The sequence below is a fragment of the Acidobacteriota bacterium genome (assembly GCA_028875575.1).
Taxonomy (GTDB): Bacteria; Acidobacteriota; Terriglobia; order Versatilivoradales; family Versatilivoraceae; genus Versatilivorator.
The window spans coordinates 1-41,239 of the sequence record JAPPDF010000075.1 but is presented as its reverse complement, the minus strand read 5'-3'; the positions used below and the strand labels follow the sequence as shown (position 1 = coordinate 41,239).

At 60.4% G+C, this 41,239-nt stretch carries 30 protein-coding genes, 2 tRNA genes and 1 pseudogene; 12 read left to right on the top strand and 21 right to left on the bottom strand.

Features of this window, described 5'->3' with window-relative positions:
* The first annotated feature begins 339 nt into the window (after positions 1–339).
* Together OXI69_11380 and OXI69_11375 are read left to right on the top strand one after the other, a co-directional pair.
* The gene (locus OXI69_11380; GenBank protein MDE2666743.1) at positions 340–1,914 is read left to right on the top strand and encodes a sulfatase; all 1,575 of its coding nucleotides are present in this window, start codon (positions 340–342) and stop codon (positions 1,912–1,914) included.
* 283 nt (positions 1,915–2,197) lie between these two features.
* On the top strand, positions 2,198–3,718 hold the full coding sequence (locus tag OXI69_11375; GenBank protein ID MDE2666742.1) for a sodium/solute symporter: 1,521 nt from the start codon (positions 2,198–2,200) through the stop codon (positions 3,716–3,718).
* On the opposite strand, the gene OXI69_11370 is transcribed toward OXI69_11375, so the two are convergent.
* From OXI69_11370 to OXI69_11320, 11 genes are all read right to left on the bottom strand, one after another.
* Positions 3,709–5,583 (bottom strand): squalene--hopene cyclase, encoded by a 1,875-nt coding sequence (locus OXI69_11370; GenBank protein MDE2666741.1) that lies wholly within the window; start codon positions 5,581–5,583, stop codon positions 3,709–3,711. The genes OXI69_11375 and OXI69_11370 overlap by 10 nt on opposite strands.
* Positions 5,584–6,380: 797 nt before the next feature.
* On the bottom strand, positions 6,381–6,662 hold the full coding sequence (locus tag OXI69_11365) for a hypothetical protein (GenBank protein ID MDE2666740.1): 282 nt from the start codon (positions 6,660–6,662) through the stop codon (positions 6,381–6,383).
* A gap of 141 nt (positions 6,663–6,803) precedes the next feature.
* Positions 6,804–7,670 (bottom strand): hypothetical protein, encoded by an 867-nt coding sequence (locus OXI69_11360; protein ID MDE2666739.1) that lies wholly within the window; start codon positions 7,668–7,670, stop codon positions 6,804–6,806.
* Entirely contained in the window at positions 7,621–9,411 is a 1,791-nt protein-coding gene (locus OXI69_11355) for a polyprenyl synthetase family protein (protein MDE2666738.1), read from the bottom strand. The genes OXI69_11360 and OXI69_11355 overlap by 50 nt, the downstream gene beginning before the upstream one ends.
* A gap of 30 nt (positions 9,412–9,441) precedes the next feature.
* The gene (locus OXI69_11350) at positions 9,442–10,647 is read right to left on the bottom strand and encodes a radical SAM protein (GenBank protein ID MDE2666737.1); all 1,206 of its coding nucleotides are present in this window, start codon (positions 10,645–10,647) and stop codon (positions 9,442–9,444) included.
* 4 nt (positions 10,648–10,651) lie between these two features.
* A complete protein-coding gene (locus tag OXI69_11345) occupies positions 10,652–11,545 on the bottom strand; it encodes a ferredoxin family protein (protein ID MDE2666736.1) in 894 nt (297 codons plus the stop codon).
* Positions 11,542–11,949 carry a hypothetical protein gene (locus OXI69_11340; GenBank protein MDE2666735.1) on the bottom strand — a complete coding sequence of 136 codons (408 nt, stop codon included), beginning with the start codon at positions 11,947–11,949 and terminating at the stop codon, positions 11,542–11,544. The genes OXI69_11345 and OXI69_11340 overlap by 4 nt, the downstream gene beginning before the upstream one ends.
* A gap of 2 nt (positions 11,950–11,951) precedes the next feature.
* Positions 11,952–13,091 (bottom strand): cobalamin biosynthesis protein P47K, encoded by a 1,140-nt coding sequence (locus OXI69_11335; protein MDE2666734.1) that lies wholly within the window; start codon positions 13,089–13,091, stop codon positions 11,952–11,954.
* A complete protein-coding gene (locus OXI69_11330; protein ID MDE2666733.1) occupies positions 13,084–13,560 on the bottom strand; it encodes a glycine cleavage system protein H in 477 nt (158 codons plus the stop codon). The genes OXI69_11335 and OXI69_11330 overlap by 8 nt, the downstream gene beginning before the upstream one ends.
* 24 nt (positions 13,561–13,584) lie before the next feature.
* Positions 13,585–14,772, bottom strand: coding sequence for an aminotransferase class V-fold PLP-dependent enzyme (locus tag OXI69_11325; protein ID MDE2666732.1), 1,188 nt, complete (start codon positions 14,770–14,772; stop codon positions 13,585–13,587).
* A 156-nt stretch (positions 14,773–14,928) separates the two neighbouring features.
* Positions 14,929–15,372, bottom strand: a complete 444-nt coding sequence (locus OXI69_11320) for an OsmC family protein (GenBank protein MDE2666731.1) — start codon at positions 15,370–15,372, stop codon at positions 14,929–14,931.
* A gap of 213 nt (positions 15,373–15,585) precedes the next feature.
* Here OXI69_11320 and OXI69_11315 point away from each other — a divergent pair, with 213 nt between their 5' ends.
* Positions 15,586–16,563 carry a transcriptional repressor gene (locus OXI69_11315; protein ID MDE2666730.1) on the top strand — a complete coding sequence of 326 codons (978 nt, stop codon included), beginning with the start codon at positions 15,586–15,588 and terminating at the stop codon, positions 16,561–16,563.
* Between the two features lie 81 nt (positions 16,564–16,644).
* Here the strand turns inward: OXI69_11315 and OXI69_11310 are convergent, their stop codons facing one another.
* The 8 genes from OXI69_11310 to OXI69_11275 all read right to left on the bottom strand — a co-directional run bounded on the left by OXI69_11310 (position 16,645) and on the right by OXI69_11275 (position 29,529).
* Positions 16,645–19,125, bottom strand: a complete 2,481-nt coding sequence (locus OXI69_11310) for a TonB-dependent receptor (protein MDE2666729.1) — start codon at positions 19,123–19,125, stop codon at positions 16,645–16,647.
* 193 nt (positions 19,126–19,318) lie between these two features.
* Positions 19,319–20,560, bottom strand: a complete 1,242-nt coding sequence (locus tag OXI69_11305; protein ID MDE2666728.1) for a PQQ-binding-like beta-propeller repeat protein — start codon at positions 20,558–20,560, stop codon at positions 19,319–19,321.
* A 283-nt stretch (positions 20,561–20,843) separates the two neighbouring features.
* Complete coding sequence (locus OXI69_11300; protein ID MDE2666727.1) at positions 20,844–22,079, bottom strand: PepSY-associated TM helix domain-containing protein; 1,236 nt, start codon at positions 22,077–22,079, stop codon at positions 20,844–20,846.
* Between the two features lie 189 nt (positions 22,080–22,268).
* Positions 22,269–24,521, bottom strand: coding sequence for a TonB-dependent receptor (locus OXI69_11295; GenBank protein MDE2666726.1), 2,253 nt, complete (start codon positions 24,519–24,521; stop codon positions 22,269–22,271).
* A gap of 243 nt (positions 24,522–24,764) precedes the next feature.
* Positions 24,765–25,541: a DUF3386 family protein gene (locus OXI69_11290; protein MDE2666725.1), complete on the bottom strand. Its 777-nt coding sequence runs from the start codon at positions 25,539–25,541 to the stop codon at positions 24,765–24,767.
* Positions 25,542–25,902: 361 nt separating this feature from the next.
* Positions 25,903–26,130: a hypothetical protein gene (locus tag OXI69_11285; GenBank protein MDE2666724.1), complete on the bottom strand. Its 228-nt coding sequence runs from the start codon at positions 26,128–26,130 to the stop codon at positions 25,903–25,905.
* 416 nt (positions 26,131–26,546) lie between these two features.
* On the bottom strand, positions 26,547–28,979 hold the full coding sequence (locus OXI69_11280) for a hypothetical protein (protein MDE2666723.1): 2,433 nt from the start codon (positions 28,977–28,979) through the stop codon (positions 26,547–26,549).
* 473 nt (positions 28,980–29,452) lie between these two features.
* Positions 29,453–29,529, bottom strand: a tRNA-Glu gene (locus tag OXI69_11275).
* A gap of 149 nt (positions 29,530–29,678) precedes the next feature.
* On the opposite strand from OXI69_11275, the gene OXI69_11270 reads away from it, so the two are divergent.
* The 7 genes and pseudogenes from OXI69_11270 to OXI69_11240 all read left to right on the top strand — a co-directional run bounded on the left by OXI69_11270 (position 29,679) and on the right by OXI69_11240 (position 36,667).
* Positions 29,679–30,863 (top strand): pyridoxal phosphate-dependent aminotransferase, encoded by a 1,185-nt coding sequence (locus OXI69_11270; GenBank protein ID MDE2666722.1) that lies wholly within the window; start codon positions 29,679–29,681, stop codon positions 30,861–30,863.
* A gap of 64 nt (positions 30,864–30,927) precedes the next feature.
* Positions 30,928–32,106, top strand: coding sequence for a Gfo/Idh/MocA family oxidoreductase (locus OXI69_11265; protein MDE2666721.1), 1,179 nt, complete (start codon positions 30,928–30,930; stop codon positions 32,104–32,106).
* Positions 32,107–32,209: 103 nt separating this feature from the next.
* Entirely contained in the window at positions 32,210–32,977 is a 768-nt protein-coding gene (locus tag OXI69_11260; GenBank protein MDE2666720.1) for a CPBP family intramembrane metalloprotease, read from the top strand.
* 45 nt (positions 32,978–33,022) lie between these two features.
* Positions 33,023–33,799, top strand: coding sequence for a GNAT family N-acetyltransferase (locus OXI69_11255; protein ID MDE2666719.1), 777 nt, complete (start codon positions 33,023–33,025; stop codon positions 33,797–33,799).
* The gene (locus OXI69_11250) at positions 33,796–35,211 is read left to right on the top strand and encodes an amidohydrolase family protein (GenBank protein MDE2666718.1); all 1,416 of its coding nucleotides are present in this window, start codon (positions 33,796–33,798) and stop codon (positions 35,209–35,211) included. The genes OXI69_11255 and OXI69_11250 overlap by 4 nt, the downstream gene beginning before the upstream one ends.
* Before the next feature lie 412 nt (positions 35,212–35,623).
* Complete coding sequence (locus OXI69_11245; protein ID MDE2666717.1) at positions 35,624–35,863, top strand: hypothetical protein; 240 nt, start codon at positions 35,624–35,626, stop codon at positions 35,861–35,863.
* Between the two features lie 276 nt (positions 35,864–36,139).
* A pseudogene (locus tag OXI69_11240) lies at positions 36,140–36,667 on the top strand (septal ring lytic transglycosylase RlpA family protein).
* A 13-nt stretch (positions 36,668–36,680) separates the two neighbouring features.
* Here OXI69_11240 and lipA read toward each other — a convergent pair.
* On the bottom strand, positions 36,681–37,589 hold the full coding sequence (gene lipA / locus OXI69_11235) for a lipoyl synthase (protein MDE2666716.1): 909 nt from the start codon (positions 37,587–37,589) through the stop codon (positions 36,681–36,683).
* 532 nt (positions 37,590–38,121) lie between these two features.
* Here lipA and OXI69_11230 point away from each other — a divergent pair.
* Together OXI69_11230 and OXI69_11225 are read left to right on the top strand one after the other, a co-directional pair.
* A tRNA-Leu gene (locus tag OXI69_11230) sits at positions 38,122–38,210 on the top strand.
* 60 nt (positions 38,211–38,270) lie between these two features.
* Entirely contained in the window at positions 38,271–38,756 is a 486-nt protein-coding gene (locus OXI69_11225; protein ID MDE2666715.1) for a nitrous oxide reductase accessory protein NosL, read from the top strand.
* Positions 38,757–38,812: 56 nt separating this feature from the next.
* Here the strand turns inward: OXI69_11225 and OXI69_11220 are convergent.
* Positions 38,813–41,239, bottom strand: a 2,427-nt coding sequence (locus OXI69_11220; protein MDE2666714.1) for a CusA/CzcA family heavy metal efflux RND transporter, incomplete at its 5' end; no start/stop codon positions are given.

Sequence of the window (41,239 nt, the reverse complement as noted above, 5' to 3'; positions counted from 1 at the left end):
ATCACTCCCCCCTTGAGGGGGAGTCGCAGAAGCCGAGCCGCAGGCGAAGGCTGATGCGGTGGGGGGTAGGGCTCGGCTCCGGACCGTGCGACAGGGCGGCTCGAACCGGTTGCAACAGGGGTACTTCAAATCAGTCCGGCAACCCCGCCTCGCGGGCCTTACAGATGCCGCATGATCTCTTGGCTCTGAACTGGCTCCACAAGCTGTACCTGCTTCATTTGCAGGCGTTGGTTTCAGGCAAGTGCCGCCCCCGCTCACATTGCGCTATGATGGCGGCGCTGCTGTCGGCACTCTCTGACTACGGGCCAGCCCCTTCGCGCCAAGGAAAGGAGTTTTCCCATGACCGCCAAACATTTCACCAGGAGGGAATTTCTGACGCGGGCTCCGGCCTCGGCGGCGGCCGTCGGCCTGGCGGGCTGCGGCGGCGGCAGGCCGGAGGAGAGCGCCAGGGGTGCTACCGGGGGAGTTTGGGAAAAACCGCCGGACCAGAAGGACAAGGGTAACCGGCTCAACCTCATCCTGCTGGACGTGGACACCTTTCGGGCCGACAACCTGGCCTGCTACGGGGGAAACCAGGTGGACTGCCCCAACCTCAACGCCTTTGCCCGGGACAGCGTCATCTTCGAGGAGGCTTACCCGGAGGCCCTGCCGACGGTTCCCATTCGGCGAAACCTGATGACCGGACGGAGAATCCTGCCCTTCGACTACTACCAGCAGCACGACCCGGTGCAGATGCCCGGCTGGCACCAGTTGTTCTTTGAAGACGTCACCCTGGCCGAAACCCTTCATGAAGCCGGCTACGCCACCGCCCTGATCGCCGACATTCTTCACTTCACCCGACCCGGGCGCAACTTTCATCGGGGTTACCGCTATTACGACTGGATCAGAGGCCATTCCTTCGACTACTACGCCACCTTGCCCCACCAACTGCCGGAGATTACCGATGTGGTCCCGGAAACCTATCTGGAACAGTTCACCCCCTTTTCCAGGGCCGACCTGCGGTGGGAAATCAACCAGGGAAATCTGAACATGCGCCGCTGGCTGCGGGAGGGTGAATCCCTCATTGAAATCACTGCCAGGAAGGTCATGGCCTGGCTCAAGGAAAATCACGGCCACAAGCCCTTCTTCCTGCACATGGAGGCCTTCGATCCCCACGAACCCTGGGACCCGCCCAGGCGATTCCTGGACAAGTACATGCCCAATGCCAAGGGACCCACCTGGGCCACGCCGCCCTACGATGATGTAGAAGTTCCGGAGGAGGGAGTCAAACGCCTGAGAGCCAACTACTTTGCTGAAAGCGAATGCGTGGACTACTGGATGGGAGAGGTCTTCAAGACCATTCAGGAACTGGGATTGTTCGACAACTCGATCGTGGTGTTCATGTCGGACCACGGAGCCCTTCTCGGTGAACAGGGCCAGTTCTGCAAGGGACCGGAACGCATCCGCCGCCAAGTGACCCATCTCCCCTTGCTGGTTCGTCTGCCCGGCAAGGAGGGCGGCGGTCAAAGGGTGGGAGGCTTCGTCCAGATCCCCGACTACGTTCCGACCTTGCTGGGACGACTGGAGCTGGAGCCGGTCCCGCGGGTAACCGGAAAGGACTTCTGGCCGCTGGTCACCGGGGAAACCCGGAGTGTTCACGATTACGCCACCATGGCCTACGGATGGATCGGATCGGTGCGAACCCCCGAATGGAACTTCAGTGCCGTGTGGAATCCGGAAGAATACTCCGGCAAATATCCTCCCCAGCTCTACAGCCGTGAGAGAGATCCCGACGAACTGACCGACGTGGCTGAAAAATACCCCGACGTGGTGGCCGACCTGAAACGGAAGCTGGACGACTACATCGAAGCCGGCCGGGGCCTTACCCGGGGCAGTTTTCACGCTCCGCGCGGGGTAGGGAAGCCGACCTACTAATACCGCAATCCTCATCGGTTAGAGTCTCCTGATTAACCCGCATTTCTCACCAGGGGGCGTGATCATGGCGCAGGCATTTTTCCCTCAGCGCGTGCTCGGGAGCGAAGAGCTTAGCGGTCACTACGGTCGAGCGAGCATGGATGCGCTGAGGGGAAAAGGACAAGCCAGGGCACGCCCAGCGCCGTGTGTAACCGCAAGACGACCAATCAGACCAATGAGTTGCAGAAAATAATGGACTTGCATTATCAGTCCAGTGGCCTGGTGGGAAATGCGGGTTTCGCTCATGCCGACATTTGAATTCGTCGATTACCTCATCGTTGTTGCTTACCTGTCGGGAATCGTCGCCCTGGCGACCCACTTTTCAGGGCGGCAGAAATCGCTCTCGGAATACTTTCATGGGAGCGCTTCCATCCCGTGGTGGGCCGTCGGGATCTCCAACCTGGCGACAGCCTTCAGCCCCATCAGCTATCTGGCCGTGGCGGGGTGGATTTTTTTGAAGGATAGCCGTAACAGCCTGGTGGCCGACTGCCTTGGATTGGTGCTGCTCCCGTTGACGGCCGCCATCTGGCTGCCATTGTGGAGTCGCCTGCGCGTGCTGTCAGTTTACGAATATCTGGAAATTCGCTACCACCCCTGGATCCGTTCGGCCGGTGCGATTCTCTTCCTGATGGTCACCACCATTTGGGCAGGCACGGCCATGACGACCACCGGAATGGGGTTCGAACAGGCGACCGGCTTCGACGCGCGCTGGTGCATCGTTGTCATTACGATGCTGGGAACAGCTTATACGGCGGTGGGTGGCATGCGGGCGGTAATCTGGACCGACGTAGCCCAGTTTTCCATTTTTGTAGCGGGTTATGCCGCCATTCTCTTTTTCTTGCTGGGAATGTTCGATTGGCAGCCGCTGGAGATTTACCGCATTGCCTCAAACACCATTTCGCCCGAGACCGGACATCCCCACACGCAGTTGATCTCGTTCGAGCTGGACGCGACCATCGAAGCGACCTTCTGGGTTCTGCTGTTCAACAAGATGTTTCTGGTGCTGTCCTTCGGCGCCAATCAGTGGGAGATCCAGCGCCTTCACTCCACCCGTTCGCGGCCCGAGATGCTCAAAGCCATGGTCGGCGGCAAGCTGGCCATGATTCTCGTTGCTTTTGTTTCAATACCCACGGCCTGGGGATTCGTCGCCTTTTACGCCCAACACCCGGATCTGAAGGCGACGATTCCGCATCCGGACCAGGTGCTGCCCGCCTTTGTGGCGACCCAGCTGCCTCATCTGGTCAGAAGCCTGATCATGGCGGGTGTCCTTGCCGCCTTGATGTCCAGCCTGGACTCGGCCATCAACTCCATGGGGAGCGTGACAGTCAACGACTTTGTGCGTCGATATCTATTACCTCGGGCGCCGGAGCGGCAGCTGGTCTTCGTGGCCAAGGCGCTGACCTTTGTTTTCGGCGCCGTGGTGCTGGTCTTTTCCCTCTGGCAACTTCAGGCGCAAGGCCAGACAGCCTTTGAAAAATTGGGAAGACTCACCGCCGTAATCGCAGCTCCCATGCCATCCTTTTTCGCCCTGGGCGTATTGTCGCGGCGGGTCAACACCAAGGGCGCGATCATTGGAGCAGTGGCGGGAATGACGTTTTCAATTCTGTTCAACGGCATCCCGGGCCTGCTGGAGAGACCATTGGGTGGAATCAACTGGATGTGGGTCGCGGGACTGGCTACCGCGGTCAACCTGACCGTCGGTTACACGGCAAGCTACCTGTTTTCGCCTCCGCCGGCCGAGGCGCTGGACAGGGTTCACCGATAAGCCGTGGAGGCCGCGCGGCCCAGGGCAGCCACGCTGAAGATGACCGGGTACTGGCGTTCGTAGTACCACAGCTTGGAGAAGTAGAGCCCGATGGGGGACGGCCTGAAGTTCCGCCCTCCTCGAGTCTCGGAGACCAACCAGTTCGCCCCCTTGCAGACGGCAGTCTCAAGGGAGGCACCCGTCAGACCCCGGGCTGGCGAACCCTCCTCCAGGACATCCGCCAGGGCCTGCACCGCCAGCGCCGTCTCCTCGATGGTGGAACCCACACCCTCGGCCCCGCCCCAGCCACCGTCGGCGTTCTGGGCGGCCAGCAACCAATGGATGCCGCGACACCTCATGTCTTCAACCGGAACACCTCCATCGCGGGCCAGGCGGTTGAGGGCCAGAACGACCCGAGCCGTACCATAGGTCGGGTTTTCTTCGCCGGGGGCCGACTGGTTGCCGAACCAGAGCGGCACCCAGGCCCCGTCTTTTCGCTGGGAAGCACTCAGATATTTCACGCCGCCCCTGCGAGCCGACTGCAGGCGGGATCGAAGTCGGGGCCCAACAGCCTGTTGCCAGCTTGACCAGGCCAGCAGGGCATGGGCCGTCAGATCGGGGCTGCTGCGGTCGAAGGGCAACCGCCCCCAGCCGCGGCAAAAGGTGGGAATACCTCCGTCGGTGTTCTGGAGGTCGAGCAGCCACTTCACCCCGGCGCAAGCAGCCCGGCTCGACTCGGCATCGATGGGGCCCAGGTGGCTCAAGGCCAGCAGAGCACCGGCAGTATCGTCGGCGTCCGGAACCCCTCCCGGGAGATCGGTCCAGGCCCAGCCGCCGGGATCGGCATGGGTGAAGGGATGTAGGCTGCGATATTGCTGATTCAGCAGCCAGCCACGAAGGTTTTGGTGCTGGTCCGTGGCCAGGTGGGATTCAAGGTTTCCGCCGGCGGCCAGGGCGGAAAGAGACTGCGTGGTCACCCAGGTGGCCAGGTTGGTATCGATGGGCCAGGCTCCGTCGCTGCGAGCGGTTCCCGCCAGAAAGTCGAGACCCCGCAAGACCACGGGATGCTCTACCTGGCCGCTGGCCGCCAGGCTCATGATCACGAAACTGGTGAGCGGAACCGCTTCCAGGTAGCCCCCACTTGTCGGTTGAATCTTCTGCAGCAACTGCAGGCTCCGCCGTCGCGCCAGCGAGCGGATTACACGCAGTAAGGGGTTTCGCGTGGGCTGGAAGCGGTGGCGGACCTGGCCGATGGCAATCAGGGCCGGCAGGGCATAGCTGACCACCGGGAGGCGCAGCCACTTGAACCACTGCGGGGGACAGACGGCCAGTTCGAAGGGGAGCTGGGGGACCCGATTCCACGCGCCGGTATCGGCTCCAAAGGCACCGGCCAGGGTACAGGCGGTCAGGATGGGCGCCGAAAAGGTCCGGTCTTTTCCGTAGCGGTCCGTAATGGCCGCGGCCAGCGCATCGGCATCTAGGCCTCCAGTCTTCTCGCAGATCCAGGACCGGGTAGCCGCCAGTGCTTCCTCGGAATTCCTCTCCAACGCTGTCAGGGCCGCCCAGACCAGCGCCGTGGTGCTCAGGTTGCTGGGGCTCTCCACCGTATCGCCGAAGCCACCGTCCGGGGTCCGGTTTTCAACCAGCCAGTCCGCTCCCCGGGCTGCCATCCCGCGGCACGCGGCCAGCAGAGCCTGGTCCAGCCGTCCTTCTCCTTCCCTCAATACTACGGACAATGCCAGCACCGCCGTGGCGGTCGAGAGAGCGCTGCTGGACAACTCGCCCTCCCAGTGGCCCGCCGGGACCCGTGAATCCAGCAGCTTCCCGGTGGTGCGGGCAAGGGTCTGCCTCAGTTGTTCGCGATCGAGGTCTGGGAGAGAGGTCATCGACTATCGTCGTTCTGTTGGCGAGTGCTCAAAACCGCTGCTTGGCGCATGCTCCAAACCTGAAATTCTAACTTCATTTTTCGCGGTGGAGGCAATGCAACTCATGAAGAAAGGCCCCCCGGGAGCGCGGGCGTCCCGCCCGCACAGGGCTTGGCACAATCGTGGCTTGCTCGCGGATTTCAATCGACTGTCACGGTGCAGTTGCCTTTTTTACCTGGGAACGGGGGTTTGGTGCGCTTGACAACGGTGTGGTGGTGAATGGGAGGCTATCTGCAAGAATAAGGATGCGGGCGGGACACCCGCGCTCCCGGGGGCACGACCATCTGCTCCGAAACCACCCCTGCCGGCACCCTCGAACTCGTGCCGCAGGTAAACGATCACCCTCAAGCAGAACCGGGAGACTTGAGTTTGCCTGAAAATGGGTGGGGTTTACGTTAGTTCCAGGCCGGAGGTTGTGAAGCGGCGAAAATCGGCCTCGTTTGCGGTCGCAAGGGACGCGCCATCGGCAAGCGCGGACGCAGCAATCATGCAGTCGACCAATGATCCACGCCGTCTTCCTGACTCATTGAATAGGCGGGCCGCCATTACCGCCTGCTCCGGTGTGAAATCACGGTGCTGTCCAACAAATTCAGCCACCAAATCCAATTCGGAGGGGGCGAGTGGGCCGCACAGCATCTCTGCCCAAGCTACGGCACTCACAGCCAAGGGTTGGCCTCCTTCTATCCAGCCCCGTAATTTGTGGTCTTCAGCCGACCCGGGATTCAGCGCGCGAATCAGAAAGCTGGTGTCCAGGTGAATCATGGCGACGAGAAGGGCAGCCGCTTTTCTGCCGCGCGGCGCTCAAGCTCCACATCTGCCGCCCACTGCGTGAGATTGACCTTGCGCCCGCGCAGAGAAGCCTGTACTCGGTCAAGCGAGCTCGTGGCGGCCTTACCCGGTCCTCCCTCCCTTACTGCGATCCGCAAGGCGCGACGCAACACTTCAGACTTCGACACCTTCCAATGGCGTGCCAATGCCTCCAGCATCCGCACCGATTCGACATCCAGCGAGTAGGTTGATTTAACAGTCGTTACGGCCATAAAGATTAGTTTATGGCCATACCACCGTCCTGTCAATCTCCGCTTTGGTGCGCTTTGCACAGGAGTGGCGGTCGGTCGAAACGTGTTTGCAGAAGTAAGGTTGCGGGCGGGACGCCCGCGCTCCCGGGTGGGGTATGAGCCTCACAGGCTCAGGTGGCCCAGGGCGAGCAGGGCGTACCAGGTGTATTCGCAGTCGGCCGCGTCGTCGGTCCAGTTTCCGTAGAAGGCTCCCCGGTTGGTCCAGAGCGTATCCAGGAAATCCAGCGTGGGCTCCTTGAGGTGCTCGAAGGAGACCTGCATCCCGGCAAGAGCGTGCAACGCAGTGGCGGTAGACAGCAGGTCGGGAATCGGAGTGCCCTCGCCCGCCCGAAATCCGCCGTCGGGGCAGGACTGCCCCAACAGCCAATCGGAGCCTCCGGGCAGGGCAGGGGTTCCGAGCTGCCGCAGAAGGGTCAGGGCTGCCGCGGTATTGGGAGTGGAGGCGGCCCCCAGGCCCTGGCGACCGGAAAAGCCTCCGCTGTCCAACTGAAGCGATTGGACTGAGCGTCCCAACCCCGTCGGGTCGGGGAGCGGTACTCCCAGGTCCTGGTAAGCCCCCAGTACCAGGAAGCCGTGGTAGACGGTTCCCGTGGGGCTGTCCGGAGTGGCAGCGTATCCCCCGTCCCGGGTCCGAAAGACGCCGAGCCGCTCAGACAGTCGCCGACCGATTTGGGATGGGAGGCTACCGGAAGGAAGAGCTGCCCAGCAGCGTGCCAGGCAGGCCAGATGGACCAGATCCAGTCCTTCACCGTCCCCGAAGCCTTCCAGAAACGGGCGTATCCGCGAGTAGGGCGGCTGTTGGCGGAGGGCGATCAGACCTTCAAGCCCGAAAACGGTGTAGTAGAGATCGCTGTGGCCGGCACGATCCCGGAATCCCCCGTCCGGATTGATCTGGTTCCGCAGGAAGTCGTCGACCCGCTCAGTGGCTTCGCGCAGCAGGTTGGGGGCCAGCCGCGCGACTTGCAGCATTTCGAGCCTCAAACTCACTGCAATAGCCCTCGATGAACTGCTCGCCGAAGATCTTGCCCACCACCCGGCGGAGCAACCCCTTCAGCGTCGGGTTGGAGAGAAAGCGCAGGGAACGCACCGCCTCTTCTTTGTAGGCTTCCAGCAGTTCCTGAGCCTTTTCGGTAACGCCGCGCTCGGCCAGGATTCGCTGGACCTCTTCGGATACCTGCGAATAGCGGCAGTCCATCCGAAAGAGGGAGGCAATGAGATCCTTCTCCCGGCCCTGCAGGGCACGCTTGTGGGCAATGGCCAGCATCAGCGACGGCCGCAGGGCTTCCAGGTCGTTCGAATCGCTGGTCCCATCGTAGTCCTCCAGATCGTCGCGAATCTGATAGGCAATTCCCAACGATTGACTGTACTGGCGCAGGACGGCGTGGGTGTCGTCGTCGGCGCCTCCCAGGCAGGCTCCCAGACGCAACGCCACCTCGAAGGCCGGGGCTGTCTTCTTGCGGAAGATGTCCAGCACCTGCAGAGAAGAGAGCGGCTTTGGACTCCGAGCCCAACAGAGCTCCAGACCCTGCCCGCGGCTCAAGGTCAGGTGGCCGTCCGAGGCCAGCCGCAGCATCTCCACCTGAACCACCGGGTCGATGGAGAGCTCCGAGATCAATCGGTATCCCTCTCCCAGCAGGAAGTCGCCCACGTTGAGAGCCACCGGCACCCCGACCTCGGCGTGCAGCGCCGGGCTGCCGTAGCGCTCCAGGTCTCCGTCTTCGATGTCGTCGTGGATCAGGGAAGCCTTGTGGAAGCACTCAATGGCCACCGCCAGCTTCTTCAACTCGGGTGAGGCCTGGGGAGCCGCCTCCTGGCGGTGACTCTGCAGCGCCATATAGGTGCAGGTGGCCAGATAGGGTCTCCAGCGTTTTCCGGCCTTGGCCAGCCAGCCCCGGGCGATGGCGGCCGTCTCCTCTTCCGGTTGGCCCAGCAGCTCGGCCAGCGCCTCCTTGTGGAACCAGCTCTGGACCTCTCTCTTGAGTCCGTCCAGGTCGAGGCGATAGGTCTTGTCGTCGGCCGTCAGGTGAATCAGGTCCCAGACCCAGTCCAGGTCCACGGTGGTGTTCACGCAATCGTCCTGGAGCAGCGGAATGGCCATTCCCGGCACGGCGGCCGCTTCCATGTGAGGGAAGCACTTCTCCAGCACGTTGATGCAACTGACCCCCACCACCGCTTCGATCTTGCCGGTCTCGATCATCTGACGCACGATAGCCGAGCCCTCCGCAACCAGCACGGCGTAGCCCAATCGCTCCGCCTCCACCGACAGGTCCTGAATCGAGCAGAGCCCGCATTCCTTGCAGAGCAGTCCGAACTCGTCAAAGGGCGCTGGACAGCGCTCTTCCACGCGCAGGCACTTGGGAAGCAGCAGGAGGCGGCGGTTGTAGGGGATCTGGGCCAAGGTATCCCGCCAGGACTCGTTGCTGACCAGGATGGCCGCGTAGTCCCGGTACTTACTGTCCAGCTTGGCCGTCCTGAGCACGGCGACGGCATGTTCCCGCAGCTCGTCCATGGTCAGCGGGGGCACTGCGCCCACTGTGCGGACATGATCGGCCACGACCTTTTTCAGAAAGACCCGAACCAGCTTGTCGTTGGGAATATTGGACTGGGCGGGACGATAGGCTTGCTTGGGAACCTTGGCCGGAAGTGTCAGCAGGACCCCGTTCCCGGAATCCGGCACCCTCTTGATATCATCCGTTACCTTCCGGATCATGCTGTCGACTCCCTCCTGGCCCATTCCTCTTCAGGTATAGGCTCCAAATCCGAAAAACCAGTGTTTCTTGGCGAAGCGATAAGCCCAGTTTTCTTCCGGGAGCTCGTTCCCGGGGTTGTACTGGCTGGGCCTGGATTCCATCTGTTCCAGTTCCGGCATGGCTCCCTGCCGCAGGGTGGTGTCTTGAGCCCCGTTGCGTTCCACCACCTGCTTGAGCAGGTCGGGCCGTTCCAGCACGATGCAGCCCTGGGTAGCCCCGGCAGCCGTCCGCCGAAAGTCCTCCAGCAAGGGAGACTCGGTCATGGTCTTGAACAGGTCCCCCCGGTTGTCCTGGATGGACTCATTGGCGAACTGAATCACGGGGCAGGGCTCCACGTCGCCAAAGGGGCTGATGTGGTGGCTGATCCCGGTGGCCGCCGGGCACAGGGCTTGCCCCTGGTCGTCGTAGTAGGCATCCACGATCCCGATCGGTTTGCGGTTGCGCATGTCCAGAACGAACCGCCTCAGTTGGAGTCCCTGATCGGCTGTGAGAGCGAGTTGGGGATTGGCGACGGGCCCCACCGGGCGATAGGTATGAAACCAGGTGTAGTGAACGCCCATTTCGATGAGAGTGTCAATCCAGGACTCCCGGACCAGGTCGTCGAAGTTGCTCTGGCAGACGCTGGTGGCGACTCCGGTGATCAGGCGGTGCCGCAGGCAGGCCTCGATGCCGGCCAGGGTCCGGTTCAGGACGCCCTTGCGCCCACGGCGAACGTCGCTGACGGCTTCGGTTCCTTCCACGCTGACCAGGGGCGTGGCGTTACCGGCGCTGCGGAGTTCCGAGGCCATCTTGTCGGTGATGGCATGACCGTTGGTGAAGATCTGAAAATAGCAGTCGGGGTGAGCCTTCAGAATGGAAACGAGGTCGGGATGGAGAAACGGTTCCCCCCCGAGGATCCCGAAAAAGCTGTTCCCGTGCTCCTTGGCATTCTCGATCAAGCGGTTCATGTCATCGAAGCTGATCAGCGATTGGGGCTTGTCGACGTCCACCCAGCACCCCTGACAGCGCAGGTTGCAGCTGTTGGTGATGGAGACATAGAGAAAGGGGGGAAAGGTCTGCCCCTGCTTGAGCCGGGCCTTGAACCGCTGAACCGAACGGATGCCCTTGTAGCCGAAGTTGTAGCCGATCTTCCACAGCAGGCGGGCGTCGGTGGTTCGCACCATCCGATAGCCAAAGGAGAGCATGGTGGTCAACATCAGGCTAGATTCCCCAGTCGTCTTCGGTGGGAGCCGGGCGGTTGTCCTTAACGGTCTGGGAGCGTTCCTGGCGGGCAGCCAGCTTCGCCTTGGCCCGTTCGGCCCGTTCCTGTATGTCGCCGGCCGAGGGCAGGCTCATCAGAACCTCGTCCGGGATGTCAAAGTCCTTCTTCAGCTTGCGCAGGCACTTCTTGCGCTCCAGCAGGGCCCGAGACTCGTCCCGCTCGGTGGAGAAGCGCTGTCGGGCCTCCGTCTGACGCGTGCGCAGGGAACTGTAGAGATCCCCGCCCAGCAGGGCCGAGATGTCCACCTTCATGGCCTCGCGCTGGATGTCCTCCTGGCGGACCACATCGCCGTTGATGGGGCCGCTCTTGTACTTGGGAAAGAGAATGGCCACCTCGGGGCATACTCGGGAGCAGGCAGGGCAGTCCGTCTTGCAGTTGCTTTCGTTCTGGACCTGGATCTTGTCCTCGTGCACCCCGTAGACGTCAAAGAGACAGAAGCTCAGGCACTGCATGCAGTTGGTGCAGCGGTTGTAATCGATGACAGGAAACCAGGGTTTCCAGCCACCGGGATCGGGCAGCTCGGTTTGCCCTCGCACCTCCTCAACGGCATCCAGAATCTGGGAGGTTTCGAGACCGTCGATGTCCCGAAAGTAGAGCTTGTCTCCGTTCCCGTTTCCCATGGCGGGAAGCGGTTCTTCCTTGCCGAAGCATCCCAGTAGAAGCCATGCGCCTTCCTGCAGGTCTCCGAGCTGGCTGTTTGAGCGGATGACCGAAACCGCATAGCCTTTATCGAGGAGGCTGCGGGTCAGGTCGTAGTGCCGGTCGTCGCCAGGCAGGGGCCGGCCGCCGTTCCGGTAGAGACCAATCCGGAGAGGAGTCTTGGGAGCGATCACGACGATTCCTCCCCTCGCGAACACCCCTCAAGGAGGCGTTCGACGACCGTTCCGGCGCTGTCGACACGCATGTTCAGAATTTCAACGGTATCTTTAGTCAAAGGTGCCTGAGCCGCTGAAAAAAGCCATTTTACGGCTCTTGGATAGCAGGCTGCAATCCTGATTTTATCCTCCGCCGCCAGCCGCTTGAGCGCCGGGTCACGCCGGGCGGACATCTCGCACAGATCGGGAACGGCCTCAAAGGTTGCACCCGACCGGGCAAGCCGTTGAAGGACCTCATCCTTGACATCCGGAGCAATCACCTTGGCATAGGCGCAGCGGCAATAGAGGATTTTTCCCGGCTGTGCCGTCACCGGTCCCGGGACTGCGGGACCCGGCATGTTGGCATCGTGATTGTTTGCCATACCTAAACGGGAGTGGCCTGCGTGGCCGCCATACCGGATTGCGACGCCCGCAGTCGATGGGTGGGCGTGGGTCGGGCCGGCCGGAAGGCTTCCAGGTGCTCGATCTTGACGGCCACGCCATCATCCCGGCCGATGGCCTCTAAAACCTCCAGAACCAGGCTCCTCAGAGCTTGCGGATCGGCCTCCGCTCGCAGGTTGACAATGAGTTCCCCGGTACTCAGGGGGTCTTGCAACACATGGGACTGCTCCGGAACGCCATCGGTACCGGTCAGGTTGGCCACGCCGATATCGTTGCCCTGCTCGTCAGGGGTCAAGGTCATCTTCAAGTGTGCGATTTCCCGGGACCGGAGGCGTCGCTGGATGGCCGTCATCGCCTTGTGCAGAAGGGCATTGCCGTCAAAACCGGCGTTGGCCTCCACCCGCAAACTGCAGTTGAGCCAACCCAGCAGCGCCTCTCCTTCGGCGTAGGTATCGTAATCCACTTCAAGGTCCCGCTGCATGGACTCCAGGGGTTGGGAAATCCGTTCGAACCATTCCTCCAGCCCTGTACCCTGGCGGGCGGAAACAGCCAGCACCCGGTCGGGGGAAAACATCTCCTGCAGCGCCTGACTGAGTCGTTCCAGGCGCTGGGAACTGAGGAGGTCGATCTTGTTGACGACGATGATGTCGGCTTCCTCCAACTGCTTGCGGTAGACATAAACCACCTTGGAGGAGAAAGACTTGCCGGGCTCGAGCTCCAGAATGCGCAGGGCCCGAACCGGGTCCACCATAACGCTGAGGGGAGCGATCCAGTAGTTGCCGCCATACATGCGGCGCAGGGGATAGTCCACCGTGGCTTTCAAATCGGTGCAGCTCCCCACCGGCTCGGCCAGGAAGACATCGGGGCGTTGCTCCCTCGACAGGCGCTCGGAGGCGCCTACCAGGGAATCGAACTTGCAGCAGAAGCAGCCGCCCGTAATCTCTTCCACGGGAAAGCCGCTGGAGCCGAGCACAGCGGTATCGACCAGTCCGTGGCTCTGGTCGTTGGTGATCAATCCCACTTGAGACCCGCGGCGTTGCAAGAGCTCGGCCAGGCGCAACACGGCCGTAGTCTTGCCGGCCCCGAGAAAACCACCGATCATGATGTAGCGGGCTTTATCCATGATCGTCCTTGTGCCCCGACTGCTCTTTCATCTTGTCGATGGTGAGATCCAGAATCTCCACGTATCCCTGCACGTCCACGCTGTTGGATTCGAGGGTGCCGCTGACGCTGTAGAGCCAGCCCTTTCCGTAGGGATCGGTGTCGACCAGGCTGATGTCCTGCTCGATCAGGGGGTTCACACTTTCGAAGACCCCGTCGACCACACAATAAAGGTCGGTCAGGGCCTTGAAGGCTTCGATCCAGCCGATGGTCTGGCCAACGCTGACCTGCTGGCCCGGCCTGGCGTCGAATTCGAATTCTACAAGATCGCCGAGCATTCGTGTGGCGAATTTGGTCATTCCCACCCGCCACAGGCCGGATTGCTGCTCGACAGTCCAGAAGTGAGAGGCGGTATAGCGTCGATCCACCGGCAGCCGCGTTGAAAACCTGGATCGCTTGTAGCGAATTTGCCGCTGCCGGTCTTGTCCCATTCGGATGGTAACCAGTGTTCCGCCTCAGACAACGCCGGCCTGACCAATCCCTACCACGGTTGACCTGTCCGGGTGCTCCGCGACTGGAATCGCTTCAATTGCTCGAATGAATCCGTTCCAGTCGGGCTGCCGGCTGAGATGGCACCAGGAAAGGCGAAGGGCTCCCTCCATGCGATCCTCGTCCAGCCCTTGAGCGCTCAACACGTGGCTGCAACTCTCGGAGGTCGAGGTGCAGGCAGACCCGTTGGAGATGGCAGCCACCTGGCTCACCGCCTCGATAGCTTCCTCCGAGCCGATTCCCGGAAGGGTCAAATTGACGATATGTGGAACCGTGCGGTCGAGGTCCCCGTTGAAAACGGGATTCAGCGGCTGCAACCTTCTCAGGACAATCTCCCGGAACCTTCGACAGGTCGCATTGCGTTCCCGATGCTCCCCCAAAGCCAGTTCGGAGGCCTTGCCGAGGCCTGCAATCAGCGGAACCGGCAGCGTCCCCGGGCGCAATCCCAGTTCCTGACCTCCCCCATGCATTAAAGGGATGAGGGGAGGCCGCTTTCCGTTCCGCCGGCGGGTCGCCAGGGCACCGATGCCCTTGGGGCCATAGACCTTGTGTCCGCTGATGCTGATCAGGTCGATGCGACGGTCGCGCAGCGACGCGATTTCCTTCCCGAAACCCTGGGCGGCATCCACGTGCAGATAGGCGGGATGGTTCTCAAGCAAACGGGCGATTTCCCGGATGGGCTGAATGACACCGGTCTCGTTGTTGACCTGCATTACCGAGACCAGAAGGGTATTCTCTCTAAGCGCTTCCAGGATAGCCCGAGGATGCACCCAGCCGCCGGGCTCCGGGGCTACCAGCGTGACTTCGAAACCCCGGCCGGAAAGGGTCCGCAGGGGCTCCAATACGGACTTGTGCTCAATCCGGGTGCTGACGAGATGAGTCCTGCCGGTCTTGGCTCCATGTTCGGCCAATCCCAGCAGAGCCAGGTTGTTGCTTTCGGTAGCGCCGCTGGTAAAGACGATCTCGCCCCGGGTGGCGCCCACCACCGCCGCCACCTGGACACGCGCCTTTTCCACGGCGCTGCGGGCTCTGGTACCGAACTCGTGATGCCGACTGCCGGCATTGCCGAATTCAACCTCCAGATAGGTCATGACCTCCCGCTGCACCCGAGGATCCAGCGGGGCAGTGGCGGCGCAATCCAGATAGACGGCCATCGTTCGATGAGGCCCCTTTCCCACAGCACCGGAAAACGGTCTCCCGGGCGTTGACGGATCGGTAATTGCCCAGAAACTTCGGATTTTATTGGATTTATGGATTGCCCGCAAGGCAAAACTGCCCGACTGAGACGGACCGTCCCAGGCGGGTTTGGATCAAGCGTCGCCGGGGCGTGGCGGGGCAACGGCCGGCTCCGCCTGAGCGACACGAACCGTCAATTTCACGCCGTCGCGCAGGGTATTGGCCGCGATACAACCACGTTCCGCAATGGTGACCAGCTTGTGAAAAAGAGCGGCATCGCCGCACTCGGCGGATACGGCCAGGTCAATGGCGGCAAACCGGGAGGGGTTCTCGGCCAAGGTGGCGGTGACGGTGGTGGACACCCCCGAAACAGCCGCCTGGCGAGCGCGGATGGCCGCCAGAAGGTTGCTGGTAAAACACCCCCCAAGGCCTACCAGAATCAGCTCGCCTCCCATGGGGCCTCGGTTGTCTCCCCCTCTTTCCAGGGGACGATCCACTGAAATTCGATGGCCTCGTACCTGGGCCGTGGAGGTCGCCGGCCCTGCCTGGTCAATACGGACCTGCACCTGTTTGGCCATGGATTGCTCCCTGTCGGACCCTGGAGTACGGGCCACCACCAGCATCATAACTCAAATTTTTGGGAGACTGTTGCCGCTGTCCGGGAGATACCCTGGCTCCTGACAGCCGCTCGGGCCGGTTGTAGCCCGTTCCGAGGAGATGCTATACTTCGCGGCGTTGCGAACCTGCTTAAATCGATCGTCATACAGGACACCCTCTCCAAAGACTCCAACATGGCTGCGAACCGAGACCTGGCCGAACAGAAGAAAATCTTTGCCGCTTATCTGAAGAAGAAAAAGCTCAAGATCACCCGCCAGCGCCAGGTCATCCTCGACAACTTTCTCAAGACCGAAGGCCACCTGAGCACGGAGGAGCTATACAACCAGGTCCGGCAAAAGGACAAGACCATCGGGTATGCCACCGTCTCGCGAACCATGAAGGCCCTGACCGACTCGGGTCTGGCAAGGGAGATCGACCTGGGAGACAGCCGCAGCCGATTCGAACCGCTCTACAAGCGCCCTCACCATCATCACATCATATGCGTGGAGTGTCCGAAGACGATCGAGTTCCTCAGCCCCGAGCTGGAGCAGCTTCAGGAACAGGTCGTCTTACGCTATCGCTTCCGGCCGGTGCGCCACCACTTCCAGGTGTTCGGAGTATGTGAGGACTGCCTGAAACATCGCCCGGCCCGGCACGAGGATTTCGACTCCGACCTGGTCTTTGCCCGCGATGCCCTCCAAATCGCCCTGCAGACCGAGAGAAACGGCGTGAATTTTTACCAGGCCTTGGCCAAGGCAGCCAAGGACCCGCGGGGGAAAAAGGCTTTTCTCGATATGGCGGCCGAAGAGGGTAAGCACCTGAGGGAGCTTGAGGGAGAGTGGGAGGCCCTGATAAAGCGGAACAAGCGGATACTGAAGGCTCCCGAATTCCTGCACTTCGACTACAACGAACTCAATCGACTTTTCCCCAGTCCCGAAGAGCTCCAGAAGCGAGGTGTGGAACGGTTGAGCCTGGAAGAGGCTCTACACCTGGCTCTCTCCATGGAGCAGGGAGCCCACAGTTTTTTCAAACGCTACGCCGAAAGATTCAACGACACCCGCGGCAAGGCCATCTTTCAGAAGTTTGCCGAGGAAGAGTTGGAGCACTGCGATCTGATTCAGCAGGAGTGCGATCGGCTGTTGGGCCCGTCCAATCCTCCCTCCCCAGCCTGAAGAACCTGAGATCGGCTCTGAAAAGACGGTGTGACCTACCCTCAAGCGGTTGGCGGTTCTTCCCGTAGCAGTGCTCAAGTCCTACCGATCACTCCCCAGCCTGAAGTGAATCCCGGCCATGAAGAGACGGGGAAGTCCCGGTCGAACGCCGGCGGGGCGGCGGGCCACGATGTAACGATTGTTGGTCACGTTCTGCAGGTTGGCAAATAGACTGGCCCGTTGTGAGAGCTCATATTCCGTCGACAGGTTGAGCACGGCGTAGGCGTCGGTGCGATCCAGCAAAGGGGCCGCTCCCTGGCCGGCCACGGTTCTCATGCTGCTCCCCCAGTGGGTGTCTAAGCCTGCATCCCACTTGTCGGTCCTGACGCCAAAGCTTGCATAAAACTGGTGACGAGGCAGATAGGGAAGCTGGTCTCCGACGACCACGTCCCCCCAAGGGCCGAAAGCACTGTCGAAGGCGTTTCGAAACTCGCCGTCGGTGACGGTATAGGCGATCTGCACGGGTAAAGAGATTCCGGACTGCGAGCTTGCAGCCGGGTCGAACGATACCGAGGCCTCCAAACCCACAACACGGGCTTCTCCGCCGTTATAGAGGTCTCCCGTTCCCTGTCCTCCGGCTGCCAGCGTGTCTGCCCCCAGGAGATTGCCGTAGTCGCTGTAAAAGGCCACCAGTTGGGTGTTGAAGCCCAGCTGACCTAGACCGAACCCGAACTCGTAGTTGACGCTGTCCTCGGCCTCGGTAAATTCGTTCGATCCGGGCCCCGGCGGCGAGAAACCCTTGTGGACGCCGCCAAAGAGCCGCACGTTTTGACTGGCATCGAAATTGACCCCCACACCAGGGATCACCACCTGCACGGCATTGGTCCTGACCCGGGTTGGATCGGTTCTGCCGGGATCGGTCTTGGAGAAGTCCGTCCGGGTCAGGTCGATATTCTCGTAGCGGATGCCGGGTATGACCGTCCAGCGGTCCCACTGGATCTCATCCTGGAAAAAGAAGGATCGCGCTTCAGCATCGCTAAGTCGATTGGACTGGCTACCGGGAGGGCCAAAGCTGGTTCGGTTCATGCGGCCGCCACTCATCTGGAAACCATCCTCATGCTGGAGTCGGGCTTCCTGATCCTCATGGTAGCGAAAGCCGAATTCAAAACGATGTTGAGCGTTTCCCAGGTGGCGGTGCAGGCCCAACACGGACTGTATGCCCTGAGAGTAATACTGGCGGTTGTTGGCTCTGACCTTCAGCATGTCAGGATCGCTGTCTGCTCCCCGGGCGATCGCCAACTCGTCGGCATAGGTTTCGGGACTCCCGAAAATTCTGGAGATGCTGTTGCCGCCAATACTCTGGAGCTTGAACCAGTTTCGGGCAAAGTTGTTGCGATAGACAACGGTGGTCACGTCCAGACCACCGGGAACGGCAACGAAATACCGGGCCTGATACTGACGATGGTTGGAGTCGAATCGGTCGATCTGAGAGGCTGCATAGCGACGGTTGGGATTGATGGCAAAGTCATCGTCGGTCAGGCCCAGATAGGTTTCTTCCGAGTCCTGTTCGGTGGAGCCCAGCTTTACCTCGAATTGCTGGAAAATCCTGGCGTCCAGAGGCGTTTGAAAGCGAAGCTTGGCCATATAATCGCCGATATAGAATCCCGTGTTCCCTCCGCCGTCCAGTTCCTTGAAGCCATCGGTTTTCACCTGGTAGCTTTCGAGCAGCCATCCGAAGTTGCCGTGAGTCCCTCCCAGGTTGAGGTGTCCCTGACCCGCCGAGTCGGACCCGAAACCGAGCTTGCCATCCAGGCTCAGCGCTTGCGGGATTTCGCTGGACACCAGGTTCAGGACACCGCCATTGGTTCTGGGGCCGTATTTGATCTGGCTGGAACCCTTTCGAACCTCCAGCGATCGCATGCGTCCCGAGGTGGGGAAGTAGTAGGCCGAGGGGGCAGCGTAAGGAGCCGGTGCAATCAGGACACCGTCCTCCATCAGGGTGATCTTGGAGCTTCGATCCACTCCCGTCCCTCGCATCCCGATGTTGGGCCGTAGCCCGTAGCCCTCCTCTTCCTGAATATTGACACCGGGGATCTGCCTCAGCATGCGATGAATATCGTCCAGCCCCTGCTTCTGCCTCTTCAACTCTGTCGGACCAATGATATGGGCTGCACCGGGGATTTCATCCACACGCTCGGGATCGCCCACCACCATGATGCGCTCGTAGATGGTCAAATTCGGATCGGGCTGCAACCTCAACTGGACCTCATCAGCCGCATCCTCCGGCAGACTCAGACTCCGGTCAGCCGTGCGATAGCCCCGGCTTGAAGCAGTGATTCGATAACTCCCCTGGCTTAAGTCGCCGAAGCGAAAACGGCCGTCCTCTCCGGTTTGGAGACTTTTTTCGGGGCTCTGATCGCCCGATGTCAATGTCACCGTAGCCCCGGACATGGGAGTTCCGGAGGGATCGAGCACCTGGCCTCGGATTCCAAAGGTGGCTGCGTAGCCCGTGGAGATTGAGGCCAGAATGATCGAGAGCGTACAGACCAATGCCCGCAGCATGAAGTTTCCTGGTTTCGGCATGAGTGGAAATTCCTTAGCGGTGGTGACGAAGGGACGGGGCGCCGGACTGTGCTCCCTGGAGAGTCGCTACCTGCAGCCGATTATTATGAAACTGAAATTCAATTGCAATATTTTTTCGGTGCGGTGGCTGTCCAGGCCAGGGGTTGGAAGGCAGAGGCCTATGTAGGAAACTTCGGGAGGGAACGGCAGCGGGTCAGGCTTGCCGGATGCAGGCGAGTCGACGGCCGAAGCGGAGGACCAGTTTCCCGTCGTCCACGGCAATGCCGTAGAGGCGGGATTCTTCCGACAGTTGATTCTCGGCAATCTTCGAAAGAGTATCGGCTGCGCCATAGACTTCAACGTTTCCATTGACTCCGAAGAAGTAAATGGAGTCGCCTGCTGCAATGGTGGAGGCCCAGCAGGGTCCCTTGAGTCGCTGGCGCCACACTTCCTCACCAGTCTTGAGATCCAGGCAGAAGGCGACCCCGGCCTTGTTGACCATGTACACGCGCGAGCGGTGCACCAGGGGAGAGCTGAAATAGGAAGTAGCCTCGGAGGCCCGCCAAGCGATCGCGGGGGTTTCAGAAACAGCCGAGCCGAACCGGATCGCCGACGTCCAGCCCTTCTTGCTGGAACCGATGATCGCTCCTCCCGGGACCGGAGTGGGTGATGCGACGGACGCCCGTTCGAACCCCTCCAGAGTCCAAAGCAGGGAACCGTCTCTGGTGTCGTAGGCTTCTACGCGGTCTCCGCCGCTGACCAGCGCCAGCTCGCGACCGTGGTGCTCCATCACCGCGGGCGTGGTCCAGGAAACCTTCTTGGGCCGGTCCGTCTTCCACACGGTCTTGCCCGTCCGCGGATCAACACAGATTAGATAGGAAGGGCCGTCGTGGGCCACCAGGGCCATCACGCCCGGCTGGCAAAGTCGAAGCGAACTGCCAACGCCATGTCGTCCCCCGAATTCACCGAACTCGTCCGTCAGCCGGCGTTCCCACCGGAGTTTTCCCTGGTGGTCGAGGGCCACCAGGTTGCCGGTTTCGAAGAATGCATAAACACCGGCAGCATCGACAATGGGGGTCGGCGCTGCCTTGCTGATATAGTCCGATTCCTTGATAGACTGCGCCGGCGCCGACCGATGGGTCCAGAGTATTCTTCCGTCGGAGATATCGAAGGCCGAGAGCAGCAGCGTTTCCTTATTAGGCCCTTCGACACCCGTCACAAAAATGTGTCGATTGAAAATGACGGGACTGGACTGACCATATCCGGGAGTTGCGATATTCCAGGAGAGATTGGCCTGATCCGACCATTCCATCGGCAGGCGCTCGTTGCCGGCAATCAAGCTGGAACCGTTTCCGCGAAACTCTTTCCAGTCGGCAAATGCAACCGCGGTCGGGGCAAGGAGTGCCCCCAGAAAAGCCCTGCGGCCAAGATGTTGGGCAAAATGATTCTCTGACATCAAAGGAAACCTCCTATCACGGCATAGTGAAACGGGCGGGGAAGTCGTGCAATCGATGATTGCCACTCATTCGGTGAACCGACTCTCGGTAGACGCGACAATTCTCCTGGCTATTCTCGGCCATGTGTCTCCGTTGGATGTCCTTGCAGTGGCGAGAACCTCGCTTAGAATGACAACCAGGGCTATTGCTCGTCAAGTTGGACCACATTTCTCAGGTCGCAACCGGCTCTTATACCCGGGTCCCGCCCCCACAGTTCGTACATTGTGCACGTTGTACACCGTTTCATGCCTGAACTTTGTCGGTTACAGTTTGTGAGAGTCCGGGACCTGCCTTGGCCGGGGTATCCAAAGATGACTGTCGCCAGGCGCGATAGCGCTTGCCCGCAACCCGATTCCACCACATCAGGAAGCCGGTGGTGATGAGAGTTCCCGGGGCAAGGCCGAGCAGGAACCAGAGTCCCTTGGACCACATCCCACCCCAGAGCCCGAAATGGATGGGGCTGAGCATAAGCGCCAGCCGCATTCCCGGAGACTGCTCACGTGAATCAAATGAGGCCAGAACCTGTCCGCTGTACTGGTCAATGTAAGCCCCGGTTCGCCCCCGAAGCGCCGGGTTGCCCGAGCGCACGCCGGCCAGGGTGAAGGCACCATTGGCCCGGGCGGGGACGGAGATGCGAGACAGTTCCGTTCCTGGTAGAAACAGCTTCGCACTTTTGCGGATGAGCAAATCAAGAGAAATTCGCGGCGCACCCTCCACAACCTGCGATTTTGGACCTCTAAAGAACTTCCTGACCTCGGCGGCATCGGCGCCGGCCACCCTCGTCAAGGCTTCCATGACAACAAAGGGAAATCCGAAATAAAAGCCGGTAAACGCCATCACTGCCAACAAGACCGCAACCGAGAAACCGGTGGCGCGGTGGAGATCGTAATTGACTCGCTTCCGGCCGGCTCCCCACTTGACTCGAATCCCCTCTCTCCACCTCTTCGCACCCGGCCACCAGATCACGATGCCGGTCGCACACATCGTGAGAAGAGCCAGCCCGAAGAAGGCATTAACCTTCATCCCGGTCCGCCCCATGAAGAGATAGAAGTGCAACTTCTCAAAGAAACCGAAAAAGCCGCTCCGGTGGGGGTACGAACCCAAAATCTCGCCGGTGTACTGGTTGTAGTGCACATAGAACCGACTCACGATCCTGCGATCCGTGTCCCGTCGTCCGATGCGGACCAGGTGGGATCGTTTTTTTTCGTTCAGGCCCCCGAACCCAAGCACAGTGTGCTCCGGAAAGCGGTCTCCGATCTTGGCGACCACGGCGTCCAGTGAGGCACGTCCCGGCTGTGGTTCAACGGTAAAGACTTTCGATTCGACCAGAGATTCAATTTCATCCTTGAAGACCAGAACGCTGCCGGAAACTCCAATGATAATGGCCCAGAGCCCAATGGTGAGGCCGGACCAGAGGTGAATCCGAAAAATCCAACCACGCCAGCGCTGTTCTCGAGGCTTATGCCAGAAACCTCTCATTGATGAGTCTTTCCCAGTTGTGGTTCGAAGGTGAACCTGAACCTAGTGCTGCAATCGGCGAGAAGAGTGTCGTTTTCCTGAACGAGGTCCGTCCCATTGAAGTCGGAAGGACAGACCTGCTCACAGTTTTTCGGTGACTACACCAAGAAGGTCGGTTTGACTCAAGAAACCCAGGATTGAATGAATGCCTTACTCAACCCCGAATTCCCAGCGGATGCCCACCCGTGCGAGGCGTCCCGGATCGGCCCGAAAGAAGGTGGGCTGGATGGACATCAATCCTGGATCCTGGCTGTCAAGCAGGTTGTCGAGCGACGTAAACAGTTCGATTCCCCGCTTGAGAGGCTTGGCCAGGTACCAGTCCCATATCTGGTAGGACTCGCCGATCGAGCTGCCGCCACGTCCGGCGATGGGCCACTTGCCGAAATAGGTCCCGCGCAAGTTGGTTCGCAATCCTCCCAACTTGTCGGTGCTGTAAAAGATTCGAAAGTTGCCGTGATGGCGGTGGCGCTGGCTCAGGAAGGCATTGGTTTCCTTGTCCCGCGCGTCCAGGTAAGTGTAGCCGGAGGACAAGAGCAGGTTTCGGGTCAACCTCAGTTCCACCCTGCTCTCGATACCTGAGGTGTAGACGTCCTGAACATTCTGGTAGTGGTAAAAGGCGCGGAACAGGCTGGGGTTGAAGACCGGATCGATCCTGAAGGATCCCAGCAGTTCCGCCATTGCGTGCGGACTGGTGGGAAAGCCAAGGTATTCGGCCTGGATCAGGTCCTTGATGTCGTTGCGGAAGAAGTTCACGGCGAACCGAAACTTGCTTGGATTGTAGTCAAAGCCGACCTGATAGGTGGTGGACTCCTCCGGCTCGAGATGGGTGTTACCGATAACCTGGTAGAAATGGGTGGGGTTCTGGAAACGGAAATAGAGTTGACCCAGGTCCGGGGCACGAAAGCCGCGCCCAACCGCTCCCCTAAGACGCAGGTTGTCGGTGACTCGAAACAGCGCACTGGCCCGCGGGACGAAATGTTTTCCGTAGCGGCTGTGGTTGTTGAAACGGCCACCCAACGTGACCGAAAGACGGTTGTGAAGGGAGATGCGATCGTTGATCCAGAGGTCGACCATCGTGATCCCTTGCCCCGCGTTGTCTCCGAGAACCCGGTTGTAACCGCGGTATTGATCCTGAGTCCACTCGACCCCTCCCTGCAGAAGCTGCCGGCTGCCAATCACCTGAGACACCGAGCTGTCAAAGCGGTAGAGGCGCTGGTTGAGGTTGGCGGTGTCATTGATTTCCCCCGGTTGGCCAAGGATATCCAAAGCCGAGCTCTCATCGTACTTGCCGTAGTAGCCACGCATACTCCATTGAGTCATCGGAGAGAGTCCGATATCCATTGTGGTGCTGTAGTTCTGAGCGCTATCATTGGTTATGGTACCCGTGGGTCCAAAAGTTCCCTGGTATCTCCCCTTCTCCCGGTTGTCGAAAGCATTGGCCATCGTCCGCAGCGAAACGTTCTCCGAGAATTTGTAGGCCAGCTTGCCGAGATAGTCGTAGCGGTGGAATCCATATCCCGTGGTTCTGATATCGTCGTCAATAAGGCTGTAGGGGTTTCGCTTGTGACGTTCCACCTCGAAGAACCCACTCCACTTGTCCTTGATGAATCCGATGTCTGTGCGGGCATCGAACCGGTTGAGGGTCCCACCGCTGGCAGTGACGCTACCCTCCAGCGCCTGGGTCGGTTCACGGGTAATCATGTTGATGACACCGCCGATGGCATCGGAACCGTAAAGAGCCGAGGAAGCTCCCTTCACGATCTCGATGCGTTCGAGGCGGCCGACCGACTGGCGATCCATGTTCAGGATGCCCCTTTTGATTCCCTTGGCGCCCACGATCGGAAGACCGTCGATCAGGATCAGCGACTGGCGGGAATCGATCCCCTGAATCTGGGTTTCGGACCGGTTGCCGGATGAGCCGCTGCGCGTGATGATACCCGGCTCTTCAGACAGGACGTCCCGAACCGTCTCGTAGCCCGTATCGTGCAGCATGGTGCTGGGGATGACATCTACCTTCGTGTTCGAGTTCTCGCTCAGTTCCTGCTCCCTGGAGCCGGAAACCACTACCACCTGGTCGGCCAGGATCTCGGGAGCCAGCTCCAGGTTGACTTCGACGTCCTGTTGGACCGTGACACTCTCCGTCGCGCTCTCGAACCCGGTTTCGGCCGCCGTGAGTTCGTAGGATCCTTGGGCGACAAGAAATCGGTACTGACCCTGCCAGTCGGTGACTTGATGGATTTCAAGCCCGGAACGGGTGTCGCGGAGAAACACATCCGTACCCACCAGCACGCCGCCCGTGGAATCGATGACCGTGCCCTCGATCAAAAACCTGTCGCTTTGGGCTTGAAGCGGCGCCCAAGTGAAAATGACTGCCATAAGAAATGTGAGTGTATTTCTACCCATGACTGCTATTGCCACCTCAGTAAGGTTGTTTCCCTTCTAAAACGACTTCTGCATTGGACAGCCGGAAGAGGATGGCCTGGGCGAGCGATGGGCGCGCCAGGTAGGATGGCGCATGGCTGGTTTGTCGGCTATAATGACCGAGCGGTAACCGGTCGCCCGGGGATGCCATCCTCTCGCGGCTGTTTCGTGGGGCAGGATTGCAGGCGGCATGCGTCCAAAGCACACGCTGCCCGCTTTTCTGCCTCATTCCTTTGAACTGGTCAGCTTCAAGTCCTCCAACAGTTCGATCTCCTCAATCAAAATGTCGAGGTTCTGCGTACGGCCCTTTCGGGTGCTGGTAATCTGTCTTCGCTTTGGCAGATAATTGCCATCCATCTCGACGTACTCGTCCGTATATGCGCTGGCGGACTTCAGGGTTCCGCTTTCCATGTCGAACAGGGTCACCAGAAAATGCCGCGGCAGGTGCCGGCCCGTCGGGGTGAACTGATTCTCCATCACGGTGATCAGCAGACGGGTGTCACCCATTTGGCGGTTAATCTCGCGAATCTGATTGTCACGGATTCTGTAACTCGACTCGTATCTGTCACCCAGATGGACCAGGCGTCCGAGGCGGTGGCTGTCGGGAGGCCCCAGCCGGAGGGACTTTTGCGGTTGGGTGCCGTCGCGTCTCCGCGGCGGCATACGGTGAAAAATCATGGACCGCAGAGTTTCCTCCACGCTCCGGTGGGCTTCTTCGGCCTCCACCTTAACCTCGACAGTGCGGGGCGGCTTGAACAGGAGAGTCCCCGTGTGCAGACTTCCATCCAAACGAACTTTCAGTTCTGCGCGAAAACCACCGAATTCAGGACTGAAGGCCTCACGGTGTTCGCGGGTCCCCTGCAACAGCGTATGACCTTTTCCTTCCCGTTCCTCGGTCGCCGTGGGCTTGGAATCTGCGATCAGAAGAACCGGCAGGGAAGCGAGGAAGATCGCTACGGCGAGAATGATCGACCATCTGTTTCTTTCTTGGTTTGGCTGCATGGAACCTCCTTCAGACTAATGACTGCTTGTCGCCCTCTCCTGGCGGTTGAGTCTCGAACTCTTGTACCCGATCGATACTGCAGTGATTGCCTGCGTCAGACACGCAAGACCGAGTATCCATGGGGGATCCACTCCAATCGCAATTCCTTCATTGAGGACACCCGTCAAAACAGGAACAACCATGAGAGAAGCGCAGCCAGCACGGCCAGCGACGACACCATCAGGCTTCCTGACAACCATTTTGCTTGGGAATCAACCGCTTTCATGGCCTGTTTGGCGTACACGGGATTGGTCCGACAGTGATCGGTTCACTGGAGTGCAGCTTAGCGCAACCCGATTTTCCGGCATGTTTCGATTCGGCTCAGGTTGGAGTAGCGCCGCAACCGCCGTTCTTATCAATCACATTCTGTTCCCGATATAGTTCATAATTGGCAGCGCTCTCATTCACCAGGCTCACCAGCTCCAGGTAGGATTGTTCGGCAAGGGCCACATTGAAAGGACCTACCTGCAGGTGGTAGCAACCACATTCGCACTGGTAAATCGCCCCGAACTTTTCTTTCTTGGCCAGAAATACTCTAGGTTTGTCCATGACCCCTCCGGGTCTCATCAACCTCGTCTCACTCATCTGAAAAGTACTGCAAATGATATTCACTTTCAGTAAAGCGCGAGCATACGACCAATGGGTGGGGATGTCAATACTATTTTGAAAATGATATGCATTTTCATTTGATTCGAGGTTCACTCCGCCACTCTCTTGTTCATGTTGTGCCTGCATCTGAGGCGGGGGGCGGTAAACGGAAGGAAGAAGTACGAGGTTACCGACTAATCAAGTGGATCGAAAATCGGTTGTTTGGATGCCCGAGCAAAGCTGCTTTTTCCATGGTCCCAACAGGTGAACCCCCGTCTCGGATTGCACAGCGCCGCCGACCGTAGCTGACAAAGCCTGTCCCCAAACACGTCGGCGTGTGAGTGCATACCACCCGCTGCGACACGAGTTCGATTGTTTCAGTCGAAAGGGGAAAGCCGAGAAGACGCCGCTGGCATGCGGGTCGGTGGGCTGAGAGTCGTGCCGGAACGGTGTACTGACGTGAGGTCGGACATATTGGTTCCATCCCCTTTCAGGGCACGCCCCAGGAACCCCACCGCCCGCGCAATGGCGCCCGTCAGACTGAACAGCACATGTCCTCCACCCTCGTAGATGAAGGCCTCGAACTCGGGAGGCTCGCGGCCCAAGGCCTCCATGGCACGGATCATCGAGTACGCCTGGGTGACGGCGACGGTCTCGTCGGAATCGCCATGGTGTAGCTGGACGGCCGGCAGGCCTTCGGCGAACAGGGCGGAGGAGCGGCGCACCAGCTCCAGGCGCAATTGAGCCATATCGATCTCGCCTCTCATGTAGGGCTGAACAAAGGTGGAGTCCATGAAGGCCACGCCCGTGAGCTTACGCGGACGCCCCAGGGCCGCCTCGCGCACGATTTGCCGCACCCAGTCGTCGAAGAAGTCGGTGGGACCGAAGAAGGCGACGATGTTCTCGATGCGCTCGTCGCGGATGCCGGCCAGCATGGCGACACCCGCTCCACGACTTGCGCCGATGATGCTCACACCTTCCGTCTTCGCCTGCGGAGTCAGCTCCAGAGCCACGCTCAGGAGCGCCAGGGCGTCGTCCACATCGTAGTCCCAGTGACTGCCGGGGCCGGTCGAAATCCACTCGCGATCGCCAAACTCAAGCCGTTCGCTGCGAAAAGAGGGAATTACGTAGACGAAGCGGTCCCGCAACTCGCCCAGGAAGTACCCGATGACATCGACATCGCCCACGTCGACACCGCTGTCGCCGCCGTGCAGGTACATTAGGACGGGCAGGGTGCCGGGTGCCGCGGAGTCGGGCGCAAGGATCGCTCCGTAGTGGCGCGCCTCCCCCACCTGGTGCGAAACCACGCGCAGGGTCGCCGGGGTGTCGTCCAGGGGATACGCCTCCGTGAATTCGACCGACACGTCAACCGGAGAAATGTCGCGCACGGCCCAGTCTGCGCGAACCGCCTCGATCTCCGCAGCGGTCGGCTCGGCAAAAATGTTGTCGAGCTCGGCCTCCAGGTCGATCGCGTCGACGTTGACAGCCGTGACAGCCAGGTCTGCGGCGATCATGAGCGTCTGGATGCCAGCCTCGGACCCCATGCTCCACTCCACCGCGACCTCGCCGTTCCGGTCCGTGGCCGCGGTCGAGGGATCTACCCGGCCGCTTCCCAGCGCTGGCAAGAAGTTCACGGTCACTCCGGAAACAGACTGCCCTGAGGTGTCGAGAACGCGAACGACTAGGGGCAAATCGAGGGTGCGCCCGGTGAACGCGCGTTGCCCCCCGCCGGCTACAACGCGGATCGCGGCCGCCGACTCTCCGAATACCGGATCGACCGGGACGTTGACCGGGTCACATCCCGTCAGGGTGGGCTGTCGGCCCGTTCCCGTCACCGTGATGGGGCAGGTCACCGCACTGGTGGACACCCCCGCCACCACCGGTGGGAAGGGATGGCCACCGTCGGAGGAGCCTTCGTCCGGGACCCGAATCGTCGGTAGTGCCGAGAGTGAAGGGATCCGCTTCCCGAACTGCAGCCCGAGCGGAGCGAAGGGAGAATCGTCCTCGCTTCTCAGGAACAGGAGCCCACGAAACTTCCCCAGAAACCCCGCATCGACTCCTTCCACGGCGAACCATTCCGGGAGCGTGCGCGCCTCCTGGTGGAAATCCCCCCAGAGGAGGAACCCACCGTTCAAGGGGTCGCTCCCCTCCTCGTCGCGTATGCGAAGCTCGAGGCGGGAAGCGGCCTCCGGCATGAGCACTGCGAATCCAGCGCCCACGCTCGTCGATTCCTCCACCAACAGAGCGAATTCGGTTCCCAGGTGAACGGGCTCGACGCCGACTTCGATTCCCGATTGGGCATGCCGATAGGTCAACAGCCCACTGACTTTGGGCGACTCGCTCTCGACCTGGATCCACCCTTGCCGAATGGCTCCTGAACCGGAGCTTTTCAGGACGTGACTGCCCAGCGACGGAATCTCCAAGGTTATATCGGAATCGAACAGATCCGGGACCGGCTGTGCGTTCGGATCGTAGACTGCCACCCGCACTTCGGCGGCGGCTCCCGGGTCGACGTTGCTGAGGACCAACTGCACCGACCATCCGCCTCCATCCACGTAATCCGGGAAGTACAGAATGGTCGTTCCCTGTTCCTGCGCTTGTCCGGCGATCGAGTCGTCCGCCGGGCGGCGGAGGTTCTCTGGCGGGGGGCCGCCAGTCAGCGCCGGCGACAGGGCGAAGAAGAGGCACAGGGCAAGAAACGAACTCAAGAATGAGCTAAGCAGAGGACTGATCATGAAGACTCCCGATCGAGCCTGCACCGAATGGGTACGGCGTGTCCTGAGGCCTGCGGCGGCGGATTCTCGAACCATTCCGCCCCTGTTTCCCAGAGTCTGGGACTTTGGACCTCAAGCGGACGGCGGGAACGCGGCCCTGCTTCCGGACCTCGAACAGGGTCCCGTATGTCCGGTGGGGCTTGCGGCTCCGATATTGAAATGCCCCCCCGCCGGAACCCAACCGCAAGGCTCAATCAGGAGACCGATTGTCGGGATGGCAATGATTCGGAACCGTACGCCCCTGTGAGTGAATTTCGGATTGAGCCCGCGGCCGACGATTATAATTTTCTGGATTTGTTGCCGGGTTGGACACCACGGATGGTAATATCGGTGAGAGCCGTTTGGGGGCAACTCTTTGCTGTAACTACCTTTGTATCCCTGCTTATGCCCCCGGTTGCCCCTGGCTGTCAAGAGACGCTTTTGAAATCGTCCAGACAGGTGACCATTGCACAATACTGATTGACAGCGACTACTTGATGGTGCTCTCAGGAATTCTCTGGGGAAAAATCTGGTAGCGCTAACGGGGATCGAACCCGTACTCTCTGCCTTGAGAGGGCAGCGTGTTAACCAATTACACCATAGCGCCACGCAGAGTTTTCTTTTACCACAGCCTCCACGCCATTTCAATGAATTCAGCCTGTCCTCCCCCGATCGGGGAGACAGCCGCGGGACGGAATAGTGACGACCCCAATCGGAAAAGCCGGTCCCTCCTCCACCGGACCGGCTGAGGCCATCATGGATAGAGCTGCCCTGGCCACTTCGGTCACGGCCGTGCCGGCTTCACGCATTCGCGAGATCGCCGACATTGCTTTTTCAATGGAGGGAGTACTGAAGCTCTATTTCGGTGAGTCGGACCAACCCACCCCCGACTACATCAAGGAGGCCGCAACCCGAGCGCTGGCGGAGGGATTCACCTTCTACACCGAAAATGCCGGACTGCCCAGCCTGCGAAAGGCACTGGCGGAAAAGTACCGGGAACTGCACCAGGTGGACCTGGACCCGGGCTCGGAGATTGTCATTACCAGCTCGGGAGTGCAGGCGCTCAATGTCGGCATTCGCTGTGCCCTGGACCCGGGGGACGAAGCCCTGCTGCTGACTCCGGCCTGGCCCAACGGTTCGGCCATTGTCCAGATGTTCAACGCCATACCCAGGCAAGTGCCGATGGTTTTAAAGGACTCCCGTTACGAGATCGACTTTGATCGGCTGCGGTCCTGCCTGAATCCGCGTACCCGGCTACTCCTCTATACCTCGCCTTCCAACCCGCTGGGGTGGGTGGCCTCCCGGCAGGACCAGGAGGCCCTGCTGGAGTTCTGCCGCCGTCACCGTCTCTGGCTCCTGGCCGACGAAGTCTACGAACGCCTCTATTACGGCGGCAACGTAGCCCCGTCCATTTTGCGCCTGTGTGACCGGGACGACGCCGTCGTCGTGGTGCAGTCTTTCTCCAAGACCTACTGCATGACCGGGTGGCGCCTGGGTTGGCTGGTGACCCGCCGGGATGCGGCCCGAAAGGCCACCGAACTGAACGAGTTCGTGGTCTCCCATGCTCCGGCCATGGCCCAGAAGGCGGGAGAAGTGGCTCTCCGGGACGGGGAATCGGAGTTGGATTCGATGCGAGAGCGGTTGCGGGACAACCTGGATTTTTGCCGGCTGGCTCTCGATGCCATGCCGGGCGTCACGCTTCCCGAACCGCTGGGAGCCTTTTATCTGTTTCCCCGAATCGAGGGGTTGTCGGACTCTTTCGACTTCTGCCGCAGGTTTCTGCTTGGAAAGCAAGTCGGATTTGCTCCCGGTGTGGCCTTCGGGGCCGGCGGGGAAGGATCGGTACGACTATGCTACGCGGCCGACCGGGACATCCTTCGGGAGGCCTTGGTGAGGTTTAAGACCTTTTTGGCGGAGGGCGGAGTTGCGGGGGCATCCTGAACCCGTCCAAGGGGCCCCGGGCCTCTTGTCAGGGCCGCAACCCCCTACCAGCGGTCAGGAACTCATGCAATCGAAAATTCGAGTCGGTATCGTAGGGGCGCAGTTCGCGGCCCGCTTTCACCTGGCCTGCTATCGGCAGGTGTTCGGCGTCCCGCTGGAGGTCGTGGGAGTCGTGTCCCGGTCCCGAAAAAGCGCCGAGGCTTTTGCCGGCGCCCACGGGCTCAACGCCTTCGACTCCCTGCAGAGCCTGTTGAGTGCGGCGGACGTGGTCGATGTCTGCGCGCCTGCCTATGTGCACGAAGCCGTGGCCGTGGAGGCCTTCAAATTCAACAAGCACGTCATCGTGGAAAAGCCGCTCACCGGCTACTTCGGGGCCGGACAGGACCCTTTCGATGCCCGCAGTTTTCCCAAGGAAACAATGATGCAGGAGGCCCTGGCAAGCTCGAGGCGGATGCGGGAGGCGGCCTCCCGATCGGGACGTCAGCTCATGTACGCGGAAAATTGGGTCTACGCACCCTCCGTTCAAAAAGAGCGGGAAATTTTGCACTCCACCAAGGGCCAGATCCTGTGGATGATGGGGGAGGAGTCCCACAGCGGATCGCACTCCGAAGCTTACGGGCACTGGTCCCGGGCCGGTGGAGGCTCCATCGTGGGCAAGGGGTGCCACCCGCTGACGGCGGCGCTCTATCTGAAGCGGGAGGAAGGTTTGGCCAGGCTGGGCCGACCCTTGCGCCCGCGCTCGGTCAGCGCCCGGGTCCACGAGATCACCCGCCTGGACACCTATCGGGATGCCGGACAGCTACGGACCGATTACCAGGATGTCGAGGACTACGGCCAGATGCATGTGGTCTTCGAGGACGGCATGGTGGCCGACATCTTCTCCAGCGAGATCGTCATGGGCGGGGTGCACAACTGGCTGGAAGTCATGGCCAACAACCATCGGACCCGTTGCAACATCAATCCGACCGATTCCGTAACCACCTACAATCCGCGGGAGGACCAGCTCCGGGATGTCTATATCGTGGAGAAAATAGGGACCAAGCAGGGTTGGAGCCGCCCGGCGCCGGACGAGGACTGGATGAGCGGCTATCCCCAAGAGTTGCAGGACTTCATGGAGTGCATCTTTACCGGGCGGGAACCGCAATCCGGTGGGGAGTTGGCTGAAGACACCCTGGCCGTGATGTACGCCTCCTACCTTTCGGCCGAGAGGCGCGGTCAGGAGGTCGAAGTACCCCTGGGTTGACCCGCCGTGACGGACCGCCCTTGTGCCTGGAACGGTGTGGCGCTGCATTGGTCATGGTAATGGACGGCGTCGGGTTCGCAGCCCGGCCCAGGAAGGGTAACCGTTGAACCCCGATCCATCTTCAATACCCCCGACGACGGCCTCTGCCCCCACCAAGCATACGCCCTTTTTCTTTCAGGGAATCGACTGGCGCACGGCGGCCCGCTACGCAGCTATCCTGGGTCTGCTGTCCAGCTTCAGCCAATGCCTTTCGGACCTGAACCTCCAGAAGAGCCAGGCGTGGCCCTGGTGGGAATTCCTGAGACTGTTCTGGCTCTATGCTCCCTGTGCCTTTATGGGGGCGGTCTTCGCCCTGAAGACCGGCCTGGAACCCTTCCTGGCCAACCGTCCCTCGGCCTGGCTCGGCAAGGGCCGGCAATTGATGATTTTCGGCGTAATTCCCGGAGTGGCCATCGCCCTTTCCTTTCACCGCATGTTCGCTCCCTTTCGCTTCAGTCCACGGATCCCGGCCTATTTGCGGGAGATGGACAGTTTCTATGACAGCTTTGTGCTTTCGCTGCGGGCTGCGGTGACGGAAGAAGTGGTCTTTCGCTTCTTCCTGTTGGCTGCCTTCTACTATATATTGACCCGAATGCTCCAGCCCCTGAGAGATCGGGGATGGACCCGCCTGGATTGGCTGGCGGTCCTGGGCTCGATTCTTCTGTCCGCCTGGCTGTTCGGCCTGATCCACGGCAGCTTCGGCTTCACCACGGCCTTTCTGGCGGGTGTCGTGTTCGGAGGCATCTTCTGGCGAGCGGGATTCGAATCCGCCCTGATCTCCCATTTTGTGGCCGACTTCATTTTTTTCAATCTCACCTACGTAGGCGAGTAACGCAGGGTCTCCTCAGGGGATCTTGCTGTCCACCATTAGCGCCTCATGCGGGATCCCAATATTCGAATCGAAGAGCTGACTTCGCCGGAGGACCTGCGTCAATGTGTCGAGATGCAGCGCGCCACCTGGGGCTGGAAGGACGAAGACCTGCTGCCCTTGAGAACGCTTTTGCTCCTCAACAAGATCGGAGGACTGGTTCTGGGAGCATTGGATCGTAACCAGCTGGTGATTGGATTCATCAACGCTTTCCCCGGTTTCCGGGAAGGGGAGGTTTATCTGCACTCACAGATGCTGGCGGTGCGGCAGGACTTCCGCCGGAAAGGCATCGGCAAGGCGCTCAAGCTGGCCCAGCGGGAGGAGGCCATTCGCCGGGGCTTCCAGCGCATCGAATGGACCTTCGATCCGTTCGAAATTCACAACGCTCATTTCAATCTGGAAGGTCTGGGAGTCATTTGCCGGCGGTACGTTGCCGACGCCTATGGCCCCAGCACCAGCTCTCTGCACGGCCGACTGCCCACCGATCGCCTGGTGGCCGAATGGCACCTCGCCAGCCAACGGGTTTGCTCCCGGGTCGAGAGCCGGGTGCACCGGGCAGAGAACCGGCTTCCGGCGACATCGTCGGTCGTGCATCTTCCAGCCGACATCGCTGATATCCGGGTTCGGGATCCTGACCGGGCAGCGGCCATTCAGCGGGATTTCAAACGACAGGCTACCGATCTGTTTGGCAAGGGCTATTGCGTCGCCGGCTTTGAATCAGCCTCTCCTCCCGGTGAGGTCAGCTATCATCTGGTCCCATTCCATACTCAGGTGCTGGCCTCATGATTCTCTCCTCCAGCTGGGTAATACCGGTCAGCTCTCCTCCCATTTGCGAGGGATCGGTTGTCCTGGATGGTGAGCGGATTCAGGATCTCGGTCCGACTGCCGAGATGCTCAGGAGCTACCCCGGCCAGGAAGTACGTGACTTCAGGGGCGCGGCGTTGCTGCCGGGCCTGGTCAACGTGCACTCCCACCTGGAGCTGACGATCCTGCGGGGTTACCTGGAGGATCTTGCCTTTTGGGACTGGATCCAGCGTCTCACTCGGACCAAGTACGAGTTGCTGACCCGAGAAGATCTCAGAATCTCGGCCCAGGCGGGTGTCTGCGAAGCCATTCGGTCCGGCGTCACCACCCTGGGAGACGCCATGGATCTGGGCACCAGCCTGGACGCTCTCTCCGCCAGCGGCTTGCGTGGAGTCCTTTACCAGGAGGTTTTTTCTCCCCGGCCGGAGGAAGCCAAGCAGCGCCTGGCGGAGCTCGAAGCAAAGCTGGCGAATCTGGAGGAACGGATCGGATCCGCGACTGCCGGGCGCAATGGCCCTGGCGGAGACCGTTCCGCCAGGATCAATCTGGGAGTTTCCCCCCATGCTCCCTACAGCGTGAGCGGAACTCTGTTTCGGAGAGTCCAACAGTGGGCAGCCTCCAGAGGCTTGCCGGTGTGCATTCATGTGGCCGAGTCCGAGGACGAAAGCCTCCTGATAGAGGAGGGGAGGGGACCGATGGCGGAAACCCTGCGCTCAAGGGGGATCCAGTGGTCGTCTCCGGAGTGCAGCCCGGTTCAGTACCTGCACCGTCTGGAGGTACTTTCCCCCGGAACCCTGCTGGTGCACTGTGTCCGACTGCGAGCCGCGGACTTCCCTATCCTGAAGCAGAGTGGAGTCGCGGTAGCCCACTGTCCCAAGTCCAATTGGAAATTGGGCCACGGATGGATGGACCTGGAGCAGGTCTTCCACGCCGGAATCCCGTTGGGATTGGGAAGCGACAGCGTGGCCAGCAACAACAGCATGGATCTGTTTGAAGAGATGCGCTTCAGTCTGTTCAATCCCTCCTGGTTTGGCCGGAGGGACGGGCCATTGGACGCCGGCGGCACCGGGGAGGTCTTTGCGGCCGAGACGGCACTGCACTTGGCAACTCTGGGGGGAGCCCGGGCCCTGGGTTTGTCCGGATCGACCGGGTCGCTGGAGACCGGCAAGCAAGCCGACCTGATCGCGGTGGATCTGAACGGAATTCATACCATGCCGGTGTATTCTCCCGTGACCGCAATCGTCCATTCTGCCAGATCTTCAGATGTGATCCTGACCATGGTGGGGGGAGAGGTGTTGTTTGAGAAGGGGACTGTGACAACCCTGGACGAGGCTGATTTGAAGAAGCATGTTGGAAGGATTCTGCAAAAAATGACGCCGGCCGGTCCGGCCTGAGAGCAACCCCTAGGGAAGGCGGCCGCCGGGTGCCCGGCGTTGGCTGTCCCGAGGAGACGCTCAAGACCGGATTGGTAGTTCGAAAAAAGTCCAGCGGCTGCGGTCGAGCTGTGGAAAAATTTAACAACCCCTTTGTAACCATTGGTTTATACCAATCACTCTTGAGTAATACTCCAAAAATTTGGGCTAAACTTCAACAAGAAAAAGACCTAAAAAAATTGGGTTAAATTCGTATTGCCTAAATGTCAATTTCGGAATATAGTGGCGCAGTTTTTCGCCTGCATTGCCGACCAGAGGCGGATATTCCAGGCCTCCAAACAATGCGCCTCCAGGTGCTGCAGACAGGCATTCCCATCCCTGCCCAGCGTGCCGGTTAGCAGTGGGGGTTCAGCCCCTCCGGAAAGGAACCAGCATGGAGAATTCGAAGTCGATGAGCGATCCCTGCTCGCAGCAGGATGCCGGAACAGCCGGCGCCCATCATACGCAGTTGCGTGACGCCATTATCAATCGCTTGGAACAGATTTCCGAACGCAGTCAGGAACAGGTCCTGGAGTACATCCAGGAACTGATAGACAAGGAAGAGCGACAGTTGGAATTCAGTCGCCGCCAGGGCAGACTCTATAGCTGGCCATTAGACGATGCCAGGGCTTAACCCGTGTTCTCACCGGGCACAGCATGGCCCGCGGAGCCCTGAACAACCGGCTCGAGCCGAACACTCCCCTCTTCGGTCTTTCCCCCAAGTATCCGGGCACCTTGCCCGATTTCAAGCTCCTCCGACTTCTCTCGTCTAATGTACTGGTCCAACCGTCAATGCCGCTGTTTGTTGGGGTCCTGCCTGGTCCTGTTGCTGCTCCTTGCCGGATGCGGGAAGAGACGGCTCCTGATCCCAGTTCCCGGATCTCCGGATCTAAGGGTGGAGCGTTCTGAAATCTACGGGATTGCTTCCTGGTACGGTGACCCCTTCCACGGGGAAAGGACCAGCAACGGGGAAGTCTACGACATGAATGCCATGACGGCGGCTCACCGGACCTTGCCCTTCCAGACCGTGGTTCGGGTGCACAATCTGGACAACGGCAAAAAGGTTCAGGTCCGCGTCAACGATCGCGGGCCCTTTGTCAAGGGCCGCATTGTCGATCTATCCCGGGCCGCTGCCCGAGAGATCGACATGGTCGGACCCGGAACGGCCAGAGTCCGCCTCGAAATCCTGAGAATCGAGGCTGTCAACGAGAGTTTGGCCATTCAAGTGGGTTCATTCATCCAAGGGTCCCGGGCTCACGCACTCAAGAAGAAATTGGAAAAGGACTACGACCCAGTGACTGTCAGCCTCTTCCGAACGTCCCGGGGAATGTTCCACAGGGTTCTGGCAGGCGACTTTCCGAGCCGGAGAAAAGCGAGAAAAGCGCTGGAAGAGCTCCGGTCCAAAGGCTTGGAAGGGTTCGTGACGCGACGGGACTAGCGGGCAGGTTGGCTTACTGCAGGATTTTGAAGGGCCGACTGTCCCTGCTCAGGAGGTCGTCCACCTGTTCGGCGGCATGATAGGAACTTCGCACCAGGGGCCCCGATTCCACGTGGGGAATTCCAAGCGCCTCCCCTTTCCTCTTGAGTTCGCGGAATTCCTCCGGTCGATAGTATTTCAACAGCGGCAGATGCTTCTTTGAAGGCCTCAGGTACTGCCCGATGGTCAGGATGTCCACGCCGGCCGAGCGCATGTCCTCCATGCCCTGCTCGATTTCGCAGAGTTCTTCCCCCAGACCCAACATGAATCCGGCCTTGGTCTTGATGGCCGGATCCCTCTCCTTGACATATTTCAGCAATTCCAACGAGTGGCCATAGGAGCCGCGGGGCTTCACCCTGGCAAACAGCCGGGGCACGGTATCCAGGTTGTGGGCCAGCACGTCCGGCCTAGCCTCGATGACCCGGTCGAGGTTGGCGGTGGTCTTTCTGAAGTCCGGGATCAGGACCTCCACCTTGGTGGTCGGACTGGTCTTTCGAATGTCGAGAATAGTCCGGGCAAAAACCTGCGACCCTTCATCTTCCAGGTCGTCCCGATCCACCGAGGTGATCACGGCGTGTCTGAGGTGGAGAGTGCGAACGGCCTCGGCTACTCGCAAGGGCTCGGCCAGGTCGTAGCCCACGGGTCTGCCGGTCTGGACCGCGCAGAAGCCGCAGCGTCGGGTGCAGATATTTCCCAGAATCATGAAGGTGGCGGTGCCGGCTTCCCAACACTCTCCGATATTGGGACAGTGCGCACTCTCGCAAACGGTATGAAGGGAGTGAGAGCGCACCAGCTTCTTGAGGCTGTGGTAGTTCTCTCCAGCGGGGAAACGAACTTTGAGCCAGGGCGGGTGTCTGGGGAAGCGAGTCTGAGCCTGTTCCATTGCGTGCGTCCCAATTGATTCCAATGGGTTCATTGGAATTATTGGGCAAGCAGGACACTATTGCAAGCTCCACTCCCCGCCAGCCAGGCGGATCATGCGAGGAAGAAACTGCCGATGGTTGTTGAAGACGAACCACGAATTGACACAAAGACCGACGGACCTCCTTTGCTGCGACGACGTCAGTGGATGAAGCCCACCCGGGAGCGCCTGCTCCCATAACTCCTGCTCCTCCAGGAGGCATGCGCCGGCTTGCCGGGCCGCAGCCCGGCCGATGCGGCACAGCTGTCACGCTTGGTGGCCCTTCGTCGTCCTTCGTGTCCCTTCGTGGACCGCTCTTTCTTGTTTGACTCAGGCGCGGTCAGTTGTAACAACTCCTCGATCAACAACCACAAATCCAAAATCTACAATCACTTATTCCTCAATCGTCACGATCCGCTTGAGGTCCGATTGACAGTTTCGCTCGGAAGGTGCTATATCTCGGACACTTGCCAGGCGCGGCCACAGCACACCGACCCTCTGGGCGACAAGGTTTGCCTGGGTGGCGAAATTGGTAGACGCAAAGGACTTAAAATCCTTCGGAGGTTTTCCTCCATACCGGTTCGACTCCGGTCCCGGGCACCATTTGTCCCATAGCATCGGTGGAGGGTGGCAAGGACCCTGCCGAGTTCCTGAATCATTGCCATGAAACGCGCGACAGAAAAAATCATCCTCTTAGCCCTGCTGGTGGCGGTTGGAGGATTGATCTACACCGCCTGGCAGTGGAGCGACGCCTCCCGGTCGGAAAGCTGTGGCGTTTGCGAGCGCCATCTGCATGCCGGCAGCCAGGTGGTTGCACTGCAGCAGGGGCGGAAGGAAGCGTTCTGTTGCCCCAGCTGCGCCGTTACCCTCGGCAGTCAGGCAGGACTGGCGGTCACCGTGGTCGAGCTCACCGACTTCGAGACCGGGTCCAGGATTGCTCCCGATGAAGCCTACGTGGTGCAGGGAAGCGACATCAATCTCTGCCAGCAACATCCCATGCTCACGGACTCACAAAAACAACCGGCCTCCATGCAATTCGACAGGTGCTCCCCCAGCGTCTTGGCATTCTCCAGCCAGCAGGCCGCCGAAACCTTCCGGCGGGAACATGGGGGCAGGCTGCTCCCCTTTAGCGCGCTGCCGCTGAATTGACCCCTTCAGAACTGCTGGTTTCGGCCCCGGTGGAAACCACCTGACCACGATCTGTCTCAGGACTCTTCATCGGGGTCATGCAGAGCCGTGAACTTTTCCCCCCTGGGCAGTCCCCGGCTTTTCCACATGGAATAGATCAGGGGTAGCACCAGCAGTACCACCAGGCCCGAAGTCATCACCCCGCCTACCAGGGGAGCCGCGATCCGCTTCATCATCTCGGCCCCGGCTTCCTGGCTCCACATGATCGGCATCAGCCCGATCACATCGGTGGCAATGGTCATCAGGATTGGCCGCAGCCGTTGCGTGGAACCGTTACCGATGGCCTGCAGGAGGCCGTTGCGATCCCGCCGGGGGGCGTCCAGTCGAAATTTCCGGTAGGCGCCTCTCAAGTAGAGCAGCAGGACCAGGGCCGTTTCCGCATAGAGCCCGGCCAGCGCAATGATCCCCACCCAGACAGCCACGCTCAGCTGGTAGTCCAGGAGGTAAAGCAGCCAGATGGCCCCGGTCAAGGCCAGCGGAGCTCCCAGCAAAACCATTCCGGTCTCCACCAGCGAACGGGTGTTGATATAGATCATGACAAAGATAAGGATCAGTGTGAGCGGAACGACCAGCAACAGTCGCCGCCGGGCCCGCTGCATGGACTCGAACTGCCCGCTCCAGGCGATGGTGTATCCCGGAGGCACTCGGACCGCTTGATTGACCCGCTGCCTGGCCTGCTCCACGTAGCCGCCGATGTCGACGTTTCGGATATCCACGTAGACCCAGGCATTGGGCTTGCCGTTTTCGCTCTTGATTCCCGAGGGGCCGCTCACGTAGCGGAATTTGCCCAGCTGTCCCAGGGGCACCGTTCGGCCGTTGGGCGCAGAAACAAGAGTGGCGCTCAAGGCGGGCAAGTTGTGCCGTAGCTCGCGGCTGTAGCGCAGATTGATCGGGTAACGTTCCAAACCCTCGACCGTCGTGGTGATATTCATGCCGCCGATGGCGGACTGGATGACCTCCTGTACGTCATCCACCTGAAGACCGTAGACCGCCAGGGCATTGCGGTCGATCCGGAAGTCCAGGTAGTTGCCTCCCATCACTCGCTCGGCATAAACGCTGGTCGTTCCCGGCACTCGACGAACGATCTGCTCCACCTCCTTGCCGAGGCGTTCCAACTCCCGCAAGTCGGGACCGGAAATCTTGACTCCCACCGGCGTCTTGATGCCGGTGGAGAGCATATCGATGCGGGTCTTGATCGGCATGGTCCAGGCATTGGTGAGCCCAGGCACCTGAATGGCCGCATCCATGGCTTCTATGAGCTTGTCCGGGGTCATGCCTTCCCTCCATTGGCTCTCGGGCTTGAGCATGATGGTGGTCTCGATCATGGAGAGCGGCGCTGGGTCGGTTGCGGTATCGGCTCGGCCCACCTTGCCGAACACCCGGTCGACCTCGGGGAAGCTCTTGATGATCCTGTCGGTCTGCTGCAGGACCTCGCGCGCCTTGGTGATGGAGATGCCGGGCAGGGTGGTGGGCATGTAGAGGAGGTCACCTTCCCAGAGCGGCGGCATGAATTCGGAGCCCAGTTGAGCGAACGGCTGCAGGCTTACCACCATCAGCAGCAACGCCAACACCAACACCAGCCACTTGAAACGAAAGGCGAAGCCGAGCAGCGGGCGATAAAGCGCAGTCGTCCAGCGCTGAAGAAGATTCTTTTTCTCGGGCCGGAGGCTGCCGCCGATGCAAAATCCCACCAGCACCGGGACCAAGGTCACGGTCAGAAGCGCCGCCGCGGCCATGGCGTAGGTCTTGGTAAAGGCCAGCGGCTTGAAAAGCCGCCCTTCCTGCTCCTCCAGGGTAAAGACTGGCAGAAATGAAACGGTAATGATCAGCAGTGAAAAAAACAGCGACGGACCCACTTCCTTGCAGGCATCGCCGACAATTTGCCAGTGAGGATCCTTTCCGGCCCGTTCCCGCAATCGTCCGTGAACGGCGTCGGCCAGCACGATTCCCGAATCGACCATGGTTCCGATGGCTACGGCAATTCCCCCCAGGGACATGATGTTGACTGTCAGACCCTGAAGGTTGAGGACGATGAAGGCCATCAGGATTCCCACCGGCAGGGTGGCGACGATCACCAGAGCGCTGCGGACATGGGCAAGAAAGACCAGCGTCACCAGACCCACGATCATCAACTGCCTGGTGAGGCTCCTGGCCAAGCCGGAAACGGATCTTTCGATCAGGGCCGAGCGGTCGTAGGCCACCTCGATCTCGACGCCTTCAGGAAGGCCCGGCCTTACCTGTTCGAGCTTGGCCTTGACGTCCTGAACCACCTGGTAGGCATCCGCGCCGTACCGCACTACCACGATGCCGCCCACTGTTTCGCCCTCGCCGTTCCAGTCGGCTAGTCCCCGGCGCATTTCGGGACCCATCGACACCCTGGCCAGGTCGCCCAGCAGGATGGGGGCTCCATTGCTGCCTACCCCCAGCACGATCCTGCGGATATC

Bases quoted from the DNA above. Each gene is read 5' to 3' on its own strand.
- OXI69_11380 (MDE2666743.1), top strand. From the start codon at position 340: ATGACCGCCAAACATTTCACCAGGAGGGAATTTCTGACGCGGGCTCCG.
- OXI69_11375 (MDE2666742.1), top strand. From the start codon at position 2,198: ATGCCGACATTTGAATTCGTCGATTACCTCATCGTTGTTGCTTACCTG.
- OXI69_11370 (MDE2666741.1), bottom strand. From the start codon at position 5,583: ATGACCTCTCTCCCAGACCTCGATCGCGAACAACTGAGGCAGACCCTT.
- OXI69_11365 (MDE2666740.1), bottom strand. From the start codon at position 6,662: ATGGCCGTAACGACTGTTAAATCAACCTACTCGCTGGATGTCGAATCG.
- OXI69_11360 (MDE2666739.1), bottom strand. From the start codon at position 7,670: ATGCTGCAAGTCGCGCGGCTGGCCCCCAACCTGCTGCGCGAAGCCACT.
- OXI69_11355 (MDE2666738.1), bottom strand. From the start codon at position 9,411: ATGATCCGGAAGGTAACGGATGATATCAAGAGGGTGCCGGATTCCGGG.
- OXI69_11350 (MDE2666737.1), bottom strand. From the start codon at position 10,647: ATGTTGACCACCATGCTCTCCTTTGGCTATCGGATGGTGCGAACCACC.
- OXI69_11340 (MDE2666735.1), bottom strand. From the start codon at position 11,949: ATGGCAAACAATCACGATGCCAACATGCCGGGTCCCGCAGTCCCGGGA.
- OXI69_11335 (MDE2666734.1), bottom strand. From the start codon at position 13,091: ATGGATAAAGCCCGCTACATCATGATCGGTGGTTTTCTCGGGGCCGGC.
- OXI69_11330 (MDE2666733.1), bottom strand. From the start codon at position 13,560: ATGGGACAAGACCGGCAGCGGCAAATTCGCTACAAGCGATCCAGGTTT.
- OXI69_11325 (MDE2666732.1), bottom strand. From the start codon at position 14,772: ATGGCCGTCTATCTGGATTGCGCCGCCACTGCCCCGCTGGATCCTCGG.
- OXI69_11320 (MDE2666731.1), bottom strand. From the start codon at position 15,372: ATGGCCAAACAGGTGCAGGTCCGTATTGACCAGGCAGGGCCGGCGACC.
- OXI69_11315 (MDE2666730.1), top strand. From the start codon at position 15,586: ATGGCTGCGAACCGAGACCTGGCCGAACAGAAGAAAATCTTTGCCGCT.
- OXI69_11310 (MDE2666729.1), bottom strand. From the start codon at position 19,125: ATGCCGAAACCAGGAAACTTCATGCTGCGGGCATTGGTCTGTACGCTC.
- OXI69_11305 (MDE2666728.1), bottom strand. From the start codon at position 20,560: ATGTCAGAGAATCATTTTGCCCAACATCTTGGCCGCAGGGCTTTTCTG.
- OXI69_11300 (MDE2666727.1), bottom strand. From the start codon at position 22,079: ATGAGAGGTTTCTGGCATAAGCCTCGAGAACAGCGCTGGCGTGGTTGG.
- OXI69_11295 (MDE2666726.1), bottom strand. From the start codon at position 24,521: ATGGGTAGAAATACACTCACATTTCTTATGGCAGTCATTTTCACTTGG.
- OXI69_11290 (MDE2666725.1), bottom strand. From the start codon at position 25,541: ATGCAGCCAAACCAAGAAAGAAACAGATGGTCGATCATTCTCGCCGTA.
- OXI69_11285 (MDE2666724.1), bottom strand. From the start codon at position 26,130: ATGGACAAACCTAGAGTATTTCTGGCCAAGAAAGAAAAGTTCGGGGCG.
- OXI69_11280 (MDE2666723.1), bottom strand. From the start codon at position 28,979: ATGGTTCGAGAATCCGCCGCCGCAGGCCTCAGGACACGCCGTACCCAT.
- OXI69_11270 (MDE2666722.1), top strand. From the start codon at position 29,679: ATGGATAGAGCTGCCCTGGCCACTTCGGTCACGGCCGTGCCGGCTTCA.
- OXI69_11265 (MDE2666721.1), top strand. From the start codon at position 30,928: ATGCAATCGAAAATTCGAGTCGGTATCGTAGGGGCGCAGTTCGCGGCC.
- OXI69_11255 (MDE2666719.1), top strand. From the start codon at position 33,023: ATGCGGGATCCCAATATTCGAATCGAAGAGCTGACTTCGCCGGAGGAC.
- OXI69_11250 (MDE2666718.1), top strand. From the start codon at position 33,796: ATGATTCTCTCCTCCAGCTGGGTAATACCGGTCAGCTCTCCTCCCATT.
- OXI69_11245 (MDE2666717.1), top strand. From the start codon at position 35,624: ATGGAGAATTCGAAGTCGATGAGCGATCCCTGCTCGCAGCAGGATGCC.
- lipA (MDE2666716.1), bottom strand. From the start codon at position 37,589: ATGGAACAGGCTCAGACTCGCTTCCCCAGACACCCGCCCTGGCTCAAA.
- OXI69_11225 (MDE2666715.1), top strand. From the start codon at position 38,271: ATGAAACGCGCGACAGAAAAAATCATCCTCTTAGCCCTGCTGGTGGCG.